Raw genomic sequence first — 56,788 nt, 5'->3', positions numbered from 1 at the left:
TTTCGCCGACAGCCCGCTGATCCGCCAGATCTATCTCTACGGCAACAGTGCCCGCCCGTATCTGCTCGCGGTGGTCGTGCCGACCGAAGAAGCCTTGGCCACTTCGGATCCGAAATCAGCTGTCGCACAATCGCTTCACGAGGTCGCACGGACCGGCGGCTTGCAATCGTTCGAGATACCTCGGGACTTCCTGATCGAGACGACGCCGTGGACCACCGAGAACGGGATGCTCACCGGTATCCGCAAGCTGGCCCGGCCGAAGTTGAAAGAGCGGTACGGCGACCAACTCGAGACGCTGTACTCCGAGCTGGCGGCCGAGCAGTCCGACGAGTTGCAGTCGCTGCGGCGCGATGGCAGCCAGGGCCCGGTGCAGGACACGATCGTTCGGGCCGCGGCAGCGCTGCTGGGCGCGACGTCGACCGACATCGCCCCCGATGCCCACTTCACCGACCTCGGGGGTGACTCCCTGTCGGCACTGACGTTCGCCAATCTGCTGGCCGACGTCTTCGACGTCGAGGTTCCGGTATCGGTGATCGTCAGCCCCGCCAACGATCTCGCCGCGCTCGCCGGGTACATCGAGGCCGTGCGGGAGCCGGGCGCCAGCCGGCCCACCTTCGCCTCGGTGCACGGCGCGGGCGCAGCACAGGCACACGCCCGCGACCTCACGCTGGACAGGTTCATCGATGCTCAGACGCTGGCCGCCGCGTCGGCGCTGCCCGGCCCGAGCGCGCAGGTCCGCACGGTGCTGCTCACCGGTGCCACCGGGTTCCTCGGCCGTTACCTGGCGTTGGACTGGCTGCAACGGATGCAGCTGGTGGGCGGCACCGTGATCTGTCTGGTTCGCGGCCGAGACGACGTCGCAGCCCGCGACCGGCTCGACCGGACCTTCGACAGCGGGGATCCCGACCTGCTGGCGCACTACCTCGAGATGGCCGACGGCCACCTCGAGGTGCTCGCCGGCGACAAGGGCGACCCCGACCTCGGACTGGACGCGTCGACGTGGCAGCGCCTGGCCGACACCGTGGACCTCATCGTCGACCCGGCGGCGTTGGTCAATCACGTGCTGCCGTATCGGGAGTTGTTCGGCCCCAACGTCGTCGGCACGGCCGAGCTGATCAAGCTCGCTCTCACCAGCAAGCTCAAGCCGTTCGTCTACACCTCGACCATCGGCGTGGCCGCCGGGATCGAGCCGGGCCGGTTCACCGAGGACGGCGACATCCGGCAGATCAGCGCGACGCGCGCGGTCGACGACGACCCCGCGACCGGATACGCCAACGGTTACTCGAACAGCAAATGGGCAGGTGAGGTGCTGCTACGCGAGGCCAATGAGGCCTTCGGACTGCCTGTCTCGGTGTTCCGCTGCGACATGATTCTCGCCGACACCAGCTACGCCGGTCAGTTGAACCTGCCCGACATGTTCACCCGGCTGATCCTGAGCCTGGTGGCCACCGGCATCGCCCCGGACTCCTTTTACGAACTCGACGCCGACGGCCGCAGGCAACGCGCCCACTACGACGGTCTGCCAGTGGAGTTCATCGCCGAGGCGATCTCGACCCTCGGCCCGCTCACCGGCCCGGCCTTCGAGACCTACCACGTGATGAACCCGTACGACGATGGCATCGGACTCGACGAGTTCGTCGACTGGATCATCGAATCCGGCGTGCCGGTGCGCCGCGTCGGCGAGTACCACACGTGGCTGACACGCTTCGAGACCGCGATGCGCGCGCTGCCGGAACGCCAGCGCCAGGGTTCTCTGCTGCCGTTGTTGCACAACTATCAACGGCCCGAGACGCCCCTGCGCGGGTCGGTGGCGCCCACCGACCGATTCCGGGCGGCCGTGCAGGAAGCCAAGATCGGTCCCGACAAGGACATCCCGCACATCACGCGCGGCATCATCGCCAAGTACGTCAGCGATCTGCGGCTGCTCGGCCTGCTAGACCGCTAGCTTGTGGTCGTCATGCCGGCCCCGGCGACCGAACAGCGACGACAGCCGCTCCCGCGCCGACGGCTTGTGAGCGACAGCCGCGTCGTGGTGCGTGGTGACCTCGGCGTCGCGGTCGGCCACGGCGTCACGGTCGGCCACGGTGTCGCGGTCGGCCACGGCGTCGCGGTCGGTTACGGCGTCACGGTCGGCCAAGGCGTGTGCCCGGGTCTCGGCGTAAGCGATGTCGCGTGCACTGCGCACCGACAGCCGTCCCAACGCCAGCGCACCCAGGAACACGATGACCGCGCCGAGACCGTAGAAGTAGGTCAGCTCCAACCACACCCGCTGGGCCTCGGTGGAGGCCACCGGAACACCGACCTCACCGAGTCCCAGCGGGCCGGCCAACGCACGTCCGACCACGAACCACGCCCCGGCGATGATCGCCATCCACGTGCCGAGCATGGCGGTGGCGCGGTTGCGTGAGGTCAGCATCAGGAAGCCGCCGACGACGGCGACGACGCCGGGCAGCACCTCCAGCCAGCCACGTCCCGCCGTCCAGGTCCACGCCTGATCGGGGCTGAAGGCGAAATTGAAGTAGGGCCCGACAAAGGGCACCAGCGCGCCCCACAGACCCAGAACGATGACCAGAAGCCCGCTGGCGGCACCGCGACTGCGGGGAATGTGCAGCGCGCCGCCGCGACTGCGGGTGGTGGTGTCAGCCATGATTCTCCTCCTCGGATATGCCCAGCGGATACCCGTGCCGGCTTCGGCATAACCTCGGGCGGCAACCAGTTTCGCCGCGCCCGGTGACGAGCCCAGCTAGTCGAACAGCCCGCCCTGGCCCAGCCCCACGGCTCCGCTCGGCGGCGTCAGACCCAAGTGCGTCCAGGCCAGCGCCGTGGCCACCCGCCCCCGGGGGGTCCGCGCGATCATGCCCGCCCGCACCAGGAACGGTTCGCACACCTCCTCGACGGTGGTGGCTTCCTCCCCCACCGCCACCGCGAGCGTGGACACCCCGACCGGTCCGCCGCCGAAGCTGCGGGTGAGCGCCGTCAGCACCGCCCGATCGAGACGGTCGAGGCCGAGCTCGTCGACGTCGTAGACCTCGAGCGCGTACTTGGCGATGTCGCGGGTGATGACGCCGTCGGCGCGCACCTCGGCGTAGTCGCGGACGCGGCGCAGGAGCCGGTTGGCGATGCGCGGGGTGCCGCGGGAGCGGCGGGCGATCTCGGCGGCGGCCTCGGCACCCAGCTCGATCCCGAGGATGCCCGCCGACCGGGCCAGCACCCGCTCCAGCTCGGCGGGCTCGTAGAAGTCCATGTGCGCGGTGAAACCGAAGCGGTCCCGCAGTGGGCCGGTGAGAGCGCCGGATCTGGTGGTGGCCCCGACCAGCGTGAACGGTGCCACCTCCAGCGGGATCGAGGTGGCGCCCGGCCCTTTGCCGACCACCACGTCGACGCGGAAGTCCTCCATCGCCAGGTACAGCATCTCCTCGGCCGGCCGGGCGATGCGATGGATCTCGTCGATGAACAACACGTCGTGTTCGACGAGATTCGACAGCATCGCGGCCAGATCCCCGGCGCGTTCGAGGGCCGGGCCCGACGTGACCCGCAGCGACGAGCCGAGTTCGGCGGCGATGATCATCGCCAGCGAGGTCTTGCCCAGCCCGGGCGGACCGGACAGCAGGATGTGGTCGGGGGTGCCGCCGCGATTCTTGGCGCCCTCGAGCACCAGCTGCAGCTGCTCACGGACCCGTGGCTGACCGATGAACTCGCCGAGGGAGCGGGGCCGCAAGCTGGCGTCGATGTCGCCTTCGCCCACTGTCAGAGCGGGCGTGACCTCCCGGTCGTCGGCATCTTCGGGCTCCTCGGCGCCGGACGAGAAACGACCCATGTCACTTCTTGCCCAGCATGGACAGCGCCGCGCGCAACGCCACCGACTGGTTGGCGTCCGGATCGTCGGCGAGCACCTTGTCGGTGGCTTCCTCGGCCTGCTTCTGCGCGAAACCCAGCCCGATGAGCGCTTCGACCACCGGCCCGCGCACGGTGAAACCACCCGCGGACGCGACGCTCGAGGACACCGCGACCCCGACCTTGTCCCGCAACGTCAGCACGAGCAGTTCGGCGGTCTTCTTGCCCACCTTCGGGATTCTGGTCAGTGCGGTGACGTCCCCGTCACCGATGGCCTGGCGCAGACTCGCGCCGTCGTACATCGCCAGCGCACCGAGCGCGATGCTCGGCCCGATACCTGACACCCCGAGCAGGGTCAGGAACAGGTCGCGGGCGTCGGAGTCGGCGAACCCGTACAGCGTCATCGAGTCTTCGCGCACGATCATCGCGGTGATGAGCCGGGCCTCGGATCCGCGGCGCAGCGTCGCCAGCGTCGCCGGCGTGGCCATCACCTTGTAGCCCACACCGGCGGCCTCGATCACGACGTGATCGAGAGCGATGTCGAGCACCTCCCCGCGCACGGCGGCGATCATGTGCGGACCGCCTTGAGCCGGGCCTGGTACTTGCGGCGCTGCTCGGCGGCCATCGCCTCGGCGGCCGCCATGCGCGCGATCATCGGCGCGCGCCAGCAGTGGCAGATCGCCAGCGCGAGCGCGTCCGCCGCGTCGGCCGGCGTCGGTTTCTGCTGCAGCGCGAGGATTCGGGTGACCATCTCGGTGACCTGCGATTTGCCCGCACGCCCGTTGCCGGTGACGGCGGCCTTGACCTCACTTGGGGTGTGGAAGTGCACATCGATGTCGCGACGCGCCGCGGCCAGGGCGATGACCCCACCCGCCTGGGCGGTGCCCATCGCGGTGTTGGCGTTCTGGTTGGAGAACACCCGCTCGATGGCGACCACATCGGGCAGATGGGTGTCCATCCAGTGCTCGACGGTGTCGGAGATCGTCAGCAGACGCTTGTGGAGCGGCTGTTCGGCGGGGGTGCGCACGACGTCGACGTCGAGGGCGATCACCTGGCGACCCTGCCCACTCTGGATCATGGACAAGCCGCATCGCGTCAACCCGGGGTCGACACCCATCACTCGCACGACAGCATCCTCACGGAGAACATTTGTTCGAGAGCCTAGCCGTCGACCCCGACGATGCGGGGTAGGGACACGCGGTGAGCCGAGGCGGGCTCAGTCCTCCTCGAGGGCCGCGGCGACGTCGTCGGGGATGTCGATGTTCGTGTAGACGTCCTGGACGTCGTCGCTGTCTTCCAGCGCGTCGACGAGTTTGAGCACCTTGCGGGCGGCGTCGAGGTCGACCGGGACCGTCACCGAGGGCTGGAAACTCGCGTCTGCCGATTCGTAGTCGATGCCCGCCTCCTGCAACGCGGTGCGCACGGCGACCAGATCGGTTGGCTCTGAGATGATCTCGAAGCTCTCGCCGAGATCGTTGATCTCCTCGGCGCCGGCCTCCAGGACCGCGGCCAGAACGTCGTCTTCGGACAGGCCGTTCTTCTCCAGCGTGATGATGCCCTTGCGGGAGAACAGATAGGACACCGAACCGGGGTCGGCCATGTTGCCGCCGTTGCGGGTCATCGCGACCCGGACCTCACCGGCCGCCCGGTTCTTGTTGTCGGTCAGACACTCGACGAGCACGGCCACCCCGCTGGGTCCGTAGCCCTCGTAGGTGATGTTCTGCCAGTCCGCGCCGCCGGCCTCCTCGCCGCTGCCGCGCTTACGGGCACGTTCGATGTTGTCGTTGGGCACCGAGCTCTTCTTGGCCTTCTGGATAGCGTCGTAGAGCGTCGGATTACCGGCCGGGTCACCGCCGCCGACGCGGGCGGCGACCTCGATGTTCTTGATCAACTTCGCGAACATCTTGCCGCGGCGGGCGTCGATGACGGCCTTCTTGTGCTTGGTGGTGGCCCACTTGGAATGGCCGCTCATGCAGGTACATCCTCTTTCCGGTGAAACGTCGACTGACAAGTCTACGGGTAGGCGGGTATGCGAAAGCGGACTCGGGGCGCCTAGCGGTGGCCGCGACACGGGCGCAGTCGGAGAAGTCGGGATCTGACGCAGATCTGCGTCGATCGGAACACCGCGCGCTCCTTCTCGCGGCTGGTCCTGCCGGTCACCGGCGGGGTGGCGGCTCAACGCACCAGGGTCGCACCGCCGTCGAACCGGATCTGCTGACCGGTCATGAATCGAGACTCATCGGCGAGCAGATAGAGCGCTGCGTAAGCGGTCTCCCAGCTGCTGGCGCGCCCCATCTTCAGCCTGAGGACTTCGTTGTAGACGGCATCGACCTCATCGGCGGTCAGCCCGAACAAATTCTGTGAGTCGTGGTTTCCGAGGGTGGAATCGATCGGTCCCAACATCAATGTATTGGCGCGGACGCCGACATCGGCATACTGTGCCGCGGTCAATTCGGTGATGTAGTTCAGCCCGCACTTGCCGAGGGCGTAGGGCATGATCCCGATGTTCAGGCCGACTTCGTTCTTCAGGCTCGCGATCGAGGAGAAGTTGACGATGCTGCCGGTGCTGGAACCCTCGTTCTTCTCCATGCATTGCGCGGCGAACAGATTGCAGTAGAAGCAACCCAGCATGTTGACGTCGATGCCCTTGTTGAAGTTCTCCAGGGACATCTCGTTGCGTTCGCGGTCGAACGGCGGATTGATCGCGACGCTGTAGACCATGCCGTCGACTCGGCCGCTGCGTTGCATGACGACATCGAAGATGTGCTCGCAATCGTCCTTCTCCGCCACGTCGGCGTGCACGGCGTAGGCCGTTCCACCCTCGGCCAGCACCATGTCGACGGTTTCCTGCGCTGCGGCCATGTTCACATCGGCGGCTACCACCTCTGCGCCGTGCCGTGCGGCCACGAGGGCCGTCGCGCGGCCGTTGCCGATCTTGTCGCCCGGCATCTGTCCGCCGCCGACGATGACCACCACTTTCCCGGTGAGGTCGAAGGCGCTCCGCTGCGGGTTCGCAAAATCTACAGACATGTGTCCTCTTTCGTGTGTACAGCCTGTTCGGGGCAGGCATGGACGGCTTCGGCGACGCGATCGTGCAGTGCTCGCGGCACCTCGGTCTCAACGGCTTCGGCGTAGCCGTGCTGGGTCAGGGTGAAGATGTCCGGGCACACCGCGGCGCACACGCCGTGCCCCCGGCACGAGTCATCGTCGATGTACACCTTCATGCGCCGACCACCGTGAGATGCAGCTCGGTCAGTCCACGCAGGATGTACGTGGGCACGTAGTCGAAACGACGGCCATCGACCTCACCGTGGTGAGCCTCGTCGATGCGAATCTCCCGGCTACTCGCCAGCAGGCGCTGAAGGAGGATCCGCGCCTCGGTCCGTGCCAGCGGCGCGCCCAGGCAGCTGTGGATGCCCCTGCCAAAGGCGATGTGCCGTCGCGAATTCGGCCGGTTGACATCGAAGGTGTCTGGATTCTCGAACTGGCGGGGGTCCCGGTTCGCGGCCCCGTAATGAACCATGACGGTGGCGCCGGCCGGGATGTCGACCCCGCCTATCGTCGTATCGGCGCGGGCCAACCGGAAGTCGCCGCGGATCGGGCTCTCGAAACGCAGCGCCTCCTCGATGAAGTTGGGGATCAACTCGGGCTCACGCCGCAGACGATTCTGCAGGTCGGCATCCTCGGCCAGAATTTTCACCGCCGAGGACAGCAATCGGACGGTGGTCTCCTGCCCGGCCGAGAACAGATTCGCCGCCACGCGCACGACGTCGATGACCTCGGGGATCGACCCGTCCGGGAACCGGGCTGCCGCCATCTCGCTCATGACGTCAGCACCGGGCGCTACGCGGCGGTCGGCGATGTAATCGGAGAACCGATCGTAGAGGTATGTCAACGGGGCATGGTCCATCTCCACACCGGCAGTGCTACCCAGCGATATCTCACCGGTCAGCACCGCGGTGAGTTCGGCGCGGTCCTCTTCGGGCACCCCCAGCAGGTCTGCAATGACAAGCAGCGCAACGGGATTGCCCACATCGGTGATGAACTCACCGCCGCCACCGGCCACATGGGGCGCCAGCACCTGGTCGGCGAGCCGCCAGACGAACTCTTCGTTCTCCTTCAGACGCTTGGGCGTGATGAGCCGGGCCAGCAATGACCGGTGGGCGGTGTGAGTCGGCGGGTCGAACGACGGCAACTGGTCACTGAAGGGCAGTTCGGTTCGGTGTCTATCGATCAGTTCGCTCACCGCTGGACCACCCCGACCCTCCAGCGAAACCGGGAAGCCCGGGAACGGTCCGGTGACCGTATTGCAGGAGGAAAACGACTCGTGGTCCCCGACCACGGCCAAGACCTCGTCGTACCCGGTGACCACCAGCACGCCCTGGGTCGGTTCCCGAAGCACCGGACTCTCCGTGCGCATGCGGGCGAGCATCGGGTACGGATCGGCGACCAGGGCCGAATCGTGGAAGAAGTCGACGTCGGCAACGGACGACGCGCGGTTGGTCACGATGCGCTCCTCGGAAGAACTGTCCGGAGACGCAGAGTGCGGTCCCCGGAAACTGACCAATCGTAAAGTCAGCTACTTGCCGATCGTACAGTCGTAAACTGTACGAATGGTCGAAGGTGATCGCTTTGTTAGCAGTGCTACATTCCGGGCTGCGGTGTGAGCGATTCGGCCATCACCACGCGCCAGAGGCTCCTCGACGTTGCCACCGAGCTGTTCCGGAGCCACAGCATCGCGGGCACATCGCTGCAGATGATCTCCGACGAGCTCGGAATCACGAAGTCAGCGATCTACTACCACTTCCGCACGCGCGAGGAGCTCCTGGAAGCTGTGTTGGAGCCACTCATCGCGAAACTGCGGGAGCTGGTCGACGAAGCGAGCACCCAGCGCGGCGCCCGCGCCCAAGCGGACGCCATGCTGCGCGGGTTCGTCGCTCTGGCGGTGGCCAACCGGACGCTCATCCCGGTGCTCACGGGTGACGCTGCCGTCGGCGAGGTGCTCCGGTCCCGACAGGACTGGGCCGCGATCGTGGCCCGGCAGATGCAGTTGCTCGCCGGCGCTCAGTCCGGGATGGCGGGTGAGGTCGGGGCGGCCATCGTGATGTCCGGCATCTCGTCTGCCGTCGGACTCGACTATGCAGGCACGGACGAGCAGATGCTGGAGCACCTGATCAGCGCTGGGCGGCGCACACTGGGTCTGCGCGGCCACGATGTTAAGTGAGCCACACGCACTGGCCGCTGAACTTACTCCAAAGTAAGGTCACATCCATGACGTTCTCCCTGGAGTTGTCCTCCGACCTGGTCGACGTGCAGAAGTGGGTCCATGAGTTCGCCGCCGACGTCATTCGTCCGGCCGCCGCCGAGTGGGACGAGCGCGAGCAGACGCCGTGGCCGATCATCCAGGAGGCCGCCAAGGTCGGCCTCTACTCGATGGAGTTCTTCGCCGAGCAGACCGCCGAGCCCAGCGGGCTCGGCATGATCGTGGCGTTCGAGGAGATGTTCTGGGGTGACGCCGGTATCGCGCTGGCGATCCTGGGCACCGGACTGGCCGCCGCCTCCGTCGCCGCCACGGGCACCCCCGAACAGGTCGGCGAGTGGGTGCCGCAGATGTTCGGCACCGTCGACGATCCGAAGGTCGCGGCGTTCTGTTCCTCGGAACCCAATGCCGGCTCCGATGTCGGGTCGATCCTCACCCGCGCCCGTTACGACGAGGCAACCGACGAGTGGGTGCTCAACGGCACCAAGACCTGGGCCACCAACGGCGGGATCGCCAACGTCCATGTCGTGGTCGCCTCGGTGTATCCCGAGTTGGGCACGCGCGGACAGGCGTCGTTCATCATCCCGCCGGACACGCCGGGGCTGAGCCAGGGACAGAAGTTCCTCAAGCACGGTATCCGCGCCTCGCACACCGCCGAGGTGGTCCTCGAGGACGTGCGGATTCCCGGCCGGCTCATCGTCGGCGGCAAGGAGAAGTTCGACGCGCGCATCGCCAAGGTCCGCGAAGGCAAGCGGGCCGCCGGCCAGGCCGCGATGGCGACGTTCGAACGCACCCGCCCGACGGTCGGCGCGATGGCCGTCGGCGTGGCTCGCGCGGCCTACGAGTATGCGCGTGACTACGCCTGCGAGCGTGAGCAGTTCGGCCGCAAGATCGGTGAGTTCCAGGCCGTCGCGTTCAAGCTGGCCGACATGAAGGCGCGCATCGACGCCGCCCGGCTGCTGGTCTACCGCGCCGGCTGGATGGCCCGCAACGGCAAGGAGTTCACCTCCGCCGAGGGGTCGATGGCCAAGCTGGTGGCCAGCGAGACCGCCGTGTACGTCACCGACGAGGCGATCCAGATTCTCGGCGGCAACGGCTACACCCGCGAATACCCCGTCGAGCGGATGCACCGCGACGCGAAGATCTTCACGATCTTCGAGGGCACCAGCGAGATCCAGCGACTGGTGATGGGCCGGGCCATCACCGGCCTGCCCATCCGGTGACGCCGGCCTAAGCGCGCCCCTCGACCATCTCGACGAACAGGGCGTGTACCCGGCGGTCGCCGGTCATCTCGGGGTGGAACGCGGTCGCCAGCGTGCGGCCCTGCCGCACCGCCACCGCGTGTCCGGCCGCGCTGGCCAACACCTCCACACCCGGGCCGACCCGCTCGGCCCACGGCGCGCGGATGAACACCGCGTGCACACCGGAATCGAGGCCCCCGAACTCGAGGTCCTCTTCGAACGAGTCCACCTGCCGGCCGAACGCGTTGCGGCGCACCGTCATATCGATCGCCTTCAGCGGCGTCGCCTCCCGGCCCGCGGCGCCCGCGTCGAGGATCTCCGAAGCCAGCAGGATCATCCCGGCGCACGAACCGTAGGCGGGCATCCCGTCGGCCAGCCGCGCGCGCAGCGGCTCGAGCAGGTCGAACTCACGCAGCAGGTGACTCATCGTCGTCGACTCACCGCCCGGAATGACCAGCGCGTCAACGGAATCGAGCTCGGCGCGGCGCCGCACGGTCAGCGGTTCGGCCCCGGCGGCGCCCAGCGCGGCCAGGTGCTCGCGGGTGTCGCCCTGCAACGCGAGCACACCGATGCGTGCGCTCACGGCCGGCCCGGGGTGAAGTCGCGGGAGTACCGGGTGAGCCCCTCTTGCATGACGGCGGCGACCATGTCGCCGTACCGGTTGAAGATCTTGCCCTGGGTCAGCGAGCGCCCGCCGCAGGCCGACGGCGACGACTGGTCGTACAGCAGCCACTCGTCGGCGCGGAACGCACGCATGAACCACATCGCATGATCGAGCGAGGCGACCATCAGATGCTTGCGTTCCTCGACGTGGTTGACCTGGGCCGAGCCCAGCAGCGTGAGATCGCTCATGTAGGCCAGTGCGCAGATGTGCAGCACATGATCGTCGGGCAGCGGGTCGCGGTGGCGGAACCAGACCTGCTGCTGGGAAGCCATGCCCTCGCGCAGCTCCAGTTGATCGCGCGGCACGATCCGGACGTCCCATTCGTCGAACTGCCGGAAGCTGGCGTCGTCGAAGACCCTGCTTGCGGCCTTGAAGTCGGGGATGTCGTCGGGCGGCGGGGCCGACGGCATCGCGTCCTGATGCTCGATGCCGCTCTGGTCGGTCTGGAACGACGCCGACATCGAGAAGATGGTCTCGCCGTGCTGGATCGCGTTGACCCTGCGGGTCGCAAACGATCCCCCGTCGCGCAGACGCTCCACCAGGTACACCGACGGCGCTCGGGCGTCCCCGGGGCGCAAAAAGTAGCCGTGCAGCGAGTGCACCTGGAACTTCGGGTCCACGGTGCGCACCGCCGACACCAGCGACTGGCCCGCCACATGACCACCGAAGGTGCGCTGCAGAAAGCCGGATTCGGGGCTGAAGACCCCGCCGCGGTAGATGTTGACTTCGAGTTGCTCGAGGTCGAGGATCTCCTCGATCGCCATCAGGTGGCGCTACCAGCCGCGTTCGGCCAGGCGGTGCGGCTGCGGGATGTCGTCGACGTTGATGCCGACCATGGCCTCCCCCAGCCCGCGCGACACCTTGGCCAGCACGTCGGGGTCGTCGTAGAAGGTGGTCGCCTTGACGATGGCGGCGGCCCGTTCGGCCGGGTTGCCGGCTTTGAAGATGCCGGAGCCGACGAACACTCCTTCGGCGCCGAGCTGCATCATCATCGCCGCGTCGGCGGGGGTGGCGATGCCGCCGGCGGTGAACAGCGTCACCGGGAGCTTGCCGGCCCGCGCCACCTCGGCGACCAGCTCGAACGGCGCCTGCAGCTCCTTGGCGGCCACGTACAGCTCGTCTTCCGACAGCGACGTCAGCCGGCGGATCTCGCCACCGATCTTGCGCATGTGGGTGGTGGCGTTCGAGACATCGCCGGTTCCGGCCTCGCCCTTGGAGCGGATCATCGCGGCACCCTCGGTGATGCGCCGCAGCGCCTCGCCGAGGTTGGTGGCACCACACACGAACGGCACGGTGAACTTCCACTTGTCGATGTGATGGGCGTAGTCGGCGGGGGTCAGCACCTCGGACTCGTCGACGTAGTCGACCCCGAGGCTCTGCAGGATCTGGGCCTCCACGAAATGCCCGATGCGCGCCTTGGCCATCACCGGGATGGTGACCGCGTCGATGATGCCCTCGATCATGTCGGGGTCGCTCATCCGCGACACCCCGCCCTGGGCCCGGATGTCGGCAGGCACCCGCTCGAGAGCCATGACGGCGACCGCTCCGGCTCCCTCGGCGATCCGCGCCTGTTCAGGGGTGACCACGTCCATGATCACGCCGCCCTTGAGCATCTCGGCCATACCGCGCTTCACCCGCGCGGTCCCCCGAGCGGACGGGCCCTCGGCCTGCGAGGGGAACGTCCCCGGCCCTTCACCCGACAGTTGGGATTCCACACCTATCTCCTTAAATCGCTACCGATCCAGTCTAGATGCGGCGGCAAATGCATTCGATCCGCGCGTATGGGTGAGGAACGCCACTGTCCTCACCTGATCGGCTGCGGCGACCTGTCCGACAGCGCGCCCGGCGTGTCAGCCAGGACGTTCGCCTCCTCGAGCACCTCGCCGAGCTGGCGCGGGTACACCGTCTCACCGATGGCGACCAGACCAGCGATCATTGTCGCATCGCACCACCGGTGGGCATGGATGTAGGTCCGTTCCAGCCCGGAACGGCCGGACTCGGAGGGCTCGAACCGGCCGGTGCGGTACACGAAGTACATCTCTTCGCTTCGGATCACCGACCCGTTGAACTCGATGACCGCATCCCGCCGCCAGATCGGTCCGACGAGGTCGGCGGGCGACACCCGCAGACCGGTCTCCTCCTCGACCTCGCGGGCGGCGGCCTGTGCGAGCGTCTCGCCGACCTGCACGGCCCCGCCGATCGTGAACCACCAGCGCGGCGCCGGCTCCACCCCGCTGGCCGGATCCGAACCGCACAGCAACAACACCGCGCCGTCGGTATCGAGCAGGATCACCCGCGCCGACGTGCGCCGGGTCACCGGCGCGACCTCGCGGGTGGACACCTCACCACCCTCCGATATCTCGAAATAGCTTGGCAGCGCCGCGGTTCCGCCTAATCGCAGGGTGCGCACCAGCGGGCGTTCCCGCAGTGCGAGGGTGTCTCGGACCGCGTCGTTGTGGAAACGCCGGGCCAGCAGCACCCGGGCCTCCGCGTCGGCCAGCTCGGCGACCAGGGCCAGCGGCAGCGACGCGGGATCGACCCGCGCCAGCGCGGCGGACAGTTCGTTCTCCGCCGCCTCCCGGGCCTGCCGCGGTGCACGTTCGGCGGCATCGGCGAGCGCGGCCAGGCGACGCCCGTCGGGTCCCTCGCCGTAGGCGTCGACGGCGACTGCGCGCGCCACCACCGCGCGGCGCGCCAGCGCCCCGTCGAGGGCCTGCCAGGACAGGTCGTAGCGCACGTGCAGCCGGTCCAGCCGGTTGGCGGTCTGATACGCCCACCCCGCGACCACGGCGACGAGCACCACCACCGCCGCGACGATGAGCGCGGTCAGCACCGGGATCACAGCGGCCTCCCGCTGGTCTCGTGACGTCCGGCCACCCGCACTTTGACGCCCGAGCCGGCGACGGTCTCGTACACCCGCATGATCTGGGCGGCCACCACCGACCAGTCGAACCGCGCCACCGCCGCGCTCGCGTGCGCGGTGTAGCCCGACCGCACACCGTCGTCGGCGAGCACGTCGATCAGTCCGTCAGCCAGCGCCGCCGAGTCGTCGACGGCAACCAGCCGACCGCACCTGCCGTCCTCGAGGACCCGCCGGAAGGCGTCGAGGTCGCTGGCCACCACCGCGGTGCCGGCAGCCATCGCTTCGACCAGCACGATGCCGAAGCTCTCCCCGCCGGTGTTGGGAGCGCAGTAGACATCGGCGCTGCGCATCGCCGACGCCTTCTCCGCGTCGTCGACCTGCCCCAGGAACCGCAGGTGCGAGGCCAGCGGACCGGCCTGCTCGCGCAGCTCGCGCTGGTCACCGCGGCCCACCACCAGGACCTCCACGTCGGCGAAGCGGTCGACCAGCGCCGGCAGGGCCCCCAGGAGCACGCTCATGCCCTTGCGCGGCTCGTCGAAGCGCCCGAGGAACAACACCGTCTTGCCGTGACGCGGGTAGCCGGGCAGCGGCGGGGCCGAGGCGAAGGACTCGACGTCGACACCGTTGGGGATCTCGACGGCGTCACTGCCCAGCGCCTCCATCTGCCAGCGCCGCGCCAGGTCCGACACCGCGATGCGGCCGACGATCTTCTCGTGCATGGGACGCAGGATCGGCTCGAACACCGACAGCGTCAGCGATTTCGTCGTCGACGTGTGAAAGGTGGCCACGATGGGACCTTCGGCGATGTTCAGCGCCAGCATCGACAGGCTCGGGGCGTTCGGCTCGTGCAGATGCAGCACGTCGAAATCACCGTGTATCAACCATCTCTTGACCCGGCGGTGGGTGGCCGGGCCGAAGCGCAGCCGAGCCACCGACCCGTTGTAGGGAATCGGCACCGCGCGCCCGCCGGAGACCACGTAGTCGGGCAGCACGCCCTCGGCGGACGCCGGTGCCAGCACACTGACCTCGTGGCCCAGCCCGCTCATCACGTCGGCCAACTGCAGCACGTGCGACTGCACCCCGCCCGGAACGTCGAACGAGTAGGGACAGACCATGCCGATCCGCATCAGCGTGCCCTCACCCGGCCCCGGGATCATCCCCGGCGCTTCGCGCCGAACCCGAGCGGTCGAGCTCGCCCGCCAGCCGGGCGCGGCGTTCCTCGGACAGGTCCGCAAGCCACTGGGGCTGCATCATGTGCCAGTCGGCCGGGTGCTCGGCGATGTTGGCGGCGAACCGGTCGGCCATGGCCTGGGTGATGACCGTGACGTCACCGGAGGAGGTGTCCAGTTCCGGGTAGACCTCCATCCCCCACCCATCGCCGTCGAACCAGCAGTGCACCGGGAACAGCGCGGCACCGGTGGCCAGGGCCAGCCGGGCGGGGCCGCCGGGCAGTCGGCTCGGCTCCCCGAAGAAGTCGACCTGGACACCGGTGCGGGTCATGTCGCGGTCGGCCATCAAACAGACCACACCGTTGTTCAGCAGCCGGTCCCGCAGCACCTCGAACGGCGGTCGCGGACCACCCGACAGCGGCACCACCTCGAAGCCGAGGCGCTCCCGGTAGGCCAGGAACCGGTTGTACAACGATTCGGGTTTGAGCCGCTCGGCGACCGTCGCGAACGATCCGTGGTGCTGCACCAGCCACACGCCGGCCATGTCCCAGTTGCCGCTGTGCGGCAGCGCCAGCACCGCGCCCCGACCATCCTCGAGCGCTGCCCACAGCATGTCGATGCCGGCCACGGTGAGTCGCCTGCCGATCTCGGCATGGTCCATCGACGGCAACCGGAACGCCTCGCGCCAGTAGCGGGCGTAGGACCCCAGCGACGCCCGCATCACCTCGTCGGGTACCTGGTCGGGCGCCACCCCGAGGACCCGGGCGAGATTCTTGCGCAGCTGCTCGGGTCCGCCGTTGCGCGCCGCATAACCGGCGCCCGCCCCGAACACGCTGCGCGCCAAGAATTCCGGGGCGGCTCGCACCAATCGCCAGCCCGCCGCGTATCCCCAGTCGCTGAGCTGAGACCGCACCAGGGACGGGACGGCGAACAGGCCACCGTGGCCGTCGCCGGCATCCGTCACGTGCTGCGTCATTGGTCGGTGGGCTCCGGTTTGTCGGCTCGCTCACCGCAGGCGCGGTCCATCGCGGTCGGCGACGTCCGCACGCTGTGCAGCCGCTGGCCCACCGTGACCACGCTGGCCACGGCGAGCACCCACATGGCGGCGGGCAGCATCCAGGGCAGGGGAAAGAACGGCAGGTCGGCCAGCAGGCAGCCGAGCAGCACGATCACCAGGCGTTCGGGACGCTCGATCAGGCCGCCGTCGCCCGACAGCGCGGTGGCCTCCGCGCGGGCCTTGATGTAGGAGATGACTTGCGAGGACACCAGGCAGATCATCGTCGCGACCACCAGTTCGGGGCTGTGCAGGCCGAACGCCGCCCACCACAGCAGCCCGCAGAACACCGCCCCGTCGCTGATCCGGTCGCAGGTGGCATCGAGCACCGCCCCGAACCGGGTGCCGCCGCCGCGCTGGCGGGCCATCGCCCCGTCGAGCATGTCGGCCAGCACGAAGAACCCGACCACCAGGGCGCCGGCGAACAGCTGCCCCATCGGGAACAGGGTCAGCGCACCCAGCACCGTGCCCGCCGTTCCCAGGATCGTGACGCTGTCCGGGGTCAGGCCCAGCCGTAACGCACCTCTGGCGACGGGCCGCGACAACTTCGCGTACGCGGCCCGCGTCATCAGGTAGAAGTCACTCACGGCTGCTTGTCCCATTCCGCGGCCAGCAGGGCGCGGGTGTCACGCAGCAACTGCGGGATCACCTTGGAGTCGCCGATGACGGTGATGAAGTTGGCGTCGCCGCCCCAGCGCGGGACCACGTGCATGTGCAGGTGCTCGGACAGCGAGCCACCGGCCGACGTGCCGAGATTGAGGCCCACGTTGAAGCCGTGCGGCCGCGACACCGCCTTCATCACCCGGATCGCTTTCTGCGTGAACGCCATCAGCTCGCAGCTCTCGGCGTCGGTGAGGTTCTCCAGCTCCGCCACCCGGCGGTAGGGCACCACCATCAGGTGCCCCGGGTTGTAGGGGTACAGGTTGAGCACCGCGTACACCAGCTGCCCGCGCGCCACCACCAACCCGTCCTCGTCGGACATGTTGGGGATGTCGGTGAACGGTTCGGAAGACGCTGCCGAGCCGGCCTTCACCGCGTCGGCGATGTAGGTCATGCGGTGTGGCGTCCACAACCGCTGCAGGTGGTCCGGCTCGCCGACTCCCCGGTCTACGATCCTGTCCTCCGGATCCACGTCACCCCTTGTCTGCGTGCGCGTCGATGGCGACGAGTTCGGCGGTCGGCGTGGCGTTCTCACGGCGCCGCACCCAGTCCACGATCGCGTCGACGGCCGTGTCGACGGGCACGCCGTTGATCTGCGTCCGGTCCCCGAACCGGAAACTGACCGCCTCCGCCTCCAGATCGCGGTCACCGGCCAGCAGCATGAACGGGACCCGCTGGTTGGTGTGGTTGACGATCTTCTTGGCCATCCGGTCGTCGCTGCTGTCGACCTCGGCTCGGATACCGAGTTTCCGCAGCCGGGTGACCAGTCCGTTGAGATAGGCGACGTGGTCGTCGGCGACCGGGATGGCAACCACCTGCACCGGGGCGAGCCAGGCCGGGAAGGCTCCGGCGTAGTGCTCGGTGAGGATGCCGAAGAACCGTTCGATGGAGCCGAACAGCGCGCGGTGGATGAGCACCGGCCGTTTCCGCGACCCGTCGGCCGCGGTGTATTCCAGTTCGAACCTGTCCGGCATGTTGAAGTCGAGCTGGATGGTCGACATCTGCCAGCTGCGGCCCAGTGCGTCGCGGACCTGCACCGAGATCTTCGGTCCGTAGAACGCGGCGCCGCCGGGGTCGGGCACCAGCTCCAGGCCCGACGCCACGGCAACCTCGCGCAGCGTCTCGGTGGCCTCTTCCCACACCTCGTCGGAGCCGACGAACTTCTCGGGATCCTTGGTGGACAGTTCGAGGTAGTAGTCGTCCAAGCCGTAGTCGGCCAGCAGTTCCAGCACGAACTGCAGCAGCGACGCCAGTTCCTCGCCCATCTGCTCGCGGGTGCAGTAGATGTGGGCGTCGTCCTGCGTCATGCCCCGCACCCGGGTCAGACCGTGCACCACGCCCGACTTCTCGTAGCGGTACACGCTGCCGAACTCGAACAACCGCAGCGGCAGTTCCCGGTAGGAGCGGCCGCGCGAGCGGTAGATCAGGTGGTGCATCGGGCAGTTCATGGGCTTGAGGTAGTAGTCCTGGCCCGGTTTGCGCACCGCGCCGTCGGCGTCGTACTCGGCGTCGATGTGCATCGGGGGGAACATCCCCTCGGCGTACCACTCCAGATGCCCCGAGGTGATGTAGAGCTGCTCCTTGGTGATGTGCGGGGTGTTGACGAACTCGTAGCCCGCCTCGATGTGCTTGCGCCGCGAGTATTCCTCCAACTCCCGGCGCACGATCCCGCCCTTGGGATGGAACACCGGCAGACCCGACCCCAGCTCGTCGGGAAAGCTGAACAGGTCCAGCTCGGCCCCCACCCGGCGGTGATCGCGACGCTGCGCCTCCTCGATCAGCTCCAGGTGGCGGTCCAGCGCCTCCTGGGTCTCCCACGCGGTGCCGTAGATGCGTTGCAGGCTGGCGTTGTTCTGGTCACCGCGCCAGTACGCCGCCGAGCTGCGGGTCAGCTTGAACGCCGGGATGTAGCGGGTGGTGGGGATGTGCGGGCCACGGCACAGGTCGCCCCATTCGCGCTCGCGGGTGCGCGGGTTGAGGTTGTCGTAGGCGGTCAGCTCGTCACCGCCGACCTCCATGACCTCCGGATCGTCGGCACCGGACTTGTCATCGATCAGCTCGAGCTTGTAGGGCTCGTCGGCCAGTTCGTGACGCGCCTGATCCTTGGACTCGAACACCCGCCGCGAGAACAGCTGGCCTTGTTTGACGATCTGGCGCATGCGCTTCTCGAGCGCTTCGAGGTCTTCGGGAGTGAAGGGTTCGGCGACCTCGAAGTCGTAATAGAACCCGTCGGTGATGGGCGGCCCGATGCCCAGCTTGGCGTCGGGGAACATCGCCTGCACCGCCTGGGCCAGCACATGGGCCGCGGAATGGCGGATGACGCTGCGCCCGTCCTCGGTGTCGGCGGCCACCGGCGTCACCTCGACGTCCTCGTCGGGCGCCCAGGACAGGTCGCGCAGGCGTCCCTCGGCGTCGCGAACGACCACGACGGCGTCGGGGGCGCCCCGTCCCGGCAGGCCGGCGTCACGCACCGCCTGCCCTGCGGTAGTCCCGGCGGCGACCCGGATCGGGACTGCCGGGGCCGGGCTGACGGGGGCGCTCATCGCGGGTTCTCCAAACTCTCGGGCGTGCCAACGGTGATGGTCGGGCGTCGACCGCGACCATGCTATCGGGGTCGGTCGCTACGTCCCGATACCAATAGGGCTATCCAGCCACCGGGGCTCGTAGCCGAACATCTCCCCGACGAAGTCGAGCGCACCCAGCAGCCACAACGTGCCCAGCACCACCGCGGCGGTGAACACCACGCCCAGCACCTGCACCCACAGCCCCTGCTGGGTGAGCCACGCCATCGCCGCGTCGTAGCGCCGGCGCACGTAGGAGAGCAGCCGTCGCGCCCAGTCGAACTCGGTCGCCAGGATCGCGAGCCCGACGAACACGATCGCCCATCCGGGGCCGGGATACGGAATCGCGATGATGCCGACGCACAGGACCACCAAACCGGTGACGGCGACCCCGAGCCGGTAACCGGCGTCCACAGCGGGCCGGTCACGCAGCCCGTCACGCCAGGCCGCCCACCGCCGCGTGAACCCCGCGCGCTCTCCGTCATTCACGGTTGCCCCGGCTTCAACTTCACGAACAGCGCGTGGGCCTCGGCCAGCACTTGGTCGGCGTCGTCGAGGATGCGCCCGGAGACCCTGATCTTGCGGTCGACGATGTCGTCGATGCCGGCCTCGACGCGGACGTGCCTGCAGACCGGAACGATGCGGCGATAGTCGACGTGCAGGAATGCGGTGCGCTGGGCCCGGCTGCCGCTGAGTTTGAACGCGGTGAAACCGAGCAGCGAGTCGAACAGATGGGCCACGGCGCCGCCGTGCGCCGCGCCGTTGCGCCCCAGGTGGTAGCGCCGGAAGTGGGCCGTTCCGACTATCGTCCCCGCCTCGGTGACGTGCAGGTCCACCGGAACAGCCAGGATGTTGCCCCGGTTGGGCAAGTCCATGCGCCGGCCCGACGGGGAGTTCCACTCGTCGGCGGCATGCGGCTCCAACAACCGGGAGGCCTGCTCGATGAGGTCGGCGGCCTCGGTGATGACGTCGTCGGGTGCGTCGGCGGCGCGGGCGTGGTCCTGCACCGTGCGGACCGCTTCGATGAACCGGCCGTAGTCGGGTCCCCCGCGGGTGGACGGCTCGGGGGGATTGAACCCTCCCCCGGGGTGCGCATCGGCGGGTTCGTTGGCGCTCACCTGGCCACCGTATTGGGTGGCCGGCCCGGTAGCCGTCCCGGCTTCGGTAACGGCCCGGCAGTCACACCCGTCAGCAGAGCGTCGCCACATGTCGAACGGGGCCGGGAGGTCACGTGACGACGGTACCGAAGCGGTGCCAAGCTGGCAGGTGTGAAGCTCGACGAGCTGGCCGGGAAGCCGCTGACCTACCCCGAGGTGGGAGCCACCGCGACCACGATGCCCGCCGGATACCACCACCTGCGCAAATCGTCGGTGATCGGCCGCGGCCGGGACCGCTTCGAGCAGGCCGCGGCAGCGGGGATGCGGTGGGGCATGCTGCGCGGCGCCGGGCTACGGGTCGACGCCGCCGGGCCGGTCGCCGAAGTCGGCTGTGAGGTGCTGGTCCACCTGGGACCGGTGAAGGCGCCGTGCCGGGTGGTCTACGTCGTCGACGAGCAGGATCGGCGGGGATTCGCGTACGGGACGTTGCCCGGGCACGCCCAGACGGGCGAGGAACTGTTCCTGGTGTCCTACGACTCCGCGACCACCGAGGTGCGGGCGGAGGTGGCGGCGTTCTCCCGGCATGCGACGTGGTGGAGCAGGCTGGGGGCACCGGTGACATCGCTGGTGCAGCGGCTGGTCACCGACCGCTACCTGCGCGCGCTGTGACGCCGGCGCGGACCGCCGTCATCGAGTCGACACGGCGCATCCGGCGGTGACGATGCGCGGTCAGCGGTAATCTCGACCTGATTATCGGGTTGGAGAGCACGGACGGTGACGGTGAACGATCAAGCCGGCTTAGAGGCGGCGCACCTTCGGGTGGCCGAGCTGGTGCAAGGTCTGCACAACAGGCCCGATACCGATTCGGACACTGTGGTGGCGGAGTTGGCCGAACACGCCGCCGCCGAGATCCCGGGTGCGCAATACGCGGGGATCACGCTGACCCGCAACGCCAAGCACATCGACACTCCGGCGGCCACCCACTACTGGCCGGTGCTGCTGGACAAGATCCAGCAGCGCCATCTCGAGGGCCCGTGCCTGACCGCGGCCTGGGACGAGAAGACCGTCCACGTTCCCGACATGGAGACCGAGGAGCGTTTTCCCGACTATCGGCGCGACGCTCTGGCCGAGACGCCGATCCGCTCGATCATGGCTTTTCAGCTGTTCATCGCCGGTGAGTCCCTCGGCGCGCTGAACATCTATGCCGAACAGCCTCACGCGTTCTCCGCGGAGGCCCGCACGCTCGGGCTGATCTTCGCCGCGCATTCGTCGGTGGCGTGGAACTCGGCGCGCCGTGACGAGCAGTTCCAGCGGGCACTGTCGAGCCGCGACGTCATCGGCCAGGCCAAGGGCATGATCATGGAGCGCTACCGGGTCGATGCGGTGCAGGCCTTCGAGGTCCTGCGCAAGCTCTCCCAGGATTCCAACGTGCCCTTGCTCCAGATCGCTGCTGAACTGGTGGAGAACGGGACGAACGGGGCCTGACCGCCGCCTCCGGTGCCGCCCGGGGCCGTGACCGGTCGGTCGCTCAGGGCAGCGGAGCCCGCCAGGTCAGGCAGGTACCGCCGTCTGCGGAGGCCACCACGGCGAAGGAACCGCCCAGTTCTTCGGCACGCCGGCGCAAGTTGGTCAAACCGCTGCCGGTGATCTCGGCGTCGATCCCGCGCCCGTTGTCGACCACCTCGATCACCAGGTCGTCCTCGACCGTCACCGTGACCGTCAGCGCGGTGGCCCTGGCGTGGCGGACGACGTTGCTGACCGCTTCGCGCACCACGGCCTCGGCGTGGTCGGCCAGCGATGCGTCGATGACCGACAGGGGTCCGACGTACTGCGTCGAGGTTCGCACCCCCGAGCCGGGGAACGCCGACACCGCCTCGTCGAGACGCTGCCGGAGCCGGGTGATGCCCGACGAACCACCGTGCAGGTCGAAGATCGTGGTCCGGATGTCCTGGATGACGTCCTGGAGATCGTCGATGGAGGTGGACAGCCGCTGCTGCAGTTCGGCGGATCGCGCACGCGCGATGGTCCCCTGCAGCGACAACCCGACGGCGAACAGGCGCTGGATCACGTGGTCGTGCAGGTCTCGGGCTATGCGGTCCCGGTCGGTCAGGATGCTCAGCTCGCGCATCCGATGCTGCGTGGTGGCCAGTTGCCACGCCAACGCCGCCTGATCGGCGAACGCCGACATCATGTCCAGCTCGTCCACCCGAAATGGTTGCCCACCAACGGCTCTGACAGCCACGAGGACTCCGGCCACCGAGTCGGTGGTGCGTAACGGAAGCACCAGCGCCGGTCCGCCCTGCGGCCCCGTGCCGACATCGACACCGGTGAACCTGTCGGGCGCGCGGTTGGCGAACGCAGTGCCGATCACCGTTTCGGCCACCGGTATCGGGGCCGAGGCGACGTCGGCATCCTCACCGGCCACAGCGATGACGGCCAGTTCGGTGACCTCGTCGGCCGGCTGGTCGGGATCCATGGGGATCGCCACGAAGGTCGTGGTCGCACCGCTGAGCTGCTGGGTCTCTTCGGCGATCGAACGGAAGACCGTCGCGGGGTCGGCACCCGAGAGCAGTTGGGTGCCGATGTCACGTGTGGCGGCAATCCAGGACTGTCGGGCTCTGGCCTGCTCGTACAGACGGGCGTTGTCGATGGCGATTCCGGCCGCCGCGGCCAGCGCCTGCACCAGGACCTCGTCGTCCTCGCTGAACGGCGTTCCGCCGCGTTTGTCGGTCAGGTAGAGGTTGCCGAACACCTCGTCGCGGATGCGCACGGGCACACCGAGGAACGTGCGCATGGGTGGATGGTGCGGCGGAAACCCCACCGACGACGCGTGACTGGAGATGTTGTCCAGGCGAATGGGTTTGGGGTTGACCAGCAGGGCGCCGAGTACACCGCGCCCCTCGGGGAGGTGGCCGATCTGGTCTCGGGTCGCCTCGTCGATGCCCTCGTAGATGAACTCCACCAGCTCGTCGTCGTAGCCGCGCACGCCCAGCGCCCCGTACTGCGCGTCGACGAGCTCGATCGCGGTGTGCACGATGGTGCGCAGCGTGTCGTCGAGTTCGAGACCGGAGGTGACGACCAGCATGGCCTCGACGAGCCCGTCGAGGCGGTCCCGGCCCTCGACGATCTGCTCGACCCGGTCCTGCACCTCGCTGAGCAGTTCGCGCAGCCGCAGCTGGGACAACGTGTCCCGCACCGGTCGCGCTGTCCCCTCGGAGTCCGACTCGGATGTCTGCCCCACGGCCTCTGGTCTACCACCGCTGAGCAGCTCTCGTCACCTGTTGAGGACCATTGGCCCTGTGCTGCAGCACCCGCCGCAGGGCACCGTGAGAGGGGATCGAAGGGAGTCACGATGACCGCGACGCAGGTCCGCACCGAGCTGATCACCGAGGCTCTGCGACTGGCGTGTCGGGCACCGTCTCTGCACAACAGCCAGCCCTGGCGCTGGGTGCTCACCGACGACTCGGTCGAGTTGTTCGCCGACCCCGAACGTTTCGTCCGCGGAGCGGACGCCTCCGGACGCGAGGCGCTGATCAGTTGCGGCGCTGTCCTGCACCACTTCCGCACGGCGATGGCCGCGGCCGGGTGGGACACCGCCGTGACCCGGTTCCCCACCGCCGACGATCCGCTGCATCTGGCCAGCGTGCAGTTCACCGCGGCCCGGTCGGTCACCGAGGAGCAGAACAGCCACGCCGATGCGATCCTGCTCCGCCACACCGACCGCCTGCCCTTCGTGGCCCCACCGGACCCCGAGGCGCTCATGCACACGCTGAGCGCGGTCGCCGAGAACCATGCCGTGCGACTCGACGTCCTGTCCGAAGACGTGCACGAATTCGTTGCCGAGGCGTCCCACCTGACCGAGGCGCTGCGCCGCTACGACGCCGAGTATCACACCGAACTCACCTGGTGGACAGCCGATTTCGTGTCGGATGACGGAATTCCGAGAACCTCGCTGGTCACGGCGACCGAAAGCGACCGGGTGCAGATCGGCCGCAACTTCCCCGTCGTCGCGCGGGCCGAGCGACGCGCGGAGATCCTCGACGACCGGGCGGCGGTGTTGGTGCTGTCCACCCTCGACGAGAGCCGGGACAGCATCCTGCGCTGCGGCGAGGCCCTGTCGGCGCTGCTGCTCAACGCCACCGAGGCAGGGCTGTCGAGCTGCACGCTGACCCACATCACCGAGATGGCCCAGGGACGTGAGGTGGTGGCCGCGCTGGTGGGCACCGGGGCGCTCCCGCACGTCATCGTCCGCCTCGGACAAGCGCCCGCCCTGGCGGACGCCCCGCCGCCCACCCCCCGGAGGCCGATCGAACACGTGCTGCGCATCGAGAGGAGCCGGCCATGCTAGACAGCGCCGTCACCACCAGTGTCGTGGTCGCCATCGACGGTTCGGCGTCGGCCGTCGACGCCGCGCTGTGGGCGGTGAACGAGGCCCTCGATCGCGACGTGCCGTTGCGCTTCGTCTACGTCATCGAGCCCGCCCGCCCGGATGTCGCCGACTCCCAGGACATCGCGCACCGGCTGGCCACCGCCGAGGTGGCGGTGCGCTATGCGGTGACCGCCGTGGAGTCGACCGAGACCCCGGTGAAGATGGAAGTCGAGATCCTGCAGGGAGCCGTGGTCCCGACGCTGCTGGAAGCGTCCCGGTCAGCGGCGCTGCTCTGCGTCGGGGCCCGCGGCCTGCGCCACGCCACCGAAGGGCGCATCGGATCGACCGCCGCCACGCTGGCGGCTTCGGCGCACTGCCCCGTCGCCGTCGTCCGCGCGCACCGGCCGCATCGCCCCGGCGAACGCGCGGTGGTCATCGAGATCGACGACAACGCCGCCGGTAGCTCGGTGCTGCAGCGCGGTCTGGCGGCGGCGCGGCGTCGTCATGCGCCGGTGCGGGTGCTGACCCCGACCCGGATGCACGGGGACATCCAGGATCCGTGGGAGCGCCGCCTTGCCGAATGGCGGCGCAGCTACCCCGATCTGGACATCACCACCGTGAACATGCGGGGAGACATCCTGGACTACCTGGCCGGGCATGCCGGCTCGATCCAGCTCGTGGTGACCAGCCGGCAGCGGCCCGGGGGCGTCACCCCGCTCGTCAACGCGCCGGGCAATACCGCGCTGCGGGACACCGACTGTTCGATACTGGTGTGCGAACCGCACAACGCACTGTGACACCGGTGCCGACCTCCAGAGGATAGAGACGTCTCGACATGGTGAAGGTTTTCCTGGTAGACGACCACGAAGTAGTACGGCGGGGGCTGGTCGACCTGCTCAGCAGTGATCCCGAACTCGAGGTCGTCGGCGAGGCGGGGTCGGTGTCCGAGGCGTTGGCCCGCATCCCGGCGCTGCAGCCCGATGTGGCGGTCCTCGACGTCCGCCTGCCCGACGGCAACGGCATCGAGCTGTGCCGCGACCTGCTGTCGCGGCTACCCGACCTGCGATGCCTGATGCTGACGTCGTTCACCTCCGACGAGGCGATGCTCGACGCGATTCTGGCCGGCGCCAGCGGTTATGTGGTCAAGGACATCAAAGGCATGGAGCTGGCCCAGGCCATCAAAGAGGTCGGCGCCGGCCGGTCGCTGCTCGACAACCGCGCCGCGGCAGCGCTGATGGCGAAACTGCGCGGCGAAGGCGAGGAGCGCGACCCGCTGTCGGGTCTGACCGATCAGGAGCGCGTCCTGCTCGATCTGCTCGGCGAAGGGCTGACGAACAAACAGATCGCCGCCCGGATGTTCCTGGCGGAGAAGACCGTCAAGAACTACGTGTCGCGCCTGTTGGCCAAGCTCGGCATGGAACGCCGGACGCAGGCGGCGGTGTTCGTGTCCAAACTCGAACGGCATCATCGCCCCGAGATGGAGTGAACACCACCGCCTGCTCCCCCTCGCCCGGTCAGGCGGTCGTCGTGTCGTCGAGGTCGGAGGTGTCGCCGAACCCGGAAGTGTCGTCCAGTTCGGAGACGTAGTCCGACAGCGCGCGGCGTGGTGTGGAAGGCAGCGGGTCGGCATTGACCGGCGCCCACCCGATGCGCAGCAGCATCTGCGGATGGCCCTCGGCGCCGAAGACGTCGGCGCGCACCGCTGCCCGGGTCTCCGCGACCTCCAGCGGCTCGGTGATCGGACAGCTGGCCAGCCCCTGCGCCGTCGCGGTGAGCAACACCAGGCTGGTAGCCTCGCCCGCCCGCAGGCGAGACAGCGGATCGTCCTCGGCGGTTCCCAGCGCCAGCACCGCGGCGTTGTCGTCGACGCCGTGGGTGTTCGCGTTGTGCGCCAGTACACCGCCGGCGAAGTCGCGCGCGGGGACACGTGCGACCCCGTCCGGTCCCGGCACGCTGCGGGCCGGAACCCCGGCTGTCGATGCGTAGCGTCCGCTCCAGACCGCCAGCTCGGCGAGGTACTCCCGGTCCGAGCGGTGCCGGAACGCCGCCTCGGTGACCAGCGTGCGCAGCGTGGCCAGATCCTCCACGCGGCGCAGGATCACCCCGGCGCGCGCCGCCCGCGCGCCCATCAGCGCGATGTCGCCGCGCGGAACCGGCCACGAGCTGTAATGGCGGCGGTCGGTACGCCGACGCGGAATGGCGGCGGCCAGCGTGATGTCCAGATCCGCCGCGGGATAGGGGTAGGGTTCGATGACAGCCAGATGGTTCGGGTCGGCGGGGTCTGGCAGCCGGTGCACACGGGTCTGCCAGTCGAGGGCGGCCAACGCCACCACGCAGTGATTCAGTGCCGCACCGCAACTGAGCATCAAGTCGCGAGCGTCGGGGTCGGTGTGCGGCAGCAGCAGATCGGGGTTGGCATACAGGTGGAGGCGCTCGCCCTCCACCCGCCACTGCCACGGCTGCGAATTGTGCACCGACGGCGCCCGGCCGGCGAGGGCCAGCGCGGACCGCAGAGTCGCGGGGTCGGGAAAGGAGCCACTCATCGCCTCATCACCTGTCCGGAGTAGTTGCTCCATCCAGAGTGCGTGGCGGCGAAGCGTTTGCAGAGGGCACAAAGACCTCTGCTCGACCCTTCAGAGGGCCTTCGAAAGGCCTTCCAGGGGCCCTTCGGGGCCCTCCGGGGGCCCGGCTCAGTCCGTCGGGGTACCGCTGTGCAACCACACCGCGCAGTCGGGCGGCAACACCCGATCGATCCCCGGCGCCGAGGCCAGCGCCACGGTGGCGACCTCGGGTAGCGCGACATCGGCGTCGCCGGTGTTCACCCAGCACTGCGCGCCGCCGCGTTCGAACGCCGCGACGTCCGGTGCGACGGTCAGCCACTTGACATCACCGGCGTCGCGCCACATCGTCCGGCGCAGCGCCAGGGCGGCGCGATACAGGTTCAGCGTCGAGTCGGGGTCACGTTCCTGCGCCTCGACACTGTGCACACCCCAGTGCGCCGGTTGGGGCAACCAGGTCGCCGCGCCCGACTCGGCGGCGAACCCGTAGGGCGGGGCGGTGTCGGTCCACGGCAGCGGTATCCGGCAGCCGTCCCGGCCGACGTCGGTGAAGCCCGACTGCGCCCAGGTGGGGTCCTGGCGCACGTCATCGGGAAGGTCCTCGATCTCCTCGAGGGCCAGTTCCTCACCCTGGTACACGTAAGCAGTGCCCGGCAGCGCCAGCTGCACCAGCGCCGCGGCGCGGGCCCGTTTCCGGCCCAGGGCATGGTCGGGGTCCTCGTCGGCCCACCGGTTGCGCTCCCAATCCGTGCCGACGAGATGCTCGGGCTGCGACCGGGCGAAGCGGGTCACCGTCCGGGTCACGTCGTGGTTGGACAGCACCCAGGTCGGCGGGGCGCCGACCGTCGCGGCGGCACCGATCGCGTCGTCGATCACCGCGCGCATCACCTCGGCTCGCCACGGGGTCCGCAGGAAGTCGAACTGGAACGCGGTGTGCAGCTCATCGGGGCGCAGGTAGCGGGCCAGCCGCTCGTTGCTTCCCACCCACGCTTCGGCGATGAAGATGCGCTCGGGCGCATACCGGTCGGCGACGGCGCGCCAGCCGCGGTAGATCTCGTGCACGCCGTCCTGGTCCCACGCCGGGTGCCCCTCGTTGCTCTCGACCAGCGATCCGGGCGCCGCGGAGACCGTGTCGGGCAGGCCGGCCTTTTTCACCAGTCCGTGTGCCACGTCGATACGGAACCCGTCCACGCCACGGTCGAACCAGAACGCCAGGATGTCCTCGAACTCGGCGCGGACCTCGGGGTGGTCCCAGTTCAGGTCCGGCTGTCCGGGAGCGAACAGATGCAGGTACCAGTCGCCGTCAGGTAGCCGGGTCCAGGCCGGTCCGCCGAAGATGCTCTGCCAGTTGTTCGGCGGCAGTTCGCCGCCCGCCCCGCGACCCGGCCGCACGTGATAACGGGCGCGGGCCTGCGGCTGCCCGGCAAGCGCCGCGCGGAACCACGCGTGCTGGTCGGAGGTGTGGTTGGGCACGATGTCCAGAAGCACCTTGATACCGAGGGCGTGGGCCTCGGCAATGGCCGCCTGGGCGTCGTCGAGTGTGCCGTAGCTCGGCTCGATGTCGCGGTAGTCGGCGACGTCGTAGCCGGCATCGGCCATCGGCGACGGGTACCACGGGTTGATCCAGATCGCGTCGACACCCAGTTCGGCGAGGTACGGCAGGCGCTGACGCAGCCCCTGGACGTCGCCGATACCGTCTCCGCTCCCGTCGGCGAAGCTGCGGATGTAGACCTGGTAGACGACGGCGGTCTGCCACCATGACGGGCTCGGGACGGGCACGGCGCTCCTCGGCGTTGCGTAAACGTTTTCGGCACCAGAGTCGGCTATCAGCTACCTCATGTCAAACGTCGTGCCGTAGACGTAAGTACTTTCGTTGCGCTAACCTCGACGCCTGATGAGCAGACGGGCCCGATGATTCCCAGGCAGACGGTCAACATGACCGACGTGGCGCAGCGGTGCGGGGTCTCGATCGCGTCCGTGTCGCGTGCGCTCCGCGGCGAGCCCGGCGTCTCCCCCGCAACCAGAGACAGGATCATGTCCGCGGCGCGCGAATTGGCCTACGTGGTCTCGCCCGAGGCGTCCCGCCTGTCAGGGGGCTCCACCGGCCGCGTCGGCGTGGTGGTGCCGCGCATCGATGCCTGGTTCTACGCCACGGTGCTCGCCGGGGTGGCCGGTGAATTCGATGCCGTCGGTGTCGATCTGGTCCTGTGCACGCTGCCCGACTCGTCCGCCCGGCACCGCTTCTTCGAAGCACTTCCGTTGCGGCGCAAGGTCGACGCCGTGATCATCGTGTCCGTGCCACTGTCCGCACGGGAACGCACTCGCCTGGACCAGCTCGGCGTGCCGACGGTTCAGGTCGGGGGCCACCACCCGGCCGGGGGCCGGCCCTGGATCGGCATCGACGACGAACTCGCCGCGTCGCAGGCGGTGGGGCACCTGCTGCGTATCGGCCACCGCGACATCGCCATGATCCAGGCTGTCGACCAGGAGGGCACCGCCTGGGCCGCGGATGAGGCCCGCATCCGCGGATTCCACGATCAGATGGCGGCCGCCGGCGTGGCGGAGCCCACGGTGGTTCGGGTGCCGTGGGGTATCGACGGCGGCGCCCAAGGCATGGAGACGCTGCTGAGCCGTCCCCGGTTACCGTCGGCGGTGTTCTGCCACTCCGACGAGATCGCCCTGGGCGCGCTGCGCACTCTGCGGAAGTCCGGAGTCGCTGTACCGCAGCAGATCTCGGTCATCGGCGTCGATGACCACCCGTCCGCCGACTTGAGCGAGCTGACCACGGTCGCGCAGCCGGTGCGCGAACAGGGTCGCCTCGCCGCCGTGCAAGTGCTCGGTGCCCTCGGGGACGACGGTGCCTCGATGCCGGTGCGGACCACGTTGCCGACTCGGCTGGTGATCCGGAACTCGACCGCCCCGCCGCACTGACACCGCTGCCCCACCTCGCCTGTGAGGTATGACACACTCTTCGACGTACCGAATGTGCAGTTCGCGGCCTCATCCGCGGGTGGCTGCGCATCTGGCATCGACGACGAGGACGTGATGAGACGAATTCGATTCGCCGGGGGGCGGTGCCGCCGCGCGATGGCGCTGGCCAGTGCGCCCCTGCTGGCGGCAACGTTGTTGTCCGGCTGCGGTAGTCAGGGGGGCCCGCCGACGCTGACGTGGTACGTCTTCCCCGACAACGGCGGCGCCGACGCGCGGGCCCAGCAGTGCGCGGACGCCTCGGGTGGCGCCTACCGGGTGCGCACCGAAGTACTTCCCTCCAGCGCAACCGGCCAGCGCGAGCAGATGGTGCGCCGGCTGGCGGCCCGAGACAGCTCGATCGACATCGTCAGCGTCGATGTCGTGTTCACCGCGGAGTTCGCCAACGCCGGCTTCATCCGGCCGTTCACCGAGGAAGAAGCACAGCGGCTCACGGCCGGCATGCTGCCCGCCCCGGTCGAGACCGGGACCTGGAAGGACACCCTCTACGCCGCGCCGTTCAAGTCCAACGCGCAGCTGCTGTGGTACCGCAAGTCGGTGGCCGAGGCTGCCGGTGTCGATCCCACCGACCCGACATTCACGTGGGATGAGATGCTCAAAGCCGCTGTGAGCCAGAACAAGACGATCGCCGAACAGGGCGCTCGCTACGAGGGCTACATGGTGTGGATCAACGCGCTGGTGTTGTCGGGCGGTGGTGAGATCCTGCAGAACGCCGACGCCGGACGCGACGCGACCCCGGCACTCAACAGCCCCGCGGGCCTCAAGGCCGCCGAGATCGTCGGGTCGCTGGCGCGGTCGGCCGCCGCTCCGGCCGACCTGTCCAACGCCCAGGAAGAGCAGGCCCGCGCGACCTTCCAGTCCGGCAACGGCGGCTTCATGCTGAACTGGCCGTACGTGCTGGCGGCGGCGCGTGGGGCCGCCGAGGACGGTTCGCTGGACCAGGCGGTCGTCGACGACATCGGATGGGCACGTTACCCACGGGTGCTTCCCGACCAGCCCAGCCAGCCGCCGCTGGGTGGCGCCAACCTCGCCGTCGGGGCCTATTCGGCGTACCCGGACGAAGCGGTGGCCGCAATCGAGTGCATCAACGCCGAGCCCAAGGCAACCCAGTACATGATCGACGAGGGCGAGCCGTCGCCGTATGCGGCGTCCTACGACAATCCGGACGTCCGAGCCGAATACGACAACGCCGACCTGATCCGCGAGTCGATCGCCGAGGCGGGTCCGCGCCCGCTGACGCCGTTCTACACCGACGTCTCCGGCGCCATCACCCAGAGTTGGCATCCTCCGGACTCGGTGACCGCCGAAACACCGGAAAGGACAGACCAGTTCATGGCTGACGTACTGGCCGGAAGGCGACTGCTGTGACCGCGACGGCGGCGCCCGACCGAGACGCCCCGCTGCAGAAAGAACCTGGCAAGCCGGCGCGCAGCGAACGGGCCCGCGGGGAACGACGGCTCGGGATCTTCCTGACGTTGCCGTCCTACGCAGTCATGCTGCTGGTGACGGCCTATCCTCTGATCTACGCGCTGGTGTTGTCGCTGTACAACTTCCGGCTCACCGACCCGGGCGGACGGACCTTCGTCGGGCTGAGTAACTACCTGGTGATCCTCACCGACCCGGTGTGGTGGAACGACTTCGTCACCACGCTGACGATCACCGTCGTCACCGTGGCCATCGAGCTGGTGCTGGGCTTCTGGTTCGCGTTCGTGATGCTGCGCATCATTCGTGGCCGAGGGCCACTGCGAACCGCGATCCTGATCCCCTACGGCATCGTCACCGTGGTCTCGGCCTTCATCTGGCGCTACGCCTTCGCCATCGACTCCGGATTCGTGAACACGTGGTTCGACATCACCGGCTTCGACTGGTTCGGTGACCGGTGGACGGCGATCTTCGTCATCTGCCTGTCCGAGATCTGGAAGACCACCCCGTTCATCTCACTGCTCCTGCTGGCAGGGCTGGTCCAGGTGCCCGAGGACATGCAGGAGGCCGCCAAGGTCGACGGAGCCACCGCCTGGCAGCGGTTGTGGAAGGTGACCCTGCCGAACATGAAGGCCGCGATCATGGTCGCCCTGTTGTTCCGCACCCTCGACGCGTGGCGGATCTTCGACAACCCGTTCGTGATGACCGGCGGCGCCAACAACACCGAGACCATCTCGTTCCTCGCGTACCGGCAGAACGTCACGCTGGTCAACCTCGGCATGGGTTCGGCGGTCTCGGTGCTGCTGTTCCTGACCGTGGTGGTGATCGCCTGGATCTTCGTCAAGGTCTTCAAGACCGACCTCTCACAAGTCAGGGGCGACCAGTGAACAGCGCCAAGAACAGCAAGTGGTGGACGATCGCGGGCATTGTGATCGTCATCTACAGCGTCTTCCCGGTGTTGTGGATGATCAGCCTCTCGTTCAAACCGCCCTCGGACATCGTGTCCCGGGATCCACAGTTCCTGCCGAGCACATTCACCTTGGACAACTTCGCCCAGATCTTCAGCCAACCGCTGTTCACCCGGGCGTTGATCAACTCGATCGGCATCGCGGTCATTGCCACCGTCATCTCGGTGATCATCGCGATGTTCGCCGCCTACGCGATTGCCCGGCTGGAGTTTCCCGGCAAGAAGGTGCTCCTTTCGCTCGCCTTGGCGATCGCAATGTTCCCGCAGGCCGCACTGGTCGGACCGCTGTTCGACATGTGGCGCGGGCTGGGGATCTATGACACCTGGCTGGGCTTGATCATCCCGTACCTGACCTTCGCGTTGCCGCTGTCGATCTGGACGATGTCGGCGTTCTTCCGCCAGATCCCCTGGGAAATGGAGCACGCCGCGCAGGTCGACGGCGCCACGCAGTGGCAGGCATTCCGCAAGGTGATCGTGCCGTTGGCGGCACCGGGCGTGTTCACCACGGCCATCCTGACGTTCTTCTTCTGCTGGAACGACTTCCTGTTCGCGATCTCGCTGACTTCGACGGACAGCGCGCGCACGGTGCCGGCGGCGCTGGCGTTCTTCCAGGGTGCCTCGTATTTCGAGTCGCCGGTGCCCTACATCATGGCCGCGTCGGTGATCGTGACGATCCCCGTCGTCATCCTCGTCCTCATCTTCCAGCGGCGCATCGTCGCCGGCCTGACGTCCGGAGCAGTGAAGGGATAACCCATGGCAGCAATCACGATGCGCAACATCGTCAAGAAGTACGGGGACGGCTATCCGGCCGTCAACGATGTCAGCCTCGACATCGCCGACGGGGAGTTCATGATCCTGGTCGGGCCGTCGGGGTGTGGGAAGTCGACCCTGCTGCGGATGATCGTCGGACTCGAGGACATCACCTCCGGTGACATGTTGATCGGCGACAAGCGGGTCAACGACAAGGCCCCGCGGGACCGCAATCTGTCCATGGTGTTCCAGAACTATGCGCTCTACCCGCACCTGTCGGTGTTCGAGAACATCGCTTTCCCACTTCGGTTGTCCGGCAAGCTCTCCGATGATGAGATCCGCAAGCGCGTCACCGAGGCCGCCGACACGCTCGAACTCGGCGAGCATCTCGACCGCAAGCCCGCCAACCTCTCCGGGGGGCAGCGACAGCGCGTCGCCATGGGCCGCGCCATCGTCCGTCAGGCCGACGCGTTCCTGTTCGACGAGCCGCTGAGCAACCTCGACGCCAAGTTGCGCGGTCAGATGCGCACCGAGATCCTGCGCCTGCAGCGCCGGCTGGGTGTGACCACCGTCTACGTCACCCACGACCAGACCGAGGCGATGACGCTCGGTGACCGGGTCGCGGTGCTGAAGAAGGGCCTGCTGCAGCAGGTCGCTAGTCCGCGGGAACTCTACGATCAGCCGGTGAACCTGTTCGTCGCCGGTTTCATCGGCTCACCGCCGATGAACTTCGTGCCGGCGCGGGTGCGCGGCAACGAGATCGAGTTGCCTTTCGCGACCGTTCCGTTGCGCGACGAGTGGCGCGACCGCGTCGAGGAGGACAAGGTCTATATCGCCGGTATCCGTCCGGGCGCCTTCGAGGACGCGGAGTTCGTCGATGACGACAAGCGTTCGCGCGGTGTCACGTTCGACGTCACCATCGATGTCACCGAGTGGCTGGGCAACGAGCAGTACGCCTTCGTCCCGTTCGAAGCCGACACCGAGATCTCCGGCCAGCTTGCCGAGTTGGCCAGCGAGCTCGACAGCGAGCAACTGCGCAGCCAGATCTGCGTGGAGCTCGATCCGATGAGCCGGGTCAGCTCCGGAGACACGGCGACGCTGTGGCTGGACGCGTCGCGGCTGCACCTGTTCGACCCCCAGTCCGGCGACAATCTGACGCGCAGTACCGAAAACCGCGGACGCCACGCGGCAGCGACCGGCTGACCCGAGGTCTGTCACGGCGGGATCGTCAGATGGCCGCTCCGGAGTTGCGGCTTCGGGCCACCTGCCCGGGGCTGTTGGTGCTGCCCTGGGACCGGCCGCTGCGCGACTGGGCGGCGCCGCAGGTCGCGCTCCGCGAGATGGCGGTGGGTCCGAGCCGGCACCTGGTGAGGTTCGTCGAGGCCGACGGACAGTTGTGGGCGCTCAAGGAATTGCCTCCGCGCATCGCGGCCCGTGAGTACGGCGTGTTGGGTCGCCTCGAAGAGATGGGACTCAACGCCGTCCGTCCTGCCGGGGTGGTGATCCAGCCGGATCTCGACACCGCGATCCTGGTGACGCGCTATCTGGTCGGGTCCTGGCAGTACCGACGGATGTTCATGAGGCTGCCGCCGGACGCACCCAAGCACCGCACCCGCCTGTTCGACGCGATGGCCACGCTGTTGGTCGACCTGCACCGCCACGGGGTGTTCTGGGGGGACTGCTCCCTGGCCAACACGCTGTTCTCCCGCGACGGCCAGGTGTTGCAGGCATTCCTGGTCGACGCCGAGACCAGTGAGATCCACCCGTCGCTGTCCGACGGGCAGCGCACCCACGACATCGACATCACCGTCGAGAACGTCGCCGCGGGCCTGCTGGACGTCGCGGCCCGGCTCGGCAGACCCGACCTGCAGGCGGGCTTCATCCAGGAAGCGTTGGGCATCAGAACGCGCTACGAGGACCTGTGGGAGTTGCTGCACGCCACACCGACGTTCGGCTTCGCCGACCACTACCGGGTCGAGGGCACCATCCGCAAGCTCAACGAACTGGGGTTCGCGGTGGACGAGGTGTCGCTGCAGCCCGTCCGCGCCGGCACCGACGAACTCCAGTTACATGTGGCGGTGGGCGACCGCCGCTACTACGCCACCGCCCTGCAACGGTTGACCGGATTGGACGTGGGCGAAGGTCAGGCCCGGATCCTGCTCGGAGATCTGCAGGCCTACCGCGGCCAGCTGAGCCGGGAGGCCGGTTACGACGTCGACGAGCGCACGGCGGGCCAGCTGTGGGTGATGGAAGTCGCGACACCGATGATGCACCGCGCCCACGCCGCGGTCGGCAACACCGGCAGTGCGGTGCAGGCCTACTGCGATCTCCTGGAAGTGCGTTGGCTTTTGTCGGAGCGGGCCGGGCACGACGTCGGCACCGAGCGGGCACTGCACGCACTGTCACGCAACGTGGTGCCCTCGGAGTCGGCCGCGCAGCTGCAGGTCGTCGAGACGCCGACCGAGCCGTTCTCGGTGCTCGACGACCCCGAGGACGAGGAACAGCCCGACGCGGAGCGGTTCTGATCCGCACATGCGGATAGAATGCGCTCTATTGCCCGTTTTTGCGGACCATAGGAGTGGCTGTGATGGTGCCGGCGATCCGGATCAAAGACGCGGCGGCGCTGCTGGGCGTCAGCGACGACACCATCCGCCGCTGGGTCGACAGCGGCTCACTGCCGTCGTCCACCGACGAGTCGGGACGCAAGGTCATCGCCGGGGACGTGCTCGCCGAGTTCGCCCGTGACCACGCTTCGCCTCCACCGGACCCGCTGGGCGTCGGCAGCTCGGCGCGCAACCGGTTCACCGGCCTGGTCACGAAGGTCACCTCCGATCGGGTGATGAGCGAGGTACAGATGCAGTGCGGGCCGTTCACCGTCGTGTCGTTGATGAGCACCGAATCGGTTCGACAGCTGGGCCTGCAGCCGGGCTCCGTGGCCGTAGCCGCCGTCAAGGCCACCACCGTCGTCGTCGAAACACCCGCCTCGTGATGACGACGCCGGCGCGGGTCGCCGCGGGACTGGCCACCGCGGTGCTCGTCGCCGCATGCGCACCGTCCCCGCAGCGGTCCGGCCCGGCGGAGGACACCGCTGTCACCGGCGGGATCACGGTGTACGCGGCAGCCTCGCTGCAGCCGACCTTCACCGACCTCGGCGAACGATTCGAACACGATCACCCCGGCACCACCGTGACCTTCAATTTCGCCGGTTCGTCCAGCCTGGTCACCCAACTCACCCAGGGCGCGCCGGCCGACGTGTTCGCCTCCGCGAACCCGGAGAACATGACCAAGGCTGTCGACAGTGGCATCGTGTCCGGTGCGCCGGTCGACTTCGCGGCGAACACGCTGACCATCGTCACCGCACCCGGCAACCCGGAAGGCATTCAACAGTTTTCCGACCTGGCCGACCCTGATCTTCAGGTCGTGGTGTGCGCTCCCCAGGTGCCGTGCGGCGCGGCGACCGAGACGATCGAACGGTCTGCCGCGGTGACGCTGAAACCGGTCAGTGAGGAATCGAGCGTCACCGACGTCCTCGGGAAAGTGGTCTCCGGGCAGGCCGACGCCGGTCTGGTCTACGTCACCGACGCCGCTGACGCCGGAGACGACGTCACCGAGGTCCCGTTCCCGCAGGCCGCCGACGCCGTCAACGTCTATCCGATCGCCGTGTTACGGAATTCGGCCAATCCTGCCGGCGCACAGGCATTCGTCGATCTGGTGACCGGTGCGCAGGGACGCGAGGTTCTCGCATCGGCCGGCTTCGCAGCACCATGAGTCGGCCGCGACGCCACCGTCCGGTTCAAGTCGGACTCCCCCGCTGGGTGTACGTGCCCGCGACGCTCGGCGCGCTGTTCGTGATCATCCCGCTGCTGGCCATCCTCGCCAGCATCGACTGGCCGAACTTTGTGCCTCTGATCACCTCCGAATCATCCCGGGCTGCATTGCTTCTCAGTCTCAGAACCGCGACGGCGAGCACCGCCGTGTGCATCGTGTTGGGTGTGCCGATGGCGTTGGCGCTGTCGCGGGGCGGTTTCCCCGGCCGTCCGGTGCTGCGGGCCCTGGTGCTCTTACCGCTGGTTCTGCCTCCCGTGGTCGGCGGCATCGCGCTGCTGTACACGTTCGGTCGGCAGGGGTTGATCGGGCAGTACCTGGAAGTGCTGGGAGTTCAGATCGCCTTCTCGACGACTGCGGTGATCGTGGCGCAGGCCTTCGTGTCTCTGCCGTTTCTGGTCGTCAGCCTCGAGGGCGCGCTGCGCTCGGCAGGCACCGGCTACGAGCAGGTCGCCGCGACGCTGGGTGCCCGGCCCACCACCGTGCTGCGGACCGTGACCATGCCCCTGGTGCTGCCCGGATTGGTCTCGGGTGCAGTACTGGCGTTCGCCCGGTCGCTCGGCGAGTTCGGTGCCACGTTGACCTTCGCGGGCTCGTTGCAGGGTGTCACCCGCACTTTGCCGCTGGAGATCTACCTGCAACGCGAGACCGACGCCGATGCCGCCGTCGCCCTGTCGCTGTTGCTGATCGTGGTCGCGGCCGCAATCGTGATCGCGACGGCCGGCCGGCGCCTGGCGGGGCCGTTGTGAGCCGCCTGCGGATCCGGGCGCAGCTGGCGGAGCGTGGTGTCGACGTCGAGCTGACCGTCGACGAGGGCCGGGTGTTGGCGGTGCTCGGCCCGAACGGGGTCGGCAAGTCCACGCTGCTGCTGCTTCTCGCCGGACTGCTGCGCCCCGACGGCGGCCGCATCTGTCTCGGTGATGTGGTCCTCACCGACACCGACGCCGGCACGTTCGTGGCACCACACCGCCGCGGCGTGGCGCTGCTGTCCCAGCAGGCAATGTTGTTTCCTCACCTGACCGTCGCCGCCAACGTCGCCTACGGCCCGCGCTGCGCCGGCCTGTCGCGCTCGGCGGCGCGCGCAACCGCAAACCGGTGGCTCGCCGCAGTCGAGGCGACCGACCTGGCGGAACGCAAACCCGCCCAGCTGTCGGGCGGGCAAGCCCAGCGGGTCGCCCTCGCACGGGCGCTGGCGACCGAGCCGCGGCTGCTGCTGCTCGACGAGCCGTTGTCGGCGCTCGACGTCACCGCCGCGCCGGCGATGCGCCGGCTGCTGCGCACCATGCTGCGCGAACGGCGGCGCACCGCGATCATCGTCACCCACGACCTGCTTGACGCGCTGGCCGTCGCCGACGACGTCGCCGTCATCGAGGACGGCCGGGTCGTCGAACACGGACCCGCGCGCGAAGTCCTGACCACCCCGCGCAGCGACTTCGCCGCCCGGATCGCCGGCATCAACCTCGTCGCCGGGCGAATAGTGCGGCCCGGGACCATTCGCACCGCCTGGGGTACGGAGATGTCCGGAGCGGGTGACCTCGAGCCAGGCACCGAGGCGGTGGCACTGTGCCGTCCGAGCGCGGTGGCGGTGTTCACCACTCGCCCGCACGGCAGCCCTCGCAACGTGGTGCCGGTGTCGATCGCCGAGATGGAGGTCCACGGCGAAACGGTGCGCATCCGGGGGGAAGCGCAGCCCGACGGCGGGACCGGTCTCGCGGCGGACGTCACCGCGACCGCGGTCGCCGATCTCGAGCTGGAGCCGGGGGCAACGGCGTATTTCGCCGTCAAAGCCCAAGAGGTGCAGCTGTACCCTGCAGGCGCGGTCAGCGGGTAGCTGCAGGCAGCGCGGTAGTGTTTGCCGGAACTGCCGCGGTTTGCCGCGATTCACGAGGCTCACCGAGAATTTGAGCTAGCGTCAATTGTCGCCGAGGGATTGGCGCTACCGTGATCGACCGGCCAAGAGGGCGAGCAAGGAGGTCGAGCCATGAGCCGACGTCCGCTGCGCGCCACGGTCGCGATCGCGATTCCGCTCGGGTTCACCGTGGCGCTGACGGTGGCGTTGCTCGTCGGGGGCAAGAGCGCGGCTGTCGTTCTTTTCGATGACACGGTGTCGTTCGGGCTGGCGCTGTACGCGACGGCCTGTGCGGCGCTGGCCGCCCGAGCGGCCCAGGACCGCCTGCGCCGGACGTGGGCGACCATGGCCGTCGCGCTGGGCGCCTGGTCGCTGGGTGACGGACTGTGGCTGGTCTACGAACTGGTGCCCGGCGTCGAGCCCACGACGCCTTCGGCCGCCGACGTGTTCTACCTGCTCTTCGCGGTGCTACTGGTCGCCGCCTTCGCGCAGTTGATCACTACAGCCACCCACCAGGGACGGCTCCGGCTACTTCTCGACGCGATCACCGTGGCGTTGTGCCTGTTTCTGTTGGCGTGGGTGCTCGCGCTGAACAGCGTGGTCGTCACCTACCGGGAAGACCGGGCCGCGCTTGCGGTCGCGTTTCTCTATCCGGTGTTCGACATGATCGCCCTGACCATCGCCGTCGTGGTGCTCGTACGCGCCGAAGCCCGTCAACGCGGCATGCTGACGGTGCTCACGCTTGCCGTGACGCTCATGACCATCGCCGACAGCGCCTTCGCGCACCTCACCGCCGGTGAGCGCTACAGCACAGGCGATCTGATCGATGTGCTCTGGGCGGCGTCGTTGACGGCGTTCGCGGCGGCGGCAGTGCTGAGCCGCGCGGCCCACGAGCCGCGCACCGTGGTGGCGTTGCCCTCGACGTCGTCGCTGTGGCTGCCCTACGTCCCGCTCTTGCTGGCCGGCACCATCGGCCCACCGCTGGTGATGTCCGGCCTCGAGCGGTTCCTCGTGCCCGCCATCGTGGTCGCGGTCTGTGCCCGCCAGATTGTCTCGGCCTGGGAGAACAGGCGGCTGCTGGCGGCGGCGGCCGAGCAGGCGCTGCGTGACCCCCTCACCGGGTTGGCCAACCGCACCCTGTTCTCCGATCGATTGGCCCACGCGATGGCGCTGCGGGCACGTGACGACCGTTCGGTGGCCGTGATCTCCGTCGACCTCGATGACTTCAAACTCGTCAACGACAGCCTGGGCCACCCCGCCGCCGACAATCTCCTCGTCCAAGCAGGCCAACGCATCGCCGAGTGCATTCGTCCCGGCGACACCGCCGCCCGTATCGGCGGCGATGAGTTCGCCCTGCTCCTCGAGAGCCGCAGCGACGACTCCGATGTGGTGGCCCAGCGTGTGCTGAACGCCTTCAGCAGCCCATTCTGGATCGACGGCGACGACATGCTCATCCGTCCCAGCATCGGCGTCGCGCGGGCCCTACCCACTCAGCCCGATCTGGACCCGGACACCCTGATGAAGCGCGCGGACATCGCGATGTACGCCGCGAAGCGATCCCGGGTGGCGCAAGTCAACACGTTCCACGACGACATGATGATGTCCGACCCCGACGCAGTCGAACGCGCTGAACAGGCCGACCGCCCCTCTGGTGAAGGAGCCGCTCAGATCCGGCTGCTCGGTGAACTGCGCGCCGCCATCGACCACCACGCCCTCGAGGTCGTCTACCAACCCAAGATCGATCTGCGTACCGGACAACTGGCCGGCGTCGAAGCGCTGCTCCGTTGGCCGCATCCCACCCTCGGCACGCTTCGTCCCGACACTTTCTTGCCGCTGGTCCGCCAGCACGGACTCATGCGGCCCGTGACCGACTTCGTTGTCGACCGGGCGCTCAGCGACGCCGCCGGCTGGGCACGCCTCGGCGCGCCCATTCCCGTGGCGATCAACCTGTTCGCGCCGTTCCTGCGTGACACCGACCTGCCGCGAACCCTCGACCACCGGCTGGCCGACCACGGCCTGCGCGCCGACATCCTGACGGTGGAGATCACCGAGGACCTCGTCCTGTCCGAGGTGGACACCGCCGCCACCGTGTTGCATCGACTCCGCCAACTCGGCGTCCGCGTCGCCATCGACGACTTCGGCAGCGGCTATTCCGCGCTCTCCTACCTGCGCGATCTTCCCATCGACGAGATCAAACTCGATCGGCACTTCATCGCCCACGTCACCACCAACCCCAAAGCCGCAGCCGTCGTCGAGGCCGTCATCAACCTCACCCACACCCTCGGCATCACCGTGGTCGCCGAAGGTGTCGAAGACGCGGAAACGGCAGGCTGGCTTGCCGCACATCACTGTGACATCGCCCAGGGTTACCACTACGGCAGACCCACCACCGCGTCGATGGTTCCGCGTCTCATCGCCGGCGCGGCAGCAGGCGCTTGACGCATCCGTCAGAATTCGCTGGTTTGCGTCCTGTCCTGCGTTCCAGCGGTGCAGGATTGTTGCCGGGGAGCAATGCGAGCTAATCATCAGGATGACACCGTGCGGACGCGACGACCACTGCCACCGGCGGCATTGCCGACGGCGCTGTCGATCGTCGCCTGTGCGATTCTGGGGCTCTGGCTGATGTTCGGCTGGGGCGGCCCCAGCGTGGTTCGCCTCGTCGATTCGGTCGGCCTGGCGGTATTCGCGGTGTATGCCGCGGTCTGCGCCGTCGCGGCGGCGCGATCCGCCCACGGGCGTCAACGCAAGACGTGGGCGATCATGGCCGCTGGGCTCACGGCGTGGGCGGGCGGCGAACTGACCTGGGCCTTCTATGAGCTGGTGTTGGGACGTAGTCCCTATCCCTCGCCAGCCGATGTGCTCTACGTTGCGGCGTCCCTACTCATCCTCACCGCGATGGTGCAATTCCCCCGCGCGCAAAGTGCTCATTCACGCCTCCGAAACGTCGTGGACGCACTCATCGTCGCCGTGGCACTCCTGGCCCTCATGTGGGTCCTCCTGCTGGACGGCCTCTACGAGGCGAATCGCGGCGACGCGATCGCCCTTACGCTGGCTCTCCTTTATCCCCTGCTCGATATCGCCATGATCGTGGTCGCGGTACTCAACGCGTCGGCCTCGCGACGAGGACAGCGCATCGTGCTGTTGTTGCTCGCTGCGGCCGCGGCCCTGATGGCCCTGTCCGACATGGTGTTTGCCTACTTGAACGTCACCGACGACTACGCCACCGGCGCACTCGTCGACGTCGGCTGGGCAGTCTCCCTGACACTCTTCGGCGCCGCGGCGTTGCTCAGCAGACAACCCGCGTCGACGCCACCACTGGGTCGCGACGATGTGCCGACCTGGGCGTCGGTCTGGGTGCCCTATGCGCCACTGTTGATCGCCGGAACCGTCGGGCCGGCGGCTGTCCTGACGGGCCCGCTGCAAATCGGGGTGCCGATACTGATGGTTCTGGTGGTAGTCCGCCAGTCGCTGTCGGCGTGGCAGAACAAGCGCCTGCTGGAGGCCGCGGCCGAGCGGGCCCTGCGGGATCCGCTGACAGGACTGGCCAACGGGCCATTGTTCTTCGACCGATTGACGCACGCCATGGCGCTGCGGGGCCGCGATGGCCGCTCGGTGGCGGTGGTGTCACTCGACCTCGACGATTTCAAGCTGGTCAACGACACCCTGGGCCACCACGCTGCCGACAGTCTGCTTGCCGCAACCGGCGAGCGCATCGCTGAGTGCATTCGTCCCGGCGACACCGCAGCACGCATCGACGGCGATGCGTTCGCTCTTCTCCTCGAAGACCGCACCGAGAATTCCCACGCCATCGCCGCTCGGCGTCTCCTGGACGCATTCCGAAGACCGTTCGTGGTCGACGGTCAGGACATGTTCATCCATCCCAGTATCGGCACCGCGGTCGCGTCACCCACCGAGCCCGACGTAGACGCCGCACTGTTGCTTCGTCGCGCCGACTCCGCAATGCGCACCGCCAAGCACTCACGGTCGGTGCAGGTGTGCGTGTTCGATACCGCCACGATGACCTCACCGCGCGAGTCGCCCGAGCGTCTCGCAGCTGCCCCCGTCCCCCGCCCGAGCGAGGGTGCCGCGCGGATCCGTCTGCTCGGTGAGCTGCGCCAAGACATCGACCGACGCGCCCTTCAGGTCGTCTACCAACCCAAGATCGACCTGGGCACCGGGCACCTCGCCGGTGTGGAAGCCCTGCTGCGGTGGCCCCACGCCCACCTCGGCACGCTGCACCCCGACACCTTCCTGCCTTTGGTGCGACAGCACGGTCTCATGCGCCCGGTGACCGACCTGGTCATCGCCCAGTCTCTCGACGATGTCGCCCGCTGGGCCCGCCAGGGCATCCGGCTGCCGGTGGCCATCAACCTCTTCGCGCCGTCGCTACGGGACACCGACCTGCCTGACACGTTGTGCGCCGCACTTCAGCAGCGCGGCCTGACACCGGAGCTGTTGACGGTGGAGATCACCGAGGACCTGGTGCTCTCCGAAGTCAGCACGGTCACCACCGTCCTGCAGCGACTGCGCCAGCTCGGCATCCGCATCGCGATCGACGACTTCGGCAGTGGATACTCCGCGCTGTCATACCTGCGTGACCTGCCCATCGACGAGATCAAACTGGACCGGCATTTCATCGCCCACGTCACCACCAATCCCAAAGCCGCGGCCGTGGTCGAGGCCGTCATCAACCTGACCCACACCCTCGACATCACCGTGGTCGCCGAAGGTGTCGAAGACGCGGAAACGGCGACCTGGCTCACCGACCATCGGTGCGACGTCGCCCAGGGTTATCTCTACGGCAGACCCACGACCGCAGACGACATCCCCGGTTTCATCGACGTGCCGAGCGCCACCCACATCGCTGTGCAGAGCAGAAGCTGAGCCGCAGCGGCCTATCGCGCCAGCTGGACGATCGCGTTCCAGTACCGATCGCGTTGAGCCTCGGGCACGACGGGAGCGAACCCGACGGCGAGCGTTTCGATCTGCCGCATGTCCTGCGAATCGGCGTACAACTGAGCCGACCCGGTGCTCGGGAAGACCAGGAGCCGAAACCTGTCGGTGACGACCGCTTGGGTGCAGCCGGCCTCAGCGCAGTTGACGTCGGTGGCCTCGACGGGGTGATCCGCGTCGAAGCCCTCGCGCTGCAGCGCACTGACGATCTGCTCGGCGGTGCGCGACACGAGCGGCACGGCGGCTGACTGTGCCGTCGAATCGGACGACGGTGCCGCGGGCGTCGAGCAGGCACCCAAGCAGAGAGCCACCCCGGTCAGCGTGGCGGCCAGCACGGCGATCCCCCTGCGTGTCACGGTGTGCGCACCGTCAGCTCGACCAGCGGCAGGTCGGTGCCCGGCGGATCGACCCGCCCGTCGAGACTGTGCTCGATGACGCCCTTCAGCGACGCCCAGGCCCTCGGGTGGCGGGCGACGTAGTCGCTGAGCGCCCGGTCCGCCTCACTCGGCGCCAATCTGCGGGCTACGGCAGGTGCCGACGAGAGTCGACCGGTGGAGATACGAACCTGAGGCTGGGCCATGACGTTTCGGAACCACTGCGCCGACTCCCCAAAACCCGAGGCGACGAGATACGTGTCCGGCGCGGGATGCCCGAGTACCTCGAGCACGACTTGGCGTGGCTGGCCGGACTTGCGACCGATGTGCTCGAGCAGCACCATGCGTGAACCGAGAATTCGACCGAGACCCGCCTTGTACAGCGCGATCGGCGCTCGCGCCAGGGCCGGGGTGCGCAGAAACACCTCGCCGAGCTTGGACATCGGGGCCGTCACCCATCGCGAGAATGCGCCGGTCGCCATGATCACCGCCCTCGACTCTCGTTGTTTGCGCCTGCCCTTCCGTCATAGCCCCGCGCCACCTACTCCCGCAAGCGACCGTGCTTGAGGCCACGCCGTCCGGGAACCACCGAGCGTCGTCGCCACGCCCGACCGATCGACCGGCGAGACCGTCATGTCCGCCCGCATCGAATGCGTTCCGGCGAGCTGGGTACCTAGCCACACATGGCTCTGGTCCTGGCTTTCGGTGTGGTCCTGCTCATCAGTGTGTCGTTGTCGGGTCTGGCCGCACGCACCGTGCTGTCCACGGCGTTGATGTTCCTCATCGCCGGTGCGCTGCTGGGCCCCGGCGGATTCGGTGTCGACAACATCCATGCCGACGACCCGATCGTGAACGCACTGGCCGATCTCGCGCTGTTCACCGTGTTGTTCACCGACGGTCAGCGGGCGAATTTGCCCGCCTTGCGCGAGAACTGGCGGCTGTCGGGCCGGGCACTGGGGCTCGGGATGCCCCTGACCATGATCGGCATCGCGGTTCCGGCCCATTTCCTGCTCGGCTTGGACTGGGTCACCGCGTTCCTCATCGGCGCGGTGCTGTCCCCCACCGACCCGGTGTTCGCCTCGGCGCTGGTGGGTCGTTCCGACGTGCCGCTGCGGCTACGGCGGCTGCTCAACGTCGAGTCCGGCCTCAACGACGGGCTGGCGCTGCCCGTGGTGCTGATACTGCTGGCCACGGCGCGGCACGCCGACACCCATCCCCTCGATGTCGCGGGCGAACTTGCTCTCGGCCTGGTGGTCGGAGCCGTCATCGCCGGCGCGGTGGCGCTGCTGTGGCGGTTGCGCCTGTTCACCGCCGAACCACGCCTGCAGCCGTTGGGGCCCACGGCGGTCGCGGTCGTGGTCTACGCGACGTGCCACCTCACCCACGCCAACCCCTACCTGGCGGCGTTCGCGGCCGGTTCGACGCTGGCGACGCTCGACCACGTGGCCGCCGAGAACTTCGAATCGTTCGGTGATCTGGTCTCGGAGTTGACGAAGTTCGCCGCCCTGCTGGTGTTCGGCGCGCTGATCACCCCGGAGCGTCTGGCGAGCCTGACCTGGGTGCAGTGGTTGTTACCGGTCATCGCGATCCTGTTGGTGCGGCCGGCGGCGCTGTTGCTGTCGCTGCTGTGGACGCGGTTGCCGGCCCGGGAACGGCTCACCGCGGCATGGTTCGGCCCCAAAGGTTTCGCGTCGGTGGTGTACGGGCTGCTCGTCCTGCAGTCCGGCATCCCCGAAAGTGAGGCGGTCTTCGACATCGTCGCGGCCACCATCGCCCTGTCGATCGTGCTGCATTCCACCACCGACGTTCCCGTCGCGAAGCTGCTGCGCGTCGAGCCGCCCGACGACCTGCCCAACCCCGCTCCGACCGGGGCGCATCGACCGGAGCAGCCACGACCCGACTAGGAAGGAGCGTCCATGTTCCACGAACTGTTCGATGGCTGGCAAACCCCGGTGTTCACGGTGGCGAAGTCGCTGGCGCTCTTCCTGACTGCCGCGGTCGCATTCCGGTTCGCCCAGCGCCGGACCATCGCCGAGTTCACCCCGTTCGACTGGGTGACCGCGGTGGCCGTGGGAGCGATCGTCGGCCGCGTCGCCACTGCGGCCGACACCTCGTGGTCGACCGGCGCGGCCGCACTGGTGACGCTGCTCGTCGCGCACGGGCTGACGGCTCGGCTGCGCTTCTTCGGCTGGTTCAGACGCCTCGTCGATCCGCCGGTGCGGGTGTTGGTCCGCGACGGGGCGGTCGATAGCGCGAACCTGAAGCGTGCGGGCATCACCCGCAGCGATCTCGATGCCATCCTGCGCCAGCACGGGTACCGGGACCCCGCGGACGTCGAACTCGCACTGTACGAAGCGAAGGGGTCGGTGTCGGTGTTCGCGCGGCACAACCGAACCGGCGACGACGCCGGGCCGGCTCAGCCGGAGCCGGGGTCGCTGCGGTAGCGCTCGGCGTCGGCGGACAGCGTCATGCCGTGCCCGGGGCGCTCACGCTGCACCACCATCGCGCCGCCGTCGACCGGCGCCACTCCGTCGAGCAGCGTCGGCTCGAGCCGTACGTGGTCGTTGAACCACTCCACATGACGCAGGTTCGGCACCGCGGCAGCCACCGGGGCGTGCAGTGCCGGCGCGCAGTGGGCGGAGACATCCAGATTGTGCGCCGAGGCGATCGAGGCCATCTGCAGGAAGCCCGTATAACCGCCGCACCGGGTCGCGTCCACCTGCAGACAGTCCACCGCGCCGGTCAGGCGTTCGGCGTCGTAGGGCGTGCTGATGTACTCACCCGCCGCGACGTCACAACGCAGGCCCGAGCGGGCCAGTGCAAGGCCTTCGAGGTCGTCACTGCTGACCGGTTCCTCGAACCACCGCACATCCCAGCGCTCCAGTTCGGTCCCGACCCGGATCGCCTCGCCACCGCGGTAGGCACCGTTGGCGTCGACCATCAACTCGGCGTCGTCTCCGGCCAACTCCCGGAACCGCGCCACCCGGTCGATGTCCCAGCCCGGGCGGACACCGCGGTCACGCCCGATCTTGATCTTCATGGCACGGCACCCGGCGCCCTTCCACGCCGCCACGTCCCGAGCCAGCTCAGCGTCGTCGGAGCTGACGAATCCACCCGAGCCGTAGACCGGCACGCTGTCGCGACACACGCCAAGCAGCCCTGCCAACGGAACGTCGAGCAACGTCGCCTTGAGATCCCACAGCGCGACATCCACGGCGCTGATCGCCTGCATCGCCAGCCCACCGATGCCGAAGTTGCGGCTCTTGGCTTGCATCGCCGCCCGGGCGGCGGTGACATCATGAGCCGCGCGGCCGTGAAGCAGGGGGATGAAGTGCGAGGAGATGACCGCGGCCGCCGCCGGACTGCTGTAGGTCCAGCCCAATCCTGTTGCGTCTCCGGCGTGCACCCGCACCGTGACGGCGGTGGTGGCGTCCCATTCGAGAGTGCCGTCGGCTTCCGGACCCGGCGTGGGGAAGCGGAATGCGTCGACCTGCACGTGGTCGATGGTCGGACCACGCGACGTCATCGTGTTTGGCGTCACGGGCGCCTCCGCACCGCCGCCCAACCGGCGGCGAGCACACCCACCCCGGACAGACCTGCCAGCACAGGGCCAGTTTTCGCAAGCTTCCGCCGCGGGCCGTGCTGCTGGCCGGCCCTGCTGTCGGAGGACGGCAGAGCTGCGGCGAGTACCTGCGCGGTGTGCACCGGTGTGCGGCTGCCGTCGAGATGGCTGATCTGCGTTCGGCAGCTGAAGCCGTCGGCCACGATGGTCTTGTCCGGTGCAGCGCTGCGCACCGCAGGCATCAGCTTGTCCTCGGCGCAGGCCACCGACACGTCGTAGTGCCCCTTCTCGAAACCGAAATTGCCCGCCAGGCCGCAACACCCGGCATCGAGAAGCTCGCCGTCCACCCCGGCCGTTCCGAGGGCGTCGACGTCGGCGCCGGTACCGAGGATCGCGTGCTGATGGCAGTGCGGTTGCACCAGCGCCGACCCGGCCTGGTGGTTGTCTCCCGGCCGCCAGTCGGGCGCCCGCTCACGCAACACCTCGCCCAGCGTGCGGGTCAGCGACGCCAGCCGGTGCACGTCTTCGTCCCCGTGCAGCAATTCGGGCAGATCAGCACGGAATACCGCAGCGCAGCTGGGCTCCAGGACCACCACGGGGATGCGCTCGCGCAGAGCCGGCTTCAGCACCTCCAGGGTTCGGCGGGCGACATGCTTGGCGGCGTCGAGCTGACCGGTCGAGATCCACGTCAGCCCGCAGCAGACCGCCTGTCCCGGGACGCGCACCTCGAACCCGGCGTCCTCGAGAACGGCCAGCGCGGCACGGGCGATGTCGGTGTCGAAATTGTTGGTGAAGGTGTCCGGCCACAGGACGACGGGGCCGCGGGTGGCGGTCTGTGGCCGGTCAACGCGCCTCGCGAACCACGAGGTGAACCGCCGGTGGGCGAACCGGGGAATGTCGCGGTGTCCGTCGATACCTCCGGCCCGCTTGAGCAACGTCTGCACACCGGGGGTATGGGTGAACATGTTGATCGGTCGCGGCGCGATCATCGCCACCCGCGACAGCAGCGGCAGCCAGCCCATCGAGTAATGCGCCAGCGGCCGCAGCCTCCCCTTGTAGTGGTGGGAGAGGAATTCGGCCTTGTACGTCGCCATGTCCACGTTGACCGGGCAGTCGCTGCGGCAGCCCTTGCAGGCCAGGCACAGATCGAGAGCGTCGCGCACCTCGGTGGACTGCCAACCGTCGGTGATGACGTCGCCTTCGAGCATCTCGAACAGCAGGCGGGCCCGGCCCCGGGTGGAGTGCTCCTCCTCTCCGGTGGCCCGATAGCTCGGACACATCACCCCGGTCTCGTCGCCTCGGCACTTGCCGACACCGACGCAGCGGTCGGCCGCAATGCTGAACCGATGATCGTCGTCGGGGTAGGCGAAATGCGTCGCAGGCTCGGCGGGCCGGTAGTCCGCGCCCCACCGCAGATTCTCGTCCAACCCGTTCGGGAAGACCACTTTCCCCGGGTTCATCCGGTTGGTCGGGTCGAAGATCCGTTTGAGCTCCTCGAACGCCGCGACCACGCGCTCACCGAACATGATCGACAGCAGCTCGCCGCGCGCCTGCCCGTCACCGTGTTCCCCCGACAGTGAACCACCATATTCGGCGACCAGATGTGCTGCCGCCGTGACGAATTCACGGAAGCGTTCGATTCCTGCAGCTGATTTCAGATCGAACGGGATTCGGGTGTGGATACATCCGTGTCCGAAATGTCCATACTGCGAGGCGCCCTGGTATCCGAACCGATCGAGGAGATCGCCGAAGTCACGCAGATAGTCACCGACCCGGTCGGGCGGTACCGCGGCGTCCTCCCAGCCCGGGTGGGTGTCGGGCCCGCCCGGCGGGTGGGCGGTGGCACCGAGGCCGCCCTCACGAGCGGCCCACACCCGCTTCTGGTCGGCCGGGTCACGGATGACCTTGGCGTGGTGGGTCAGACCGTCGCGGCGCAGATGGTCCACCATGGCCTCGGCGGATCCGGCGGCGTCGTCGACATCGTCACCGTTGAACTGCACCAACAGCCAGGCACGGCCCTCCGGTAGCTCGTCGAGGGCGCCTTGGGCCATGTGCTGGCTGTGTTCGAGCTCGGTGAGCCGATAGTCCATTCCCTCCAACGCGGCCGGGTCGTGTTGCAGCACAGCGGGTACCGCGTCGGCGGCGGACTCGATGTCGGGAAAGCCGAGCAGCGCCGCCACATGCGCCTTGGGCACCCGCACCAGGCCGATCTCGACCCGCAGCACGGTGACCAGGGTGCTCTCGCTGCCGACGAGAAGCTTGGCGATGTCGAAGCCTGACTCCGGCAGCAGCGAATCGAGGTTGTATCCGGAGACGCGGCGCGGGATGTCGGGATAGCGGGCGCGCACCTCGTCGGCGTAGTGGTCGCGCAGTCGGCGCAGGGCCCGATAGATCTCGCTGCGGCGGTCACCTTCGGCGACGATGCGTGCGTATTCGTCGTCGTCGGTGGGGCCCACCCACATGCGGACCCCGTCGTAGGTCAGCACTTCCATGCGCCGGATGGAGTCGACCATCTTCCCGTACGCCTGTGCGGTCGACCCGCACGAATTGTTGCCGATCATCCCGCCGATGGTGCAGCTGACGTGGGTGGCCGGCTTCGGCCCGACCATCCATCCCGATTCGGCCAGTGCGTCGTTGAGTTCGTCCAGCTTGATGCCGGGCTCGACGGTGGCCACGCCCGCCTCCGCGTCGACCGACAGCACACGGGTGCAGTACTTGCTCCAGTCCAGCACTACCGCGACGTTGCACGTCTCCCCCGCCAGACTGGTGCCACCGCCTCTCGAGAACACCGGAACGTGGCGGTCGTGACAGACCGCTATCGCGTTGGCGGCGGCCTCGGGCGTGCGTGGGACGACGACGCCGAGGGGAATCTGGCGGTAGTTGGAGGCATCGGTGGAGTAGGTGGCCCTGGCGCCCAGATCGAATCTGACCTCACCGTCCACAGCTTTGCGCAAAGCCTTTTTCAGCTCGTCGAGCTGTTGCTGTGGGTTTGCTGAATGTTCTACGGCTGTCATCGGCGGCGTTCTCCTTGCTCGAGTTTCGCGGCCTTTGCCTCGGGTACCCGCGCCACAGGCAAAGGCGGCACGCCGGATGGTGTGCCCAGGACGGAGAAGGAGAAACATGGCTACCGATGTTGCCGATTTCGTGCTGAAGCGCTTGCGGGAGTGGGACGTTGAGCAGGTCTTCACCTATCCGGGTGACGGAATCAACGGCCTTGTCGCGGCTTTCGGCCGTTCGGACAACCAGCCGCGGTTCGTGCAGGCCCGTCATGAGGAGATGGCCGCGTTCCAGGCCACCGGGTACGCCAAGTTCTCCGGACGGGTCGGGGTGTGCATGGCGACGTCCGGACCGGGCGCGATCCACCTGCTCAACGGTCTCTACGACGCCAAATTGGATCATGTCCCGGTGGTCGCGATCGTCGGTCAGACCGAACGCAGCGCGATGGGCGGCAGCTACCAGCAGGAAGTGGATCTGCAGGCGTTGTACAAGGACGTCGCAAGCGAATACCTGGTCGAGGTCAACGTGTCCAGTCAGCTGCCCAACGCACTGGATCGGGCCATGCGCACCGCGATCACACGGCGCGCCCCCACGGCGCTCATCATCCCGTCGGATCTGCAGGAGGAGCCCTACGAGCCCCCCTCACACGCCTTCAAACAGGTGCCCTCGAGTGATCCGAGCATCGTCAGTCCGATGCTGGCTCCGCGACCGGACCAGGTGAGCCAGGCCGCCGAAATCCTCAACGCCGGTGAGAAGGTGGCGATCCTGGTCGGACAGGGCGCCCGTGGGGCCGCCGACCAGGTCCGCCAGGTCGCCGAGATCACCGGCGCCGGTGTCGCCAAAGCCCTTCTCGGCAAGGACGTGCTGCCCGACGACATCCCCTATGTCACCGGGGCGATCGGGTTGCTCGGCACCCGGCCCAGCTACGAGATGATGATGGACTGCGACACGCTGCTGATCGTCGGCTCGAACTTCCCCTACACCCAGTTCATGCCGAAGTTCGGTCAGGCGCGCGCGATTCACATCGACATCGACGGCACGTTGATCGGGATGCGCTACCCGACCGAGCTCAACATGGTCGCCGACGCCGCCACCGCTCTCGACGCGCTGATCCCGCTGCTGCAGCGCAAGCAGGACCGGTCCTGGCAGGAGAAGATCGAGAAGAACGTGACGCGGTGGTGGGGCACCATGGAGCGCCAGGCGATGCTGTCGGCCAAGCCGGTGAATCCGATGCGGATCGCCTGGGAGTTGTCCGAGCGGCTGCCGTCCAATGCCATCGTGACCGCCGACTCCGGGTCGTCGACGAACTGGTATGCCCGCATGCTCAAGTTCAAGGAAGGCATGCGCGGGTCACTGTCAGGGACGCTGGCCACCATGGGGCCCGGCGTGCCGTACGCGATCGGGGCCAAGTTCGCCCATCCGGACCGTCCCGTGATCGCCCTGGTCGGCGACGGCGCGATGCAGATGAACGGATTGGCCGAGTTGCTGACGATCCGGCGCTACGCCGAACTGTGGCCGGACAAGCGCCTGATCGTGTGCGTGTTTCACAACAACGACCTCAACCAGGTGACCTGGGAGTTGCGGGCCATGGGCGGGGCACCCAAGTTCGAGGAGTCGCAGAGCCTGCCGGATGTGTCCTACGCCGACGTGGCACGGGCGATGGGGTTGCATGCGGTGGCCGTCGACACCGAGGACGGGGTCGGCCCGGCCTGGGATGAGGCGCTGGGCGCCGACCGGCCGGTGCTGCTCGACATCCGCTGCGATCCCGAGGTGCCGCCGATCCCGCCGCATGCGACCTTCGAACAGGCCAAGGAACTCACCGAGTCCATCCTCAAGGGTGATCCGAACGCCTTCCACCTGATGATGCAGGGCGCCAAGACCAAAGCCCAGGAATTCGTGCCGCATCGCAGTTGACGACGGGGGTGGCGCCGGGGCCGGCCTCGGCGCCACTGCGAACGTCCCGGACCGCCCGTCGGGGCGGTTTCGAACCTGCGAAGAGCCGAGAAGCGAAAGCGCGTCGATCAGCGACAGACCGGAAAACGAACGATCCGGTCGCGCCTGGCGATCCTCTCGTCGACCAGTTCCTTTATCCGCCAGACTATTTCGTTCAGTACACCGCAGTGGCCGCCGGATACTTCGCCACACGCACGGTCGCGCTTCGCGATATGGTTTCGGTCACATCGGTTGAGCGCCCAGCCCGAAGCTGTTGCGGCGCCGAGCTGCCCTCCGTGAGCGCCCCACTACCGATTGGTGAACCATGAGCATCGGCCGCCGAACCGCCAGTCCCCTCGGATATGTCGTCGAGTGCCGCGGCGCCTGGGTCAGAGCACAGATCCGGAGCGTCGCCACGATCGTCACGGTCACCGGATGTGTCGAGGGCACCAACGTGCAACTCGTCGCCGACTACGTCGGCCGGTTCACCACGTTGGACACCCCACTTATCGTGGACTTACAAGAGGCCGGCTCCGGTCAGCGCAGATCGGTGGACCGGTTGGTCACGGAGTTCGCGAAGCGCTGCAACGAACGAAACATCGACTGGGTGCTGGTCGCCGGGGTCGGGACCGAGTCTCTGTCCGACCTCGAGTCGGTGCAGCGCGCAGCTTCGGTGGCTGACGCCCTCGAGCACTTCGTCCGGGTCATCTCTGCGCGTCGACGCCTGCCGCTGCATAGGCTGCGCACCGCGCCACCGCCGGAATCCGGGTTGACGCCGCTGCGGACAGGGTCATGACACCCGAATTCGACCGCGCGGCGCCCGACGCGAACTCAGCGACCGACGAGGACGCGCGCCGGCAGGAAGACATCGCCCGCTGCCACAGGCAGGCAGTTGCGGCGTTCGGCGTGTACGACTCGCTCATCACACCGCCCACGTCTTCTCATCCGTTTCGGTACAGCGGTCCGTCGACGGAAACGGGTCTCCCAAGACCTGCACGGACTACGGGGCCCCGCTGAGGCAGGCCTACCTCGCCGCGACAGGGCCGGAGCCACTCAACGCGGACCGCACACACCAGGAATACCAAAGACGCGAGTTGGTGCGCCAGGCAGCGACCTGCGAAAAGGCTGAGTGCGGGGTGTTGCGACCGAGGAGAAAGAGGTGGTGGTCCCGGCTGGGTTCGAACCAGCGACCTTCCGCGTGTGAGGCGGACGCTCTCCCACTGAGCTACGAGACCGAGAATTCGACGAGTCGAACGAGGCAGAAGACTAACACGCAACGCGGTGCGCCCGAGAATCCGCTGGTTGGCACGCCTACACCGCCGTAAGTCGATATCGTCGGATCATGAAACTGGTGGTCGCCGCAGCAGCGGTGGGCGCTATCGGTTGCCTCGGCCTCCCAACTGCCGGCGCGGACGTCGTCAGCTTCACCTCACCGAGCGGGAACATCGGCTGCATCCTCGCCGACGGCACAGTGCGTTGCGACGTCGCCGAGCGGGACTGGGCACCTCCCCCGCGACCGCCCCGCTGCCCGGATTTCACCGACTACGGCCAAGGCATCACCCTCGGAACCACCGGGCGGGCGAGCTTCGTCTGCGCCGGTGACACCACCTTGGGCAGCGGCCCCGCCCTGCCGTACGGGCAGTTCGAAGCCGGAGGCGGTGTGAGTTGCACCAGCGAGTCCTCGGGCATGCGGTGCTCGAACTCGGATGGCCACGGGTTCACCATCTCCCGGCAGGACTACACGCTGTTTTGATCTGCCGCGGCACCCGGTGAGCAAGGGATTTGTGCCCGCGTAAGTGCGTGGACTATCGTTGCGCTTCGCAACGGGCGACGATCTCGCTCGTAGCGTGCGGATGTAGCGCAGTTGGTAGCGCATCACCTTGCCAAGGTGAGGGTCGCGGGTTCGAATCCCGTCATCCGCTCGAAGGTGCAGTGGCATCAACCCCAGCGGTGGAGTGGCCGAGTGGTGAGGCAACGGCCTGCAAAGCCGTGCACACGGGTTCGATTCCCGTCTCCACCTCCAAGGTGTTTCCCGGCGCGATTAGCTCAGCGGGAGAGCGCTTCCCTGACACGGAAGAGGTCACTGGTTCAATCCCAGTATCGCGCACCAGAGTTTTGCGAGGTCAGGCCCGGTTTATACCGGGCCCTCGTCGTTTCCGCGCAATAAACGCGCAACAGGCGGGCCGGTGGAGAGCATTACGCCGGGAGAATCAGATGACACTCTCAGCCGAGCAGTGGTACGCGGAGTGCCCTATGTGCCGCGTAGAGGCCCTAGAAGTCCAGTGCCCGATATGCGATGCCAGCCCCGGCCAGCCGTGCGAGGACGCGATCGGCGGTTGGGTGCAGCGCACCGAGCGGCCGCACCTGTACCGCATCGCGGTCGCCCAGGAGGTGACGATGAGCGTCGCAGAGGTGAAGTTGCCGGCCGGCGTGTCCGCAGACGCGTGGTCATCTGACGCCGAGCCGTGTCGCGTCATCTGGGGCAGCACACAGGCAGTGACCGTGGGCCGACCCTCCAATGAAGGACTAACCACCGTCAGTGTGTACACCCACGCCGTGCAAAGGGCCGACGGCCACCTGTCGTATGACCCGAGTGACGGCGGCCCGGGTGTCTCCATCGACACCCACTACCGGGACGAAGACTGGGCCAGGGACACGGGGGTGACGGTCAGCAGCGACGAAGCACGCGACCTGGCTGCTGCGCTGCTCGCCGCCGCCGAAGAGGTCGACGGGTGTGCAGATCGATGAACACAGCAACCATCACCAAGCCGCTCATACGTCCAGCACCCGAACCCGGACCCGACAAATTCTTCGATCGTGACACCTACGCAGCCGTGACCGCCGGCGAGATCGTCGCCGAGGTGCTGCGGCTGTCGTACTGGGACCCGCGCGACGGTGACAATGCCGTTGAGGTCGACTACGAGGTACGCGTGGTGCATGCTTCCCCTATGAGAGGGGGTTAGGCTCGAATTCTCCCTCAGTGCGGCCCGGCCCGGTAAATCCAAATTCTTGGACTATCGCCCCCGGGGCGAACCGCTGTCCGCCTCCTGTCGATTTGCTCATTTCTCTTCAGCGGTTAAGCGAACGGGCGTAAAGTTGGCTAACTCCTTCTTGGACTGGGGATGGGGACCGGGGGGTCTACGTGAGGCTCGGAGGCGCCGCAGCACTGGCGGTGATCACAGCGATCACCGCAGCACCAGTAGCGCCCGCCGACCAATACGACTACGTCATTGCGCTCGACAATCAGGGCATCTACTACGAATCAATCTCAGACATCATCGACATCGGCAAGCTCGCCTGCTCGAATCTCCGCTCGGGCACGCCGCAATATGCCGGCAGCGTGGCGACCTCAGCCGGATACTCAAGCAGCGAGGTCGGGATCATAATCCTCGCCGCAACGAACAACATGTGCCCCGACCAGATCCCGACATTGCGGGCCTACGTTCAATCCGCGTTTCCGCCGAGCCCCGGCGTCTGACTATGGGTCGTGCTACCCCCTAGTCGTCGAAAAGCGTTGCCGGGGCGCACTTGCTATTCGTCGGTAGTTAGATGCGGTCCGACTTGGCGAGGTTGCAGCGACGACACAGAATCTGAAGATTGCGCTCCGAGTCTGCTCCACCCTTTGACTTAGGAATAATGCTGTCGTACTCGAGGTACTCGGTGCTGCCGCAATCGACGCAGCGACCCCCGTCCCGTTGCCATACTTCAGCTTTGACGTGCTGCGGAATCGGCGCACGCGCATTACCACCCGCACGATTAGGCAAAAGCATCCGACGGTCCACCCTCAGCGCGGTGTCAATGACGGTCGCCGCCCATTCAGGGTTGCGTCCAGCAGAGTG

At 68.1% G+C, this 56,788-nt stretch carries 55 protein-coding genes and 4 tRNA genes (1 of these 59 cut by a window edge); 31 read left to right on the top strand and 28 right to left on the bottom strand.

Going from position 1 to position 56,788, the window contains the following annotated elements:
• Window positions 1–1,945, top strand: partial view of a carboxylic acid reductase gene (gene car / locus J3476_RS17240; protein WP_207067621.1) — the 3' portion only. Its footprint begins 1,562 nt before the window's first position; the window shows 1,945 of its 3,507 coding nt (coding positions 1,563–3,507); its start codon lies beyond the left edge, outside the window; the stop codon is at window positions 1,943–1,945.
• On the opposite strand, the gene J3476_RS17235 is transcribed toward car, so the two are convergent.
• From J3476_RS17235 to J3476_RS17200, 8 genes are all read right to left on the bottom strand, one after another.
• Window positions 1,934–2,647, bottom strand: coding sequence for a hypothetical protein (locus J3476_RS17235; protein WP_286183261.1), 714 nt, complete (start codon window positions 2,645–2,647; stop codon window positions 1,934–1,936). The genes car and J3476_RS17235 overlap by 12 nt on opposite strands.
• 96 nt (window positions 2,648–2,743) lie before the next feature.
• Complete coding sequence (gene ruvB, locus J3476_RS17230) at window positions 2,744–3,817, bottom strand: Holliday junction branch migration DNA helicase RuvB (protein WP_207067620.1); 1,074 nt, start codon at window positions 3,815–3,817, stop codon at window positions 2,744–2,746.
• Window position 3,818: 1 nt separating this feature from the next.
• On the bottom strand, window positions 3,819–4,406 hold the full coding sequence (gene ruvA / locus J3476_RS17225) for a Holliday junction branch migration protein RuvA (protein ID WP_207067619.1): 588 nt from the start codon (window positions 4,404–4,406) through the stop codon (window positions 3,819–3,821).
• On the bottom strand, window positions 4,403–4,960 hold the full coding sequence (gene ruvC / locus J3476_RS17220; protein ID WP_207067618.1) for a crossover junction endodeoxyribonuclease RuvC: 558 nt from the start codon (window positions 4,958–4,960) through the stop codon (window positions 4,403–4,405). Before ruvC ends, ruvA begins: the two co-directional genes overlap by 4 nt.
• Window positions 4,961–5,050: 90 nt before the next feature.
• Entirely contained in the window at window positions 5,051–5,806 is a 756-nt protein-coding gene (locus J3476_RS17215; protein WP_207067617.1) for a YebC/PmpR family DNA-binding transcriptional regulator, read from the bottom strand.
• Between the two features lie 203 nt (window positions 5,807–6,009).
• On the bottom strand, window positions 6,010–6,864 hold the full coding sequence (locus J3476_RS17210) for an SDR family NAD(P)-dependent oxidoreductase (protein ID WP_207067616.1): 855 nt from the start codon (window positions 6,862–6,864) through the stop codon (window positions 6,010–6,012).
• Complete coding sequence (locus J3476_RS17205; protein ID WP_207067615.1) at window positions 6,855–7,058, bottom strand: ferredoxin; 204 nt, start codon at window positions 7,056–7,058, stop codon at window positions 6,855–6,857. The genes J3476_RS17210 and J3476_RS17205 overlap by 10 nt, the downstream gene beginning before the upstream one ends.
• Window positions 7,055–8,266 carry a cytochrome P450 gene (locus J3476_RS17200; protein WP_207067632.1) on the bottom strand — a complete coding sequence of 404 codons (1,212 nt, stop codon included), beginning with the start codon at window positions 8,264–8,266 and terminating at the stop codon, window positions 7,055–7,057. Before J3476_RS17200 ends, J3476_RS17205 begins: the two co-directional genes overlap by 4 nt.
• 231 nt (window positions 8,267–8,497) lie before the next feature.
• On the opposite strand from J3476_RS17200, the gene J3476_RS17195 reads away from it, so the two are divergent.
• On the top strand, window positions 8,498–9,058 hold the full coding sequence (locus tag J3476_RS17195; protein ID WP_286183258.1) for a TetR/AcrR family transcriptional regulator: 561 nt from the start codon (window positions 8,498–8,500) through the stop codon (window positions 9,056–9,058).
• 47 nt (window positions 9,059–9,105) lie between these two features.
• On the top strand, window positions 9,106–10,317 hold the full coding sequence (locus J3476_RS17190; protein ID WP_207067614.1) for an acyl-CoA dehydrogenase family protein: 1,212 nt from the start codon (window positions 9,106–9,108) through the stop codon (window positions 10,315–10,317).
• A 7-nt stretch (window positions 10,318–10,324) separates the two neighbouring features.
• On the opposite strand, the gene pdxT is transcribed toward J3476_RS17190, so the two are convergent.
• The 11 genes from pdxT to J3476_RS17135 all read right to left on the bottom strand — a co-directional run bounded on the left by pdxT (window position 10,325) and on the right by J3476_RS17135 (window position 20,424).
• Entirely contained in the window at window positions 10,325–10,918 is a 594-nt protein-coding gene (gene pdxT / locus J3476_RS17185; protein ID WP_152516921.1) for a pyridoxal 5'-phosphate synthase glutaminase subunit PdxT, read from the bottom strand.
• A complete protein-coding gene (gene tesB / locus J3476_RS17180; protein ID WP_207067613.1) occupies window positions 10,915–11,763 on the bottom strand; it encodes an acyl-CoA thioesterase II in 849 nt (282 codons plus the stop codon). Before tesB ends, pdxT begins: the two co-directional genes overlap by 4 nt.
• A gap of 9 nt (window positions 11,764–11,772) precedes the next feature.
• On the bottom strand, window positions 11,773–12,621 hold the full coding sequence (gene pdxS / locus J3476_RS17175; protein WP_235682624.1) for a pyridoxal 5'-phosphate synthase lyase subunit PdxS: 849 nt from the start codon (window positions 12,619–12,621) through the stop codon (window positions 11,773–11,775).
• Between the two features lie 182 nt (window positions 12,622–12,803).
• Window positions 12,804–13,841: an NUDIX domain-containing protein gene (locus tag J3476_RS17170; protein WP_207067612.1), complete on the bottom strand. Its 1,038-nt coding sequence runs from the start codon at window positions 13,839–13,841 to the stop codon at window positions 12,804–12,806.
• Window positions 13,838–14,989 (bottom strand): glycosyltransferase family 4 protein, encoded by a 1,152-nt coding sequence (locus J3476_RS17165; RefSeq protein WP_207067629.1) that lies wholly within the window; start codon window positions 14,987–14,989, stop codon window positions 13,838–13,840. The genes J3476_RS17170 and J3476_RS17165 overlap by 4 nt, the downstream gene beginning before the upstream one ends.
• A 10-nt stretch (window positions 14,990–14,999) precedes the next feature.
• On the bottom strand, window positions 15,000–16,007 hold the full coding sequence (locus J3476_RS17160; protein WP_207067611.1) for a phosphatidylinositol mannoside acyltransferase: 1,008 nt from the start codon (window positions 16,005–16,007) through the stop codon (window positions 15,000–15,002).
• Entirely contained in the window at window positions 16,004–16,672 is a 669-nt protein-coding gene (gene pgsA, locus J3476_RS17155) for a phosphatidylinositol phosphate synthase (RefSeq protein WP_286183256.1), read from the bottom strand. Before pgsA ends, J3476_RS17160 begins: the two co-directional genes overlap by 4 nt.
• Window positions 16,669–17,217, bottom strand: a complete 549-nt coding sequence (locus J3476_RS17150; protein WP_207067609.1) for an HIT domain-containing protein — start codon at window positions 17,215–17,217, stop codon at window positions 16,669–16,671. The genes pgsA and J3476_RS17150 overlap by 4 nt, the downstream gene beginning before the upstream one ends.
• 1 nt (window position 17,218) lies before the next feature.
• Window positions 17,219–19,288, bottom strand: coding sequence for a threonine--tRNA ligase (gene thrS / locus J3476_RS17145; protein ID WP_207067608.1), 2,070 nt, complete (start codon window positions 19,286–19,288; stop codon window positions 17,219–17,221).
• A 78-nt stretch (window positions 19,289–19,366) separates the two neighbouring features.
• Entirely contained in the window at window positions 19,367–19,795 is a 429-nt protein-coding gene (locus J3476_RS17140; RefSeq protein WP_207067607.1) for a TIGR02611 family protein, read from the bottom strand.
• On the bottom strand, window positions 19,792–20,424 hold the full coding sequence (locus J3476_RS17135; protein WP_286183252.1) for a PaaI family thioesterase: 633 nt from the start codon (window positions 20,422–20,424) through the stop codon (window positions 19,792–19,794). The genes J3476_RS17140 and J3476_RS17135 overlap by 4 nt, the downstream gene beginning before the upstream one ends.
• A gap of 150 nt (window positions 20,425–20,574) precedes the next feature.
• On the opposite strand from J3476_RS17135, the gene J3476_RS17130 reads away from it, so the two are divergent.
• Together J3476_RS17130 and J3476_RS17125 are read left to right on the top strand one after the other, a co-directional pair.
• Window positions 20,575–21,072: a DUF1990 family protein gene (locus J3476_RS17130; protein ID WP_207067605.1), complete on the top strand. Its 498-nt coding sequence runs from the start codon at window positions 20,575–20,577 to the stop codon at window positions 21,070–21,072.
• Window positions 21,073–21,183: 111 nt separating this feature from the next.
• A complete protein-coding gene (locus tag J3476_RS17125) occupies window positions 21,184–21,888 on the top strand; it encodes a GAF and ANTAR domain-containing protein (protein WP_207067604.1) in 705 nt (234 codons plus the stop codon).
• Window positions 21,889–21,931: 43 nt separating this feature from the next.
• Here J3476_RS17125 and J3476_RS17120 read toward each other — a convergent pair whose 3' ends face one another.
• Complete coding sequence (locus J3476_RS17120) at window positions 21,932–23,644, bottom strand: GAF domain-containing sensor histidine kinase (protein ID WP_207067603.1); 1,713 nt, start codon at window positions 23,642–23,644, stop codon at window positions 21,932–21,934.
• A gap of 111 nt (window positions 23,645–23,755) precedes the next feature.
• Between J3476_RS17120 and J3476_RS17115 the strand changes: the two genes are divergently transcribed.
• The 3 genes from J3476_RS17115 to J3476_RS17105 are packed head-to-tail and all read left to right on the top strand — an operon-like array spanning window position 23,756 to window position 26,258.
• The gene (locus tag J3476_RS17115; protein WP_207067602.1) at window positions 23,756–24,751 is read left to right on the top strand and encodes a nitroreductase family protein; all 996 of its coding nucleotides are present in this window, start codon (window positions 23,756–23,758) and stop codon (window positions 24,749–24,751) included.
• On the top strand, window positions 24,745–25,569 hold the full coding sequence (locus J3476_RS17110) for a universal stress protein (RefSeq protein ID WP_207067601.1): 825 nt from the start codon (window positions 24,745–24,747) through the stop codon (window positions 25,567–25,569). Before J3476_RS17115 ends, J3476_RS17110 begins: the two co-directional genes overlap by 7 nt.
• A 38-nt stretch (window positions 25,570–25,607) precedes the next feature.
• A complete protein-coding gene (locus J3476_RS17105) occupies window positions 25,608–26,258 on the top strand; it encodes a response regulator transcription factor (RefSeq protein WP_152516910.1) in 651 nt (216 codons plus the stop codon).
• A gap of 28 nt (window positions 26,259–26,286) precedes the next feature.
• Here J3476_RS17105 and J3476_RS17100 read toward each other — a convergent pair whose 3' ends face one another.
• Window positions 26,287–27,315, bottom strand: a complete 1,029-nt coding sequence (locus J3476_RS17100; RefSeq protein ID WP_207067600.1) for a nitroreductase family protein — start codon at window positions 27,313–27,315, stop codon at window positions 26,287–26,289.
• A gap of 147 nt (window positions 27,316–27,462) precedes the next feature.
• Window positions 27,463–29,109, bottom strand: a complete 1,647-nt coding sequence (locus tag J3476_RS17095; RefSeq protein ID WP_207067599.1) for a glycoside hydrolase family 13 protein — start codon at window positions 29,107–29,109, stop codon at window positions 27,463–27,465.
• Between the two features lie 132 nt (window positions 29,110–29,241).
• Between J3476_RS17095 and J3476_RS17090 the strand changes: the two genes are divergently transcribed.
• From J3476_RS17090 to J3476_RS17035, 12 genes are all read left to right on the top strand, one after another.
• A complete protein-coding gene (locus J3476_RS17090; RefSeq protein WP_207067598.1) occupies window positions 29,242–30,261 on the top strand; it encodes a LacI family DNA-binding transcriptional regulator in 1,020 nt (339 codons plus the stop codon).
• 114 nt (window positions 30,262–30,375) lie between these two features.
• Entirely contained in the window at window positions 30,376–31,686 is a 1,311-nt protein-coding gene (locus tag J3476_RS17085; protein WP_207067597.1) for an extracellular solute-binding protein, read from the top strand.
• Entirely contained in the window at window positions 31,683–32,627 is a 945-nt protein-coding gene (locus J3476_RS17080; RefSeq protein ID WP_207067596.1) for a carbohydrate ABC transporter permease, read from the top strand. Before J3476_RS17085 ends, J3476_RS17080 begins: the two co-directional genes overlap by 4 nt.
• The gene (locus J3476_RS17075) at window positions 32,624–33,457 is read left to right on the top strand and encodes a carbohydrate ABC transporter permease (RefSeq protein ID WP_207067595.1); all 834 of its coding nucleotides are present in this window, start codon (window positions 32,624–32,626) and stop codon (window positions 33,455–33,457) included. The genes J3476_RS17080 and J3476_RS17075 overlap by 4 nt, the downstream gene beginning before the upstream one ends.
• Window positions 33,458–33,460: 3 nt before the next feature.
• The gene (locus J3476_RS17070; protein ID WP_207067594.1) at window positions 33,461–34,660 is read left to right on the top strand and encodes a sn-glycerol-3-phosphate ABC transporter ATP-binding protein UgpC; all 1,200 of its coding nucleotides are present in this window, start codon (window positions 33,461–33,463) and stop codon (window positions 34,658–34,660) included.
• Between the two features lie 29 nt (window positions 34,661–34,689).
• Window positions 34,690–35,982: a DUF4032 domain-containing protein gene (locus J3476_RS17065; RefSeq protein ID WP_207067593.1), complete on the top strand. Its 1,293-nt coding sequence runs from the start codon at window positions 34,690–34,692 to the stop codon at window positions 35,980–35,982.
• A 65-nt stretch (window positions 35,983–36,047) separates the two neighbouring features.
• Window positions 36,048–36,446, top strand: a complete 399-nt coding sequence (locus tag J3476_RS17060; RefSeq protein WP_207067628.1) for a TOBE domain-containing protein — start codon at window positions 36,048–36,050, stop codon at window positions 36,444–36,446.
• Entirely contained in the window at window positions 36,446–37,225 is a 780-nt protein-coding gene (modA, locus tag J3476_RS17055; protein ID WP_207067592.1) for a molybdate ABC transporter substrate-binding protein, read from the top strand. The genes J3476_RS17060 and modA overlap by 1 nt, the downstream gene beginning before the upstream one ends.
• Window positions 37,222–38,031, top strand: a complete 810-nt coding sequence (locus tag J3476_RS17050) for an ABC transporter permease (protein WP_207067591.1) — start codon at window positions 37,222–37,224, stop codon at window positions 38,029–38,031. The genes modA and J3476_RS17050 overlap by 4 nt, the downstream gene beginning before the upstream one ends.
• Window positions 38,028–39,113 carry a sulfate/molybdate ABC transporter ATP-binding protein gene (locus J3476_RS17045; protein WP_207067590.1) on the top strand — a complete coding sequence of 362 codons (1,086 nt, stop codon included), beginning with the start codon at window positions 38,028–38,030 and terminating at the stop codon, window positions 39,111–39,113. Before J3476_RS17050 ends, J3476_RS17045 begins: the two co-directional genes overlap by 4 nt.
• A gap of 150 nt (window positions 39,114–39,263) precedes the next feature.
• On the top strand, window positions 39,264–41,570 hold the full coding sequence (locus tag J3476_RS17040) for a bifunctional diguanylate cyclase/phosphodiesterase (protein WP_207067589.1): 2,307 nt from the start codon (window positions 39,264–39,266) through the stop codon (window positions 41,568–41,570).
• A gap of 99 nt (window positions 41,571–41,669) precedes the next feature.
• Window positions 41,670–44,015: a bifunctional diguanylate cyclase/phosphodiesterase gene (locus J3476_RS17035; RefSeq protein WP_286183248.1), complete on the top strand. Its 2,346-nt coding sequence runs from the start codon at window positions 41,670–41,672 to the stop codon at window positions 44,013–44,015.
• Window positions 44,016–44,026: 11 nt separating this feature from the next.
• Here the strand turns inward: J3476_RS17035 and J3476_RS17030 are convergent, their stop codons facing one another.
• On the bottom strand, window positions 44,027–44,440 hold the full coding sequence (locus tag J3476_RS17030) for a hypothetical protein (protein WP_207067587.1): 414 nt from the start codon (window positions 44,438–44,440) through the stop codon (window positions 44,027–44,029).
• Complete coding sequence (locus J3476_RS17025) at window positions 44,437–44,940, bottom strand: nitroreductase family deazaflavin-dependent oxidoreductase (protein WP_373889087.1); 504 nt, start codon at window positions 44,938–44,940, stop codon at window positions 44,437–44,439. Before J3476_RS17025 ends, J3476_RS17030 begins: the two co-directional genes overlap by 4 nt.
• Window positions 44,941–45,141: 201 nt before the next feature.
• Between J3476_RS17025 and J3476_RS17020 the strand changes: the two genes are divergently transcribed.
• Together J3476_RS17020 and J3476_RS17015 are read left to right on the top strand one after the other, a co-directional pair.
• The gene (locus tag J3476_RS17020) at window positions 45,142–46,362 is read left to right on the top strand and encodes a sodium:proton antiporter (protein ID WP_207067586.1); all 1,221 of its coding nucleotides are present in this window, start codon (window positions 45,142–45,144) and stop codon (window positions 46,360–46,362) included.
• A gap of 12 nt (window positions 46,363–46,374) precedes the next feature.
• A complete protein-coding gene (locus J3476_RS17015) occupies window positions 46,375–46,902 on the top strand; it encodes a DUF421 domain-containing protein (RefSeq protein WP_207067585.1) in 528 nt (175 codons plus the stop codon).
• On the opposite strand, the gene J3476_RS17010 is transcribed toward J3476_RS17015, so the two are convergent.
• Window positions 46,875–47,984, bottom strand: a complete 1,110-nt coding sequence (locus J3476_RS17010; protein WP_207067626.1) for an enolase C-terminal domain-like protein — start codon at window positions 47,982–47,984, stop codon at window positions 46,875–46,877. The genes J3476_RS17015 and J3476_RS17010 overlap by 28 nt on opposite strands.
• Window positions 47,985–47,995: 11 nt before the next feature.
• Window positions 47,996–51,034: an FAD-binding and (Fe-S)-binding domain-containing protein gene (locus J3476_RS17005; RefSeq protein WP_207067584.1), complete on the bottom strand. Its 3,039-nt coding sequence runs from the start codon at window positions 51,032–51,034 to the stop codon at window positions 47,996–47,998.
• A gap of 106 nt (window positions 51,035–51,140) precedes the next feature.
• Between J3476_RS17005 and J3476_RS17000 the strand changes: the two genes are divergently transcribed.
• Window positions 51,141–52,931 carry a thiamine pyrophosphate-requiring protein gene (locus tag J3476_RS17000; protein ID WP_207067583.1) on the top strand — a complete coding sequence of 597 codons (1,791 nt, stop codon included), beginning with the start codon at window positions 51,141–51,143 and terminating at the stop codon, window positions 52,929–52,931.
• A gap of 343 nt (window positions 52,932–53,274) precedes the next feature.
• Entirely contained in the window at window positions 53,275–53,745 is a 471-nt protein-coding gene (locus J3476_RS16995) for a hypothetical protein (protein ID WP_207067582.1), read from the top strand.
• A gap of 364 nt (window positions 53,746–54,109) precedes the next feature.
• On the opposite strand, the gene J3476_RS16990 is transcribed toward J3476_RS16995, so the two are convergent.
• Window positions 54,110–54,184: transfer RNA gene (locus J3476_RS16990), tRNA-Val, on the bottom strand.
• 107 nt (window positions 54,185–54,291) lie between these two features.
• Here J3476_RS16990 and J3476_RS16985 point away from each other — a divergent pair.
• The 7 genes from J3476_RS16985 (at window position 54,292) to J3476_RS16955 (ending at window position 56,427) form a co-directional block, all read left to right on the top strand.
• A complete protein-coding gene (locus tag J3476_RS16985) occupies window positions 54,292–54,702 on the top strand; it encodes a DUF6636 domain-containing protein (RefSeq protein WP_207067581.1) in 411 nt (136 codons plus the stop codon).
• A gap of 96 nt (window positions 54,703–54,798) precedes the next feature.
• Window positions 54,799–54,871, top strand: a tRNA-Gly gene (locus J3476_RS16980).
• Window positions 54,872–54,898: 27 nt separating this feature from the next.
• Window positions 54,899–54,972, top strand: a tRNA-Cys gene (locus J3476_RS16975).
• 12 nt (window positions 54,973–54,984) lie between these two features.
• Window positions 54,985–55,059, top strand: a tRNA-Val gene (locus J3476_RS16970).
• Window positions 55,060–55,163: 104 nt separating this feature from the next.
• Window positions 55,164–55,697, top strand: a complete 534-nt coding sequence (locus J3476_RS16965) for a hypothetical protein (RefSeq protein ID WP_207067580.1) — start codon at window positions 55,164–55,166, stop codon at window positions 55,695–55,697.
• The gene (locus J3476_RS16960) at window positions 55,694–55,912 is read left to right on the top strand and encodes a hypothetical protein (RefSeq protein ID WP_207067579.1); all 219 of its coding nucleotides are present in this window, start codon (window positions 55,694–55,696) and stop codon (window positions 55,910–55,912) included. The genes J3476_RS16965 and J3476_RS16960 overlap by 4 nt, the downstream gene beginning before the upstream one ends.
• A 209-nt stretch (window positions 55,913–56,121) precedes the next feature.
• On the top strand, window positions 56,122–56,427 hold the full coding sequence (locus J3476_RS16955; RefSeq protein WP_207067578.1) for a DUF732 domain-containing protein: 306 nt from the start codon (window positions 56,122–56,124) through the stop codon (window positions 56,425–56,427).
• 67 nt (window positions 56,428–56,494) lie between these two features.
• Here J3476_RS16955 and J3476_RS16950 read toward each other — a convergent pair.
• Window positions 56,495–56,788: HNH endonuclease (locus J3476_RS16950; protein ID WP_207067577.1), on the bottom strand; the 294-nt coding region annotated here is incomplete at its 5' end.

Source organism: Mycobacterium sp. PO1 (genome assembly GCF_017312405.1).
In the GTDB taxonomy this organism is placed as follows: Bacteria; Actinomycetota; Actinomycetes; order Mycobacteriales; family Mycobacteriaceae; genus Mycobacterium.
Note: the sequence above shows the minus strand (reverse complement) of the source record. Positions and strands in the feature narration are given on the sequence as shown.

What these genes read in the sequence shown, in the direction of transcription:
- J3476_RS17235 (WP_286183261.1), bottom strand. Translation starts at nt 2,647, where the DNA reads ATGGCTGACACCACCACCCGCAGTCGCGGCGGCGCGCTGCACATTCCC.
- ruvB (WP_207067620.1), bottom strand. Translation starts at nt 3,817, where the DNA reads ATGGGTCGTTTCTCGTCCGGCGCCGAGGAGCCCGAAGATGCCGACGAC.
- ruvA (WP_207067619.1), bottom strand. Translation starts at nt 4,406, where the DNA reads ATGATCGCCGCCGTGCGCGGGGAGGTGCTCGACATCGCTCTCGATCAC.
- J3476_RS17215 (WP_207067617.1), bottom strand. Translation starts at nt 5,806, where the DNA reads ATGAGCGGCCATTCCAAGTGGGCCACCACCAAGCACAAGAAGGCCGTC.
- J3476_RS17210 (WP_207067616.1), bottom strand. Translation starts at nt 6,864, where the DNA reads ATGTCTGTAGATTTTGCGAACCCGCAGCGGAGCGCCTTCGACCTCACC.
- J3476_RS17205 (WP_207067615.1), bottom strand. Translation starts at nt 7,058, where the DNA reads ATGAAGGTGTACATCGACGATGACTCGTGCCGGGGGCACGGCGTGTGC.
- J3476_RS17200 (WP_207067632.1), bottom strand. Translation starts at nt 8,266, where the DNA reads ATGCTCGCCCGCATGCGCACGGAGAGTCCGGTGCTTCGGGAACCGACC.
- J3476_RS17190 (WP_207067614.1), top strand. Translation starts at nt 9,106, where the DNA reads ATGACGTTCTCCCTGGAGTTGTCCTCCGACCTGGTCGACGTGCAGAAG.
- tesB (WP_207067613.1), bottom strand. Translation starts at nt 11,763, where the DNA reads ATGGCGATCGAGGAGATCCTCGACCTCGAGCAACTCGAAGTCAACATC.
- pdxS (WP_235682624.1), bottom strand. Translation starts at nt 12,621, where the DNA reads ATGGCCGAGATGCTCAAGGGCGGCGTGATCATGGACGTGGTCACCCCT.
- J3476_RS17165 (WP_207067629.1), bottom strand. Translation starts at nt 14,989, where the DNA reads ATGCGGATCGGCATGGTCTGTCCCTACTCGTTCGACGTTCCGGGCGGG.
- J3476_RS17160 (WP_207067611.1), bottom strand. Translation starts at nt 16,007, where the DNA reads ATGACGCAGCACGTGACGGATGCCGGCGACGGCCACGGTGGCCTGTTC.
- thrS (WP_207067608.1), bottom strand. Translation starts at nt 19,288, where the DNA reads ATGAGCGCCCCCGTCAGCCCGGCCCCGGCAGTCCCGATCCGGGTCGCC.
- J3476_RS17115 (WP_207067602.1), top strand. Translation starts at nt 23,756, where the DNA reads ATGACCGCGACGCAGGTCCGCACCGAGCTGATCACCGAGGCTCTGCGA.
- J3476_RS17110 (WP_207067601.1), top strand. Translation starts at nt 24,745, where the DNA reads ATGCTAGACAGCGCCGTCACCACCAGTGTCGTGGTCGCCATCGACGGT.
- J3476_RS17105 (WP_152516910.1), top strand. Translation starts at nt 25,608, where the DNA reads ATGGTGAAGGTTTTCCTGGTAGACGACCACGAAGTAGTACGGCGGGGG.
- J3476_RS17100 (WP_207067600.1), bottom strand. Translation starts at nt 27,315, where the DNA reads ATGAGTGGCTCCTTTCCCGACCCCGCGACTCTGCGGTCCGCGCTGGCC.
- J3476_RS17090 (WP_207067598.1), top strand. Translation starts at nt 29,242, where the DNA reads ATGATTCCCAGGCAGACGGTCAACATGACCGACGTGGCGCAGCGGTGC.
- J3476_RS17085 (WP_207067597.1), top strand. Translation starts at nt 30,376, where the DNA reads ATGAGACGAATTCGATTCGCCGGGGGGCGGTGCCGCCGCGCGATGGCG.
- J3476_RS17070 (WP_207067594.1), top strand. Translation starts at nt 33,461, where the DNA reads ATGGCAGCAATCACGATGCGCAACATCGTCAAGAAGTACGGGGACGGC.
- J3476_RS17065 (WP_207067593.1), top strand. Translation starts at nt 34,690, where the DNA reads ATGGCCGCTCCGGAGTTGCGGCTTCGGGCCACCTGCCCGGGGCTGTTG.
- modA (WP_207067592.1), top strand. Translation starts at nt 36,446, where the DNA reads ATGACGACGCCGGCGCGGGTCGCCGCGGGACTGGCCACCGCGGTGCTC.
- J3476_RS17050 (WP_207067591.1), top strand. Translation starts at nt 37,222, where the DNA reads ATGAGTCGGCCGCGACGCCACCGTCCGGTTCAAGTCGGACTCCCCCGC.
- J3476_RS17040 (WP_207067589.1), top strand. Translation starts at nt 39,264, where the DNA reads ATGAGCCGACGTCCGCTGCGCGCCACGGTCGCGATCGCGATTCCGCTC.
- J3476_RS17025 (WP_373889087.1), bottom strand. Translation starts at nt 44,940, where the DNA reads ATGGCGACCGGCGCATTCTCGCGATGGGTGACGGCCCCGATGTCCAAG.
- J3476_RS17020 (WP_207067586.1), top strand. Translation starts at nt 45,142, where the DNA reads ATGGCTCTGGTCCTGGCTTTCGGTGTGGTCCTGCTCATCAGTGTGTCG.
- J3476_RS17015 (WP_207067585.1), top strand. Translation starts at nt 46,375, where the DNA reads ATGTTCCACGAACTGTTCGATGGCTGGCAAACCCCGGTGTTCACGGTG.
- J3476_RS17010 (WP_207067626.1), bottom strand. Translation starts at nt 47,984, where the DNA reads ATGACGTCGCGTGGTCCGACCATCGACCACGTGCAGGTCGACGCATTC.
- J3476_RS17005 (WP_207067584.1), bottom strand. Translation starts at nt 51,034, where the DNA reads ATGACAGCCGTAGAACATTCAGCAAACCCACAGCAACAGCTCGACGAG.
- J3476_RS17000 (WP_207067583.1), top strand. Translation starts at nt 51,141, where the DNA reads ATGGCTACCGATGTTGCCGATTTCGTGCTGAAGCGCTTGCGGGAGTGG.
- J3476_RS16995 (WP_207067582.1), top strand. Translation starts at nt 53,275, where the DNA reads ATGAGCATCGGCCGCCGAACCGCCAGTCCCCTCGGATATGTCGTCGAG.
- J3476_RS16985 (WP_207067581.1), top strand. Translation starts at nt 54,292, where the DNA reads ATGAAACTGGTGGTCGCCGCAGCAGCGGTGGGCGCTATCGGTTGCCTC.
- J3476_RS16965 (WP_207067580.1), top strand. Translation starts at nt 55,164, where the DNA reads ATGACACTCTCAGCCGAGCAGTGGTACGCGGAGTGCCCTATGTGCCGC.
- J3476_RS16960 (WP_207067579.1), top strand. Translation starts at nt 55,694, where the DNA reads ATGAACACAGCAACCATCACCAAGCCGCTCATACGTCCAGCACCCGAA.